This is a genomic window from Actinacidiphila sp. bgisy160 (assembly GCF_057707815.1).
Genome location: NZ_JBYIQW010000006.1, coordinates 169,380 through 209,781 on the forward strand (window position 1 = coordinate 169,380; position 40,402 = coordinate 209,781).

38 protein-coding genes and 1 riboswitch (1 of these 39 running past the window's edge) are annotated in these 40,402 nt (G+C 72.2%); of the genes, 17 read left to right on the forward strand and 21 right to left on the reverse strand.

The annotated features are described in order from the left end of the window. A protein-coding gene (locus AC3EUJ_RS08515; RefSeq protein ID WP_431960404.1) for a TetR/AcrR family transcriptional regulator crosses the window boundary here: on the forward strand, positions 1-117 show its final stretch. It extends 510 nt beyond the left edge of the window; the window shows 117 of its 627 coding nt (coding positions 511-627); the start codon falls outside the window, past its left edge; the stop codon is at positions 115-117. Positions 118-157: 40 nt separating this feature from the next. Here the strand turns inward: AC3EUJ_RS08515 and AC3EUJ_RS08520 are convergent, their stop codons facing one another. The 4 genes from AC3EUJ_RS08520 to AC3EUJ_RS08535 all read right to left on the reverse strand — a co-directional run bounded on the left by AC3EUJ_RS08520 (position 158) and on the right by AC3EUJ_RS08535 (position 3,671). Beyond that, complete coding sequence (locus AC3EUJ_RS08520) at positions 158-481, reverse strand: DMT family transporter (protein WP_431960405.1); 324 nt, start codon at positions 479-481, stop codon at positions 158-160. Between the two features lie 65 nt (positions 482-546). After that, positions 547-1,548 carry a ribosome small subunit-dependent GTPase A gene (rsgA, locus tag AC3EUJ_RS08525; RefSeq protein WP_431960406.1) on the reverse strand — a complete coding sequence of 334 codons (1,002 nt, stop codon included), beginning with the start codon at positions 1,546-1,548 and terminating at the stop codon, positions 547-549. 3 nt (positions 1,549-1,551) lie between these two features. Next, positions 1,552-2,889, reverse strand: a complete 1,338-nt coding sequence (aroA, locus tag AC3EUJ_RS08530) for a 3-phosphoshikimate 1-carboxyvinyltransferase (RefSeq protein ID WP_431960408.1) — start codon at positions 2,887-2,889, stop codon at positions 1,552-1,554. A gap of 86 nt (positions 2,890-2,975) precedes the next feature. Next, complete coding sequence (locus AC3EUJ_RS08535; protein WP_431960409.1) at positions 2,976-3,671, reverse strand: M50 family metallopeptidase; 696 nt, start codon at positions 3,669-3,671, stop codon at positions 2,976-2,978. 54 nt (positions 3,672-3,725) lie between these two features. Between AC3EUJ_RS08535 and AC3EUJ_RS08540 the strand changes: the two genes are divergently transcribed. The 8 genes from AC3EUJ_RS08540 to def all read left to right on the forward strand — a co-directional run bounded on the left by AC3EUJ_RS08540 (position 3,726) and on the right by def (position 10,946). Then, positions 3,726-4,541, forward strand: a complete 816-nt coding sequence (locus tag AC3EUJ_RS08540; protein ID WP_431960410.1) for an SOS response-associated peptidase — start codon at positions 3,726-3,728, stop codon at positions 4,539-4,541. A gap of 38 nt (positions 4,542-4,579) precedes the next feature. Continuing rightward, positions 4,580-5,212: an alpha/beta hydrolase family protein gene (locus AC3EUJ_RS08545; protein WP_431960447.1), complete on the forward strand. Its 633-nt coding sequence runs from the start codon at positions 4,580-4,582 to the stop codon at positions 5,210-5,212. 232 nt (positions 5,213-5,444) lie between these two features. Next, positions 5,445-6,104 carry a sigma-70 family RNA polymerase sigma factor gene (locus AC3EUJ_RS08550; RefSeq protein WP_431960448.1) on the forward strand — a complete coding sequence of 220 codons (660 nt, stop codon included), beginning with the start codon at positions 5,445-5,447 and terminating at the stop codon, positions 6,102-6,104. Further along, positions 6,101-6,421 carry a mycothiol system anti-sigma-R factor gene (rsrA, locus tag AC3EUJ_RS08555; protein ID WP_431960411.1) on the forward strand — a complete coding sequence of 107 codons (321 nt, stop codon included), beginning with the start codon at positions 6,101-6,103 and terminating at the stop codon, positions 6,419-6,421. Before AC3EUJ_RS08550 ends, rsrA begins: the two co-directional genes overlap by 4 nt. Positions 6,422-6,541: 120 nt before the next feature. Then, positions 6,542-7,843 carry an HD-GYP domain-containing protein gene (locus tag AC3EUJ_RS08560; RefSeq protein WP_431960449.1) on the forward strand — a complete coding sequence of 434 codons (1,302 nt, stop codon included), beginning with the start codon at positions 6,542-6,544 and terminating at the stop codon, positions 7,841-7,843. Further along, positions 7,840-9,048, forward strand: a complete 1,209-nt coding sequence (locus AC3EUJ_RS08565; RefSeq protein WP_431960412.1) for an HD-GYP domain-containing protein — start codon at positions 7,840-7,842, stop codon at positions 9,046-9,048. Before AC3EUJ_RS08560 ends, AC3EUJ_RS08565 begins: the two co-directional genes overlap by 4 nt. 232 nt (positions 9,049-9,280) lie before the next feature. Beyond that, positions 9,281-10,252, forward strand: a complete 972-nt coding sequence (locus AC3EUJ_RS08570) for a tetratricopeptide repeat protein (RefSeq protein WP_431960413.1) — start codon at positions 9,281-9,283, stop codon at positions 10,250-10,252. 73 nt (positions 10,253-10,325) lie between these two features. Then, positions 10,326-10,946, forward strand: a complete 621-nt coding sequence (def, locus tag AC3EUJ_RS08575; RefSeq protein ID WP_431960414.1) for a peptide deformylase — start codon at positions 10,326-10,328, stop codon at positions 10,944-10,946. Between the two features lie 257 nt (positions 10,947-11,203). Here def and AC3EUJ_RS08580 read toward each other — a convergent pair whose 3' ends face one another. The 5 genes from AC3EUJ_RS08580 to AC3EUJ_RS08600 all read right to left on the reverse strand — a co-directional run bounded on the left by AC3EUJ_RS08580 (position 11,204) and on the right by AC3EUJ_RS08600 (position 17,948). After that, positions 11,204-12,214 carry a ribonucleotide-diphosphate reductase subunit beta gene (locus tag AC3EUJ_RS08580; protein WP_431960415.1) on the reverse strand — a complete coding sequence of 337 codons (1,011 nt, stop codon included), beginning with the start codon at positions 12,212-12,214 and terminating at the stop codon, positions 11,204-11,206. Beyond that, entirely contained in the window at positions 12,214-14,598 is a 2,385-nt protein-coding gene (locus AC3EUJ_RS08585) for a ribonucleoside-diphosphate reductase subunit alpha (protein ID WP_431960416.1), read from the reverse strand. Before AC3EUJ_RS08585 ends, AC3EUJ_RS08580 begins: the two co-directional genes overlap by 1 nt. 130 nt (positions 14,599-14,728) lie before the next feature. Further along, positions 14,729-14,851, reverse strand: a riboswitch (cobalamin riboswitch). 300 nt (positions 14,852-15,151) lie between these two features. Then, positions 15,152-16,783, reverse strand: coding sequence for a monocarboxylate uptake permease MctP (mctP, locus tag AC3EUJ_RS08590; RefSeq protein ID WP_431960417.1), 1,632 nt, complete (start codon positions 16,781-16,783; stop codon positions 15,152-15,154). Next, complete coding sequence (locus AC3EUJ_RS08595) at positions 16,780-17,037, reverse strand: DUF3311 domain-containing protein (protein WP_431960418.1); 258 nt, start codon at positions 17,035-17,037, stop codon at positions 16,780-16,782. Before AC3EUJ_RS08595 ends, mctP begins: the two co-directional genes overlap by 4 nt. A gap of 131 nt (positions 17,038-17,168) precedes the next feature. Next, positions 17,169-17,948, reverse strand: a complete 780-nt coding sequence (locus AC3EUJ_RS08600; protein ID WP_431960451.1) for a GntR family transcriptional regulator — start codon at positions 17,946-17,948, stop codon at positions 17,169-17,171. A 225-nt stretch (positions 17,949-18,173) separates the two neighbouring features. Here AC3EUJ_RS08600 and AC3EUJ_RS08605 point away from each other — a divergent pair, with 225 nt between their 5' ends. From AC3EUJ_RS08605 to AC3EUJ_RS08630, 6 genes are all read left to right on the forward strand, one after another. Then, the gene (locus AC3EUJ_RS08605; RefSeq protein WP_431960419.1) at positions 18,174-19,451 is read left to right on the forward strand and encodes an extracellular solute-binding protein; all 1,278 of its coding nucleotides are present in this window, start codon (positions 18,174-18,176) and stop codon (positions 19,449-19,451) included. Between the two features lie 97 nt (positions 19,452-19,548). Further along, positions 19,549-20,514 (forward strand): carbohydrate ABC transporter permease, encoded by a 966-nt coding sequence (locus tag AC3EUJ_RS08610; protein ID WP_431960420.1) that lies wholly within the window; start codon positions 19,549-19,551, stop codon positions 20,512-20,514. A 5-nt stretch (positions 20,515-20,519) separates the two neighbouring features. Then, positions 20,520-21,407 carry a carbohydrate ABC transporter permease gene (locus tag AC3EUJ_RS08615; RefSeq protein ID WP_431960421.1) on the forward strand — a complete coding sequence of 296 codons (888 nt, stop codon included), beginning with the start codon at positions 20,520-20,522 and terminating at the stop codon, positions 21,405-21,407. Further along, positions 21,404-22,927, forward strand: coding sequence for a glycoside hydrolase family 3 protein (locus tag AC3EUJ_RS08620; RefSeq protein WP_431960422.1), 1,524 nt, complete (start codon positions 21,404-21,406; stop codon positions 22,925-22,927). Before AC3EUJ_RS08615 ends, AC3EUJ_RS08620 begins: the two co-directional genes overlap by 4 nt. Before the next feature lie 47 nt (positions 22,928-22,974). Beyond that, entirely contained in the window at positions 22,975-24,045 is a 1,071-nt protein-coding gene (locus AC3EUJ_RS08625; RefSeq protein ID WP_431960423.1) for an SIS domain-containing protein, read from the forward strand. 353 nt (positions 24,046-24,398) lie between these two features. Beyond that, entirely contained in the window at positions 24,399-25,847 is a 1,449-nt protein-coding gene (locus tag AC3EUJ_RS08630) for a sensor histidine kinase (RefSeq protein ID WP_431960424.1), read from the forward strand. Between the two features lie 127 nt (positions 25,848-25,974). Here the strand turns inward: AC3EUJ_RS08630 and AC3EUJ_RS08635 are convergent, their stop codons facing one another. Continuing rightward, positions 25,975-26,232 (reverse strand): WhiB family transcriptional regulator, encoded by a 258-nt coding sequence (locus AC3EUJ_RS08635; RefSeq protein ID WP_018563321.1) that lies wholly within the window; start codon positions 26,230-26,232, stop codon positions 25,975-25,977. Positions 26,233-26,549: 317 nt separating this feature from the next. Then, on the reverse strand, positions 26,550-27,518 hold the full coding sequence (locus tag AC3EUJ_RS08640; RefSeq protein ID WP_431960425.1) for a diacylglycerol/lipid kinase family protein: 969 nt from the start codon (positions 27,516-27,518) through the stop codon (positions 26,550-26,552). A gap of 74 nt (positions 27,519-27,592) precedes the next feature. On the opposite strand from AC3EUJ_RS08640, the gene AC3EUJ_RS08645 reads away from it, so the two are divergent. After that, a complete protein-coding gene (locus tag AC3EUJ_RS08645; protein ID WP_431960426.1) occupies positions 27,593-28,015 on the forward strand; it encodes a hypothetical protein in 423 nt (140 codons plus the stop codon). A 41-nt stretch (positions 28,016-28,056) separates the two neighbouring features. On the opposite strand, the gene AC3EUJ_RS08650 is transcribed toward AC3EUJ_RS08645, so the two are convergent. The 7 genes from AC3EUJ_RS08650 to AC3EUJ_RS08680 form a co-directional block, all read right to left on the reverse strand. Next, on the reverse strand, positions 28,057-28,977 hold the full coding sequence (locus tag AC3EUJ_RS08650) for an RNA polymerase sigma factor SigF (RefSeq protein WP_431960452.1): 921 nt from the start codon (positions 28,975-28,977) through the stop codon (positions 28,057-28,059). Between the two features lie 115 nt (positions 28,978-29,092). Then, positions 29,093-29,506: an ATP-binding protein gene (locus tag AC3EUJ_RS08655; RefSeq protein WP_319138557.1), complete on the reverse strand. Its 414-nt coding sequence runs from the start codon at positions 29,504-29,506 to the stop codon at positions 29,093-29,095. A 205-nt stretch (positions 29,507-29,711) separates the two neighbouring features. Next, positions 29,712-30,221, reverse strand: coding sequence for a GNAT family N-acetyltransferase (locus AC3EUJ_RS08660; protein WP_431960427.1), 510 nt, complete (start codon positions 30,219-30,221; stop codon positions 29,712-29,714). Positions 30,222-30,231: 10 nt separating this feature from the next. After that, positions 30,232-31,122: a 1-aminocyclopropane-1-carboxylate deaminase/D-cysteine desulfhydrase gene (locus tag AC3EUJ_RS08665; protein WP_431960428.1), complete on the reverse strand. Its 891-nt coding sequence runs from the start codon at positions 31,120-31,122 to the stop codon at positions 30,232-30,234. A 16-nt stretch (positions 31,123-31,138) separates the two neighbouring features. Beyond that, positions 31,139-32,656: a hypothetical protein gene (locus AC3EUJ_RS08670; protein WP_431960429.1), complete on the reverse strand. Its 1,518-nt coding sequence runs from the start codon at positions 32,654-32,656 to the stop codon at positions 31,139-31,141. A gap of 294 nt (positions 32,657-32,950) precedes the next feature. Continuing rightward, entirely contained in the window at positions 32,951-35,668 is a 2,718-nt protein-coding gene (locus AC3EUJ_RS08675) for a SpoIIE family protein phosphatase (protein ID WP_431960430.1), read from the reverse strand. Between the two features lie 176 nt (positions 35,669-35,844). Beyond that, positions 35,845-36,471, reverse strand: coding sequence for a histidine phosphatase family protein (locus AC3EUJ_RS08680; protein ID WP_431960431.1), 627 nt, complete (start codon positions 36,469-36,471; stop codon positions 35,845-35,847). A gap of 374 nt (positions 36,472-36,845) precedes the next feature. Here AC3EUJ_RS08680 and AC3EUJ_RS08685 point away from each other — a divergent pair, with 374 nt between their 5' ends. Continuing rightward, on the forward strand, positions 36,846-37,124 hold the full coding sequence (locus tag AC3EUJ_RS08685) for a hypothetical protein (protein ID WP_431960433.1): 279 nt from the start codon (positions 36,846-36,848) through the stop codon (positions 37,122-37,124). Here the strand turns inward: AC3EUJ_RS08685 and AC3EUJ_RS08690 are convergent. The 3 genes from AC3EUJ_RS08690 to AC3EUJ_RS08700 all read right to left on the reverse strand — a co-directional run bounded on the left by AC3EUJ_RS08690 (position 37,114) and on the right by AC3EUJ_RS08700 (position 39,905). Beyond that, positions 37,114-38,415: an RNA polymerase sigma factor gene (locus tag AC3EUJ_RS08690; RefSeq protein ID WP_431960434.1), complete on the reverse strand. Its 1,302-nt coding sequence runs from the start codon at positions 38,413-38,415 to the stop codon at positions 37,114-37,116. The genes AC3EUJ_RS08685 and AC3EUJ_RS08690 overlap by 11 nt on opposite strands. Before the next feature lie 57 nt (positions 38,416-38,472). Then, entirely contained in the window at positions 38,473-38,838 is a 366-nt protein-coding gene (locus AC3EUJ_RS08695; RefSeq protein WP_431960435.1) for a YciI family protein, read from the reverse strand. 590 nt (positions 38,839-39,428) lie between these two features. Next, positions 39,429-39,905 carry a hypothetical protein gene (locus AC3EUJ_RS08700; protein ID WP_431960436.1) on the reverse strand — a complete coding sequence of 159 codons (477 nt, stop codon included), beginning with the start codon at positions 39,903-39,905 and terminating at the stop codon, positions 39,429-39,431. Between the last annotated feature and the right edge of the window lie 497 nt (positions 39,906-40,402).

Consider the following 40,402-nt stretch of genomic DNA (forward strand, 5'->3'; position numbering starts at 1 on the left):
TGCGAGACCGCGGTGCGCGTCACCGTCTCCTACGTCGTCGCGCCCGCGGTCTCCGACGAGGAAGCGTGCCGGCGGGTCGCCCGGCTGGTCCGGGGGCTGCTCCAGCGCGGCTGGTGACGGGATCGGCCCCGTCCCCGGTGCGGCCGTGTCCGGGGGGTCAGTGGGCGGAGCCGGAGAGCTGGAGCCCGATGACGCCCAGGACGACCAGGCTGATGGAGATCAGCTTGAGGGTCGAGACGACGTCGCCGAGGAAGGCCATGCCGTAGATCGCCGTCCCGGAGGCCCCGATGCCCGTCCACACCGCGTACGCGGCCCCGACGTCCAGCTTCTTCAGTGCCAGCGTGAGCAGGCCGAAGCTGCCGAGGGCGAAGGAGCAGAACGCGATGGTCGGCCACAGGCGGGTGAACCCGTGGGAGAGCTTGAGGCAGACCGCGAAGCCGGTTTCGAGGAGTCCAGCGACCACCACGAGGAGCCAGGCCATCGAGCGCCCTCCCGTTTCCGTCCGTCGATGAGCGATCATCACACAGCATGCCCGGAAATGGCGCCTCAGTCCCCTTCCTTGCGCTCACGCGTCGCGAGCAACCGTCGCAGCGAGAACAACCGGGCGGGTTCCGCGTGCCCGTCGGCGACCCAGGCGTCCAGCGCGCAGTCGGGTTCGTCGTGGCTGCAGGCGCGCGGGCAGTCCGCCGTGCCCGGCTCCAGGTCGGGGAAGGCGTGGATGACGCGCGACGGGTCGATGTGGGCCAGGCCGAAGGAGCGCACGCCCGGGGTGTCGATGACCCAGCCCTGCTCGGAGCGCAGCGGCAGCGCGAGCGCGGAGGTCGTGGTGTGCCGCCCGCGGCCGGTGACCGCGTTGACGTGGCCGGTCGCGCGCTGACGCTCCACCAGCGCGTTGACCAGGGTGGTCTTCCCGACGCCGCTGTGGCCGACGAAGGCGGTGATCCGGCCCTCGAGCTGCTCGCGCACGGCCTCCGTCGCCGCGGCGTCGAAGTTCTCGTGGCTGGTCACCACATAGGGGACGCCCAGCGGCGCGTACGTCTCCAGCAGCGGCCCGGCGGGCGCGAGGTCGGACTTGGTGAGCACCAGCAGCGGTTCGAGGCCGGCGTCGTAGGCGGCCACCAGGCAGCGGTCGATGAGCCGCGGCCGCGGCTCGGGGTCGGCGAGGGCGGTCACGATGGCGAGCCGGTCCGCGTTGGCGACGACCACGCGCTCGTACGGATCGGTGTCGTCCGCGGTGCGGCGCAGCACCGAGCTGCGCTCCTCGACCCGCACGATCCGCGCCAGGGTGTCCTTCTCCCCTGACAGGTCGCCGACGATGCCCACCCGGTCGCCGACCACGATGCCCTTGCGGCCCAGCTCACGGGCCTTCATCGCGGTGATCGTGCGGTCCTCGACGAGGCAGGTGACACGGCCCCGGTCGACGGTGAGGACGAAGCCCTCCTCGGCGTCCTCGTGCTTGGGACGGATGCTGGTGCGGGGACGGTTCCCCTTGCGGTTCGGGCGGACCCGGACGTCGTCCTCGTCGGTGTGCTTGCCGTAGCGCCGCATGGTTCAGGCCCGCACCGGGGCCGCCGGTGCCGTGCCCAGCATGGCCGTCCACATCTCGGGGAAGTCGGGGAGGGTCTTGCCGGTGGTCGCGACGTTCTCGACCCGGACGCCGTCGACGGCCAGGCCCAGGACGGCGCCCGCGGTGGCCAGCCGGTGGTCCTCGTAGGTGTGGAAGACGCCGCCGCGCAGCGGCCGCGGCCGGATGCGCAGCCCGTCCTCGGTCTCGGTGACGTCGCCGCCGAGCTCGTTGATCTCCTTGCTCAGCGCGGCCAGCCGGTCGGTCTCGTGCAGCCGCAGGTGGCCCACGCCGCGCAACACGGACTCGGAGTCGGCGAGCGCGGCGACCGCCGCGATGCCGGGGGTGAGCTCGCCCACCTCCGACAGGTCGGCGTCGATGCCGTGGATCCGGCCGGAACCGGTGAAGACCAGGCCCGCGTCCGTCAGCTCACATGAACCGCCCATCCGGGTGAACAGCTCACGCAGTGCGTCACCGGGCTGGGTGGTGCGCCGCGGCCAGTCGGGGATGACCACACGGCCGCCGGTCACGAGCGCGGCGGCGAGGAACGGCTGGGCGTTGGAGAGGTCCGGCTCGACGGTGAGGTCCACGCCGAGCAGCGCGCCGGCGTCGACCCGCCACACGTTCGGCTCGCCGCCGTTCTCCGGGGTGTCGACCTTGGCGCCGGCGTGCCGCAGCATCTCCACCGTCATCTTGATGTGCGGCAGCGACGGCAGCGCCGGGCCGGTGTGCCGCACCTCGACGCCCTGGTTGAAGCGGGGGCCGGACAGCAGCAGGGCGCTGACGAACTGGGAGGACGAGGACGCGTCGACCGACACCGGGCCCCCGTCCAGCGCCCCGCCGCCGTGCACGGTCAGCGGCAGCGCGCCGCGGCCCTCGTCGTCGATGCGGGCGCCCAGCGTGCGCAGCGCGTCGATGACCCCGTTCAGCGGGCGCTCGTGGCTGCGCGGGTCACCGTCGAAGTGCACGGGGCCGTCGGCGAGCGCGGCGACCGGCGGCAGGAAGCGCATCACCGTGCCGGCGTTGCCGACGTCGACGGAGGCGGGACCGTGCAGCCCGGCCGGGATGACCCGCCAGGCCTCGCCGCCGTAGGGATTGACCACCTCGTCGATCTGGACGCCCATGGCGCGCAGCGCGTCGGCCATCAGCACGGTGTCGCGGCTGCGCAGCGGGCGGCGCAGCCAGCCCGGCTCGGAGGCGAGGGCCGCGAGCACCAGGGCACGGTTGGTGACCGACTTGGATCCGGGCACGGTGACCGTCGCGTGGACGGGGGCGGACGCGAGCGGCGCGGGCCACAGGGCGGTGTGCTCGGGGTTACCGGTCATGGCCCCAAGCGTAGTGGCTCACGCAGAAGGCGAATCGCTCACAAAGCGGACGAAACCTGAAGGAAACAGATACCCGCTCGCAAGGTCTACAGACCTACCAGCCAGCGGCCGCCGCCGAACAGCGACAGCAGCGCCACCGCGTAGAACAACAGCATCCACAGGGCCGCCGGGGTGTGCGTCAGCCGGGCCAGCTGGTCCGCGTCCGAGCCGGGCGCCGCACCGCCGTGCCGCTTGCGCTGGAGCTCCAGGACCGGCCGCACGCCCCCGAACAGCAGGAACCACACCACCAGGTAAGCGAAGGCCGCCTGGACCCCGGGCCCGGTCAGCCAGGACACCAGCAGGAACAGGCCGCCGGTCAGGAACACCGTCAGCACCCCGTACGCGTTCCTGATCATCACCAGCATCACCAGCAGCAGGGCCGTCGCCCCCCACAGCAGCGCCGTGATGTGCCCGGCCGCCAGCAGCAGGGCCCCGGCCAGGCCCAGCAGGGACGGCGCGGTGTAGCCGGCCGCCGCGGTGAGGATCATGCCGAGGCCGTACGGTTTGCCCCGGGAGACGGTCAGGCCCGAGGTGTCCGAGTGCAGCCGGATGCCCTGCAGCCGGCGTCCGGACAGCAGGGCGACCAGGCCGTGGCCCCCTTCGTGGGCGATCGTGATCGCGTTGCGGGACAGCCGCCATATGGCGTGCGGCAGCACCGCGGCCACCGCGACGGCCGCCGTCGCGCCGACCAGCCAGGGGGAGGGCGCGGGCTGGGTGCCGAAGATGGAGTCGATGAGCTGCACGATCCCGCACCATACGACGGCCGGCTGTGTCCGCGCCGTGGCAATCTGGCACTCATGTGCGGTCGATATGCAGCGAGCCGGAGCCCCGAGGATCTCGTCGGGCTGTTCGACGTGCGGAAATGGGATCCCACCGAGGCGCTGGACCCCAACTGGAACGTCGCGCCCACCGACAGCACCTACGCGGTGCTGGAGCGGCCCGACAAGGAGACGGGCGAGATCGTCCGGCAGCTGCGCACCCTGCGCTGGGGGCTGGTGCCGAGCTGGGCCAAGTCACCCGAGGCCGGCGTCAAGATGATCAACGCGCGGGCCGAGACCGTGCACGAGAAGTCCTCCTACCGCCGCCCCTTCGCCTCGCGCCGCTGCCTGCTGCCGGCCGACGGCTACTTCGAGTGGGTCACCGGCAAGGACGAGCGGCAGCTGGAGGAGCAGGGGAAGAGGAAGCGGCCCCGCAAGCAGCCGTACTTCGTCACCCCCGTCGACGGCTCGGTCTTCGCGATGGCCGGGCTCTACGAGTTCTGGCGCGACCGCACCCTGCCCGACGAGCACCCGCGCGCCTGGTGGGTCACGTGCACCGTCATCACCACCGAGGCCGAGACCGAGCCCTTCGCCGACGCCGGAGAGCGTCCTGACGGCCCGCACTCCCTGGCCGGGATCCACCCGCGCATGCCACTGTGGATCACCCCGGAGCACTGGGACGACTGGCTCGACCCCGCGCGCACCGACGTCGAGGACCTGCGCGGGCTGCTCGTGCCGCCGCGGCCCGGCCTGCTGCGCGCGTATCCCGTGCGCACCGAGGTGAGCAACGTCCGCAACAACGGGCCGGAGCTGGTCGAGCCGATCGAGGCGCCCGAGGAGGCGACCTTGTTCTGACCGCCCGCGGTGCCAGACTGGCCGCTGTGAGCGAGATCATGGAGACCGTGCCGACGCCCGTGGGGGACGCCCGCGTCACCTGGCACCGGGCCGGCCGCCCGCGCGCCGTCGTGGCGCTGGGCCACGGTGCGGGAGGCGGCGTCGAGGCACGTGACCTGCGGGCCCTGGCCGCGGCCCTGCCGCCGCGCGGCTGGACGGTCGCGCTGGTGGAGCAGCCCTGGCGGGTGGCCGGCAAGAAGCTGGCGCCGGCGCCGAAGACCCTGGACGCCGCGTGGACGGCGCTGTGGCCCGCGCTGGCCCGGCCCGGTCTGCCGCTCGTCGCGGGCGGACGCAGCGCGGGAGCCCGGGTGGCCTGCCGTACCGCGAAGCAGCTGGACGCGGTCGCGGTACTGGCGCTGTCCTTCCCGCTGCATCCGCCGGGCAAGCCGGAGAAGTCCCGGGCCGGCGAGCTGACCGGTGCCGGGGTGCCGGTCCTGGCCGTGCAGGGCGGGCGCGATCCCTTCGGCCGCCCCGAGGAGTTTCCCGAGGGCTGCGAGCCGCGCGAGGTGCCGTACGCGGACCACGGATTCGCCGTGCCGAAGTCCGCGGACCTCACCCAGGAGGAAGCACTGAGCGTCATCACGGACGCCGTGCTGGGCTGGCTGGAGGAACTGCCCCCGCTTCGGGAATGAGCGGTGCGTGGCCCGTGTTGTCGCAGGCGTCCGCACGAAAAAACGTACGCACAGTGAGGAAGGCAGCCGGATGGTGAGAGCCGAGTGCCGCGCGCGAGCCGAGGCGCCTTACCTGTCGTGGCCGGAGTGGCCGGCGATGGGCGGGGCGAACAGGAACAGCGCGCCGATCGCGCCCGGGATATCCTCCGATGGCGTGGGGTCCGCTTATGGCCCCGTGACCGTCGTGGAGGAGGTGGGTCCGGTCAGCGGCAACGACGACAGCCCGTCCGAGGTGCCTGAGGTGCAGGGGACTCCGGAGTCCGACGTCGAGCGCAGCGCGCGCTTCGAACGGGACGCCCTGGAGTACCTGGACCAGATGTACTCGGCGGCGCTGCGCATGACCCGCAACCCGGCCGATGCCGAGGACCTGGTGCAGGAGACGTACGCCAAGGCGTACGCGTCCTTCCACCAGTTCCGTGAGGGAACCAATCTGAAGGCGTGGCTGTACCGCATCCTCACCAACAGCTTCATCAACTCCTACCGCAAGAAGCAGCGCGAGCCCCAGCGCAGCGGTACGGAGGAGATCGAGGACTGGCAGCTGGCACGCGCCGAGTCGCACATGTCCACGGGTCTGCGCTCCGCGGAGTCCCAGGCGCTGGACCACCTTCCCGACTCGGACGTGAAGCAGGCGCTGCAGGCGATCCCGGAGGAATTCCGGATCGCGGTCTATCTTGCGGACGTCGAGGGCTTTGCCTACAAGGAGATCGCCGACATCATGGGAACCCCCATCGGTACGGTGATGTCCCGTCTGCACCGGGGGCGGCGGCAGCTGCGTTCGCTGCTGGAGGACTACGCGCGGGAGCGCGGGCTCGTCCCGGCGGGCGCGGGAGACGAGAAGGGCTCGGGCACATGAGCTGCGGCAACCCGCATGAGACGGACTGCTCCGAGGTACTCGAACACCTTTACGAGTACCTGGACAACGAGATGTCCGACGACGCCTGCGCCAAGTTCAAGCAGCACTTCGACGAGTGCCACCCTTGCTTGGAGAAGTACGGCCTCGAGCAGGCCGTCAAGAAGCTGGTCAAGCGCTGCTGCGGACACGACGACGTGCCCACGGACCTGCGCTCCAAGGTGCTCACGCGGATCGAGCTGATCCGCGCGGGCGAGGTGGCGCCGGTACCGGAGCCGGCCGACGGAGGCAGCGCGCCGACCGGTTCGCCGACCGGCTGACGCACGCGGCGCCGCCAGGTCACCCGGGATCACCCGAAGGCGGGAATCGCGGCCGCTCGCGCACCGCGCGACGGCCGCGCCCCTAGCCTCGGTGAGGTGCGTGCGAAGCGGGCGGTCCGGATGCTCCCCGCGGCGGCCCGGGTGTACGTCCCGGTGGTCGTCGTCTCGGCGTGCGGTGCCCTGGTCACCAGTCCCCGTGAGGGTGCTCCCTGGGCGACCGCCGCCGTGCTGGCGGCGCTCTACGCGGCCGGGGAGCGGACGGGGGCGTCGCTGCCCCCGGTGCTCTTCGCGGCCGCGCTCCTGCTTCCCCCGGGCGCGGCCGCACTCGTCGCCGTGCCCGGTGGCCTGCTCGCGCCGGTCCGGGGCGAGCCGCGCATGGTGCGCCGTGTATGGCACGCCGCGCAGCTCGCGCTGGCGACCGCCGCGGCGGCCCAGGTCCGGGCCGCCTTCGGGGAGGGGCCCTTCGCGCGGCTGCCGGGACTGCTGCTGCCCGCGCTCGCGGCCGTTCTGGCCTTCTGCCTGTTCTCGGCCGCCCTCACCGCCGGCGTGCTGATCACCGCCGAGCGCACCGCCCCGTCCGCGGCCTGGCGGGAGGCCCTGCTCGAGCCGCTCGCCCCGCACCTCACCTACGGCCTGGTGGGTCTCATGGCCGCGGTGCTCTGGCAGGGACCGTACGGGGCGGTGGCCGCGGTCCTCGCCCTGCTGCCGACGCACATCGCGCGCTGGGTCGTGGGCCAGGCGCGTCGCGAGCGGGCCGCGCACCAGGCGACGGTGCGGGCGCTGGTGCAGGCCGTGGAGATCAAGGACCGCTACACCCGGGGCCACAGCGAGCGCGTCGGCCGGGCGTCGGCGCTGATCGCCCGCGAGATCGGGTTGCCGCCCGAGCGGGTGGAGGCCCTGCGGCTGGCCGGCATCCTGCACGACATCGGCAAGCTCGGCGTGCCCACGCGGGTGCTGCGCAAGGACAGCCCGCTCACCCCCGAGGAGCGGCGGATCATCGAGCTGCACCCCGGCTACGGCCACGAGATGGTGCGCGGCATCGCCTTCCTCGACGACGCCCGCACCGCGATCCTCCACCACCACGAACGCCTGGACGGATCGGGCTACCCGTACGGCCTGGCGGGCGAGGCCATCCCGTCCTCCGCGCGGCTGGTTGCCGTGGCCGACGCCTTCGACGCGATGACCTCCACCCGCGCCTACCAGGCCACCCGCGGTGTCGACGACGCGCTGGGGGAGCTGCGCCGCTGCGCCGGCACCCACTTCGACCCGCTCATGGTGCAGGCCCTGATCCGGGCCGTCCGCCGGGAGGGCTGGAACCCGGCGGTCACCGCCGACGAGCCGGAACCCTTCGCCCCCGCGCAGACCCGGCGTCACGCGCGCCGCGAGGCCCCGCCCCGCCGTACCCCCGAGCCGCGCCCGTGAGCGCCTCCGGACGCCGCGGCGGCGACCACCGGCGCCACCGCAGACGCACGCCCTCCGTCGTGCTCGCCGTCCACGGGGTCGCGCTCGCCGTGGGTGGCGCCGCCCTGGTCTGGACGGCGGCGCACGGAGTGGCGGATCCCGCGCCGGCCGCCGCGTTCGGGGCGCTGGTCGTCGTCGGCGAGGTCTTCCGGATCCCGGAGCCCGAGGGCAGGGAGGCCGCCCCCGTCGCCTTCGCCGGGGCCCTGGCGTACGCGCTGCTCGCGGCCGAGGCGGTGGCGGTCGTGGTGGCGGTTGCCGCCGCCGCGGTGGGCGCCGGGCAGCTGAGAGGCGCATCACGGGACGCGGCGGCGCGGCGCGTGCTGACGGTGGCGTTCGCCGCGGCGACCGCGCCGCCGCTGTACGGCGGCAGCGGCGGCCATCCGGGCTACGCCGTCCTGCTGCTGGCCAGCACGATCCTGTGCGACGCCGTGCTGGCCGCCGTGCTGGGCACCGCTCGCACCGGGCATCCCTTCGCCTCCGTCGTCCGCGACGAACTGGCCGTCCTGCCGGGCGTCGGCTCGGCCGTGTGCGCCGGCGGGGTCGTGCTGGCGCAGGCCGAGCAGGCGGCCGGACTGTGGGCGCTGCCCGTGTGCGGGGTGCCGCTGCTACTGACCCAGACGGCCTTCCGGCGGCACGCCGCGATCCGGTCCACCCACCGGGAGACCATCGCCTCGCTGGCCCGGGCCACCGAGGTCGCCGGCTACACCCCGGTGGGGCACGCCCGCCGGGTCAGCGCGCTCAGCCACGCCATGGGCCGCGAACTCGGCCTGGGCGGAAGGGCGCTGGCGGCCCTGGAGCATGCCGCGCTGATGCACGACATCGGCCAGCTCTCCCTCGTCGACCCGGTGCCCGGCGGTGCCACCTCGTCCCTCGATCAGGTGGAACGCCGGCGCATCGCCCTGCTCGGCGCGGAGGTCGTACGCCGGACGGGTGCCCCGGAGGAAGTCGCGCGGATCGTGGAGGGCCAGGCCGATCCGTACCGGGAACAGCCGCTCGCGGGACGCATCGTGCGTACGGCCAACGCCTACGAGGACCTGGCCGGGGGCGGTACAGCCGTAGGCCGCGGGCTGCAGGCACTGGAGCGGTTACGCCTCGATACCGCGCACGAATACGACCCTCGCGTGGTCGAGGCCCTGACCAGGGTCGTTGCCCGGGCCGGACAGTGAACCCACCGGTAATGAGCGGGCGCGCCAAGGGGCATGGTTGGATGCCCGCAGGGGCGCAGAGCGCTCAAGAGGCGCACCATGGCGCCGATGCTGCCAAACCGACAAGCCCGGCCGTGTGTGACAGGCCCTGCCGATGGCAAGGAGGACTGATGAGCACCGCTGAGCACGGGACGTGGGGGAACGGACGGGGCACCGTGGGGCACCAGCGAACGCGAACGGCAGGCGGGACACCTTGAGGATCTTCGGCAGGGCACGGCATCGGCCGTCCGCCACCTGGCGGCAGGCGACCGACCGGGCGTTCACGCTGATCAGCGACGGGCGGTACGAGGACGCCGGCGCGCTGCTGACCCGTGCCGCGGACCTGGAGCCCTGGCGTTCGGAGTCCTGGTACAACCTCGCGCTGCTGCACAAGTTCCGGCACGACTGGGAGCAGGCCCGCACCACCGGCCTGCGGGCCGTCGCCCTGCTGGACCGCGCGCCCGGCGCCCCCGACTGGTGGAACGTCGGCATCGCCGCCACCGCCCTGCAGGACTGGCCGCTGGCCCGCCGCGCCTGGCAGGCGTACGGACTGCGGCCCGACCCCGCCGGGGCCGGCCCGGTCGAGATGCAGCTGGGCAGCTCGGCGGTACGGCTCTCCCCGGAGGGTGAGGCCGAGGTGGTCTGGGGCCGCCGGATCGACCCGGCCCGGATCGAGGTGCTGAGCATCCCGCTGCCGTCCTCCGGCCGCCGCTGGGGCGAGGTCGTGCTCCACGACGGCGTCCCGCACGGCGAGCGGCGCACCGCCGAGGGTGCCACCTACCCGGTCTTCGACGAGATCGAGCTGTGGGCGCCCTCGCCGGTGCCGACCTGGCTCGTCCTGCTGGAGGCGGCCACCGAGTCCGACCGCGACGCCCTGGAGCAGCTCGCTGCCGACGCCGGCTACGCCGCCGAGGACTGGTCGTCCTCGGTCCGGCTGCTCTGCCGCACCTGCTCTGAGAGCCGCATGCCGACCGACGACGGCTCCGACGCCTCCCGCGACCCGCACGACCAAGGCGAGCCCGGCCATCCGGGTCACCTCAGCCACCGCACCCCCGGCGCCCTGTGGGCCCCCGAGCGCGAGTGCGGCATCGCCGCCCCGGCCGGACTGGTGCGCGGCCTGCTGGACAGCTGGGTCGCCGACAGCCCCGACACCCGGGACTGGCGCGATCTCGAAGAGGTCTGCTGACGCCTCCGCGGGCACGTACCCTTGATGGGCTATTGAGCTTCTCAGAAGGCCCCAGGAAGGCGTACGACGGACCATGTCGCAGCAGGAGACCGAGCAGACCGCATTCACCGACGACGTGACGGACGCGGAGGAGCGTGAGGCCGCCCACCGCGAGCGCGGCACCGCCCGCCCCATCACGGTCGTCGGCAACCCGGTGCTGCACCACCCGTGCAAGACGGTCACGTCCTTCGACGACGAGCTGGCCGCGCTCATCGACGACATGTTCGCCAGCCAGCGCGCCGCCGAGGGCGTCGGCCTCGCCGCCAACCAGATCGGCGTGGACCTGCGGGTCTTCGTCTACGACTGCCCGGACGACGACGGGGTCCGCCACGTCGGCCACGTGGTCAACCCCGTGATCGACGACCTCCCCGCCGAGCGCCGCGTCCTCGACGACGGCAACGAGGGCTGCCTGTCCGTGCCGGGCGCCTACGCGGAGCTGCCGCGTCCCGACTACGCGGTCTGCCGCGGGCAGGACCTGCACGGCAACGACATCGTCGTGGAGGGCAGGGGCTTCTTCGCGCGCTGCCTGCAGCACGAGACCGACCACCTGGGCGGCTACCTCTACATCGACCGGCTCTCCAAGCGGGACCGCAAGGACGCGCTGAAGCAGATGGCGGAGTCCACGCCGAAGTACGAGACCGTCCCGAACGAGTGATCCACCGCCCGGATACCGCGGACCGGCGTGATCGGCGCCGCGGTGGCCGGGGGACCGCACGCCTGGACGGGCCCGCTTTCCAAGGCGTCGGGGAGGGAACGAGGACGGCAGCCGTGCCGGACGGCCTCTTCCTCTACCTCGTCGTCCCTCGGCACGAACGGGTCTACGTCCTCCAGGTCACCGCGTTCCGATCGCCCGGCCGGCGGGCGGGGTCGCGGGCGGCGGCGACCGCCCGCGACCCCGTCCCGCGGCGCGGATCAGAAGTCGTCGTCGAAGGAGACCGTGCCCTCGACCGCCACCTGGTACGCGGAGGCGCGGCGCTCGAAGAAGTTGGTCAGCTCCTGGACGTTCTGCAGCTCCATGAAGGAGAACGGGTTCTCCGAGCCGTAGCGGGCCGGCAGACCGAGGCGGACCAGGCGCTGGTCGGCGACGCACTGCAGGTACTCGCGCATGGAGTCGGTGTTCATGCCGGGCAGGCCGTCGCCGCACAGATCGCGGGCGAACTGGAGCTCGGCCTCGACGGCCTCCTCCAGCATCGCGGTGACCTGCTTGCCCATCTCCTCGTCGAAGAGGCCGGGCTCCTCCTCGCGGACGGTGTCGACGACGTGGAACGCGAAGTCCATGTGCATCGACTCGTCGCGGAACACCCAGTTGGTGCCGGTGGCGAGCCCGTGCAGCAGGCCGCGCGAGCGGAACCAGTAGACGTACGCGAAGGCGCCGTAGAAGAACAGGCCCTCGATGCAGGCCGCGAAGCAGATCAGGTTGAGGAGGAAGCGGCGACGGTCCTCCCTGGTCTCCAGGCGGTCGATGGACTCCACCGAGTCCATCCAGCGGAAACAGAACTGCGCCTTCTCGCGGATCGAGGGGATGTTCTCCACGGCCGCGAACGCGGCCGCGCGCTCCTCGGGATCGGGCAGGTAGGTGTCGAGCAGTGTCAGATAGAACTGGACGTGCACGGCCTCCTCGAAGAGCTGCCGCGACAGGTACAGCCGCGCCTCCGGGGAGTTGATGTGCTTGTACAGGGTCAGCACGAGGTTGTTGGCCACGATCGAGTCGCCGGTGGCGAAGAAGGCCACCAGCCGGCCGATCATGTGCTGCTCGCCGGGGGAGAGCTTGGCGAGGTCGGTGACGTCGGAGTGGAGGTCGACCTCCTCCACGGTCCAGGTGTTCTTGATGGCGTCGCGGTAGCGCTCGTAGAAGTCCGGGTAGCGCATCGGACGCAGGGTCAGCTCGAATCCCGGGTCGAGCAGGTTCTTGGTGGAGCTCATCACTGGCAGGCCTCGCAGGACTCGGGGTTCTCAAGGGAGCAGGCGATCGCCTCGGCGTCGGGCGTCGTCTGCTGGAGCGGGATCGGGGCGGTCGCGCGGGCGGACTGCGCGATGCGGGTGGCCGGGCGGGAGCGCAGGTAGTAGGTCGTCTTCAGGCCCTGCTTCCAGGCGTACGCGTACATCGAGCTGAGCTTGCCGATGGTGGGAGAGGCCATGAAGAGGTTCAGCGACTGGCTCTGGTCGAGGTACGGGGTGCGGGCCGCCGCCATGTCGATCAGGGCGCGCTGCGGGATCTCCCAGGCCGTGCGGTACAGCTCGCGGACGTCCGCGGGGATCCAGCTGAAGCCCTCGACGGAGCCGTTGGACTCGCGCAGCGCGTCGCGGGTCTGCGCGTCCCAGACGCCGAGCTTCTTCAGGTCGGCCACCAGGTAGGAGTTGACCTGCAGGAACTCGCCGCTGAGCGTCTCGCGCTTGAAGAGGTTGGAGACCTGCGGCTCGATGCACTCGTACACGCCCGCGATCGAGGCGATCGTGGCGGTCGGGGCGATGGCCAGCAGCAGCGAGTTGCGCATGCCGGTGGCGGCGACGCGGGCGCGCAGCGCCTCCCAGCGCTCGGGCCAGTTCTCCTCGGTGTCGTAGTGGTCCGGGTGCAGCACGCCGCGGGCGGCACGGGTCTGCGACCAGGCCGGGTGCGCGCCGTGGCGCTCGGCCAGGTCGCAGGAGGCCTCGTACGCGGCGAGCATGATGCGCTCGGCGATCTTCGTGGAGAGCGCCTTGGCCTCGGCGGAGTCGAAGGGCAGCCGCAGCTTGAAGAACACGTCCTGCAGGCCCATCGCGCCCAGACCCACCGGGCGCCAGCGCTCGTTGGAGGCTGCGGCCTCGCGGGTCGGGTAGAAGTTGATGTCCACGACGCGGTCGAGGAAGGTGACGGCGGTGCGGACGGTGGTGTCCAGCCGCTCCCAGTCGATGACTTCCTCCCCGGCGCCGCCGTCCTCGGCCACGAAGGCGCCGAGGTTGACCGAACCGAGGTTGCAGACCGCCGTCTCGCCGTCGTTCGTGACCTCCAGGATCTCCGTGCAGAGGTTGGAGGAGTGGATGACGCGGCCGGGCTCGGCCGTCTGGTTGGCGGTGCGGTTGGACGCGTCCTTGAAGGTCATCCAGCCGTTGCCGGTCTGCGCCAGGGTGCGCATCATCCGGCCGTACAGCTCGCGCGCCGGGAGGGTTTTGCGGGCCAGGCCCGCCGCCTCGGCCTCGCGGTAGGCGGCGTCGAACTCCTCGCCCCACAGGTCGACCAGCTCGGGCACGTCGGCGGGGGAGAACAGCGACCAGGTGCCGTCGGTGTCGACGCGGCGCATGAACTCGTCCGGGATCCAGTGGGCCAGGTTGAGGTTGTGGGTGCGGCGCGCCTCCTCACCGGTGTTGTCGCGCAGCTCCAGGAACTCCTCGATGTCCGCGTGCCAGGTCTCCAGGTAGACGCACGCCGCGCCCTTGCGGCGACCGCCCTGGTTCACGGCGGCGACGGAGGCGTCGAGGGTGCGCAGGAACGGGACGATGCCGTTGGAGTGCCCGTTGGTGCCGCGGATCAGCGAACCGCGGGAGCGGATGCGGGAGTAGGACAGGCCGATGCCGCCGGCGTGCTTCGACAGCCGGGCCACCTGGTGGTAGCGGTCGTAGAGGGAGTCCAGTTCGTCCAGCGGGGAGTCCAGCAGGTAGCAGGAGGACATCTGCGGGTGCCGGGTGCCGGAGTTGAAGAGCGTGGGGGAGCTGGGCAGGTAGTCCAGCCGGCTCATCAGGCCGTAGAGCGCCGCGACCTCGTCCACCGAGCGGCTGGTGCGGTCCTCGGCCAGGCCGCAGGCGACGCGGAGCATGAAGTGCTGCGGGGTCTCGATGACCTGGCGGGTGGTCGGGTGGCGCAGCAGGTAGCGGCTGTGCAGGGTGCGCAGGCCGAAGTAGCCGAAGCGGTCGTCGGCGCCGTCGGCGAGCGCGCCGTCGACGAGCGCGTCCAGCCGACCGGCGTGCTCGGCCACGAAGGCGGCGGTGCCGTCGGCGATCAGGCCCTCGCGGTGGCCCACCGCGATGGACGCGGAGAACGAGACCGCGCCTTCGCCCGCCGCCTCGTCGGCGATGGCGAGGGTGAGCAGACGGGCGGCGAGCCGCGAGTACTGCGGGTCCTCCGCGATCAGCCCGGCGGCGGCCTCGGTGGCCAGCGCCCGCAGTTCCGCCTCGTCCGCGGCCGCGCTGCGGCCCCGCAGGGCGGCGGCGGCGACCCGGCCGGGGTCGGTGTCGGGGAGGTCTGCGGTCAGTTCCGTCAGGGTGCGCAGCAGTTCGGCCCCGGTTGAGGCAGGGTCCGATGCGGTGGCGGGTGCGGCGGGCGCGATGGTCACGTGTGCTCTCTCCCTCGTACGGCGGCGACGCGGAGGAGCGACGGGGCGCACGCAGGGCAGGACAGGGCATGCCGCGGCGCGTCCGCCGGCCCAACCCGCGAGGCCCGGACACTTCACCGCCCGGACGGCGTGCCGGACGGTGCCGTCGGCAGGTCCTCGGACTCGCGGGCATGACTCCAGGCGCCCGCACACCGTTGCGGGGCAGTCCCGGATTCCCACCGGCTTCCCCTGCGGCGACAGCGGAGTTGAGCATACATCTAGTGGCGCCCGCCCGTGACGCCACCAGATGTTGTGGCGATGCGGTGACGCGCGGCGGGCTCGGACGCGCCGCCGTGGCCGTCGGGAAAGTCGCGGACACGGCCGGTCAGGGCGGCGAGCGCCAAAGCCGGGCAGAACCCGGCGATCCCGCGCCGCCACTTCGCCCGCTGGGTGGGCGCCACCCCGCAGGCGTGCCGCCGCACCTACCGCTGCCCGGAGCCGGCCCGCACCGCATGACGACGGGCCGCCGCCCCGTCCCAGGGCGGCGGCCCGTGACCCGTGGCCGGTGCGGCGGTCAGTGACCGGCGCCCACCGGCAGGTCCTTCTGGACGCCCGGGTCGCCGGCGTCCGCGGTGAAGTCGCCCTCGGCGGTCTCGTCCACGCCCTCGGGAGCCTTGAGGGCCTTGAGGACGAAGGTGAGGACGACGGTGACCAGCACGTTGAGCACGAAGGCGGTCAGGCCGATGTAGCCGATCTGCCCGATGACCGGGATGGTGTCGGAGGAGCCACCGAAGTGCTTCTGGGCCGGGCTCGCGACGCCGTAGGCCACCCAGGTGCCGTAGATCATGCCGACCGCCCAGCCGGCCAGCAGCGCCCAGCGGTGGAACCAGCGGGTGAACAGGCCGCCCACCAGTGACGGGAAGGTCTGCAGGATCCAGATGCCGCCCAGGAGCTGGAAGTTGATGGCCACCGTCTTGTCCATGGTGAGGACGAAGATCAGGGCACCGACCTTGACCAGCAGCGAGACGATCTTGGAGACCTGGGTCTCCTGTGCCGGGGTCGCGTCCGGCTTGATGAAGTCCTTGTAGACGTTGCGGGTGAAGAGGTTGGCCGCGGCGATCGACATGATCGCGGCCGGCACCAGGGCGCCGATGCCGATCGCGGCGAAGGCCACGCCCGCGAACCAGGACGGGAACATGTTCTCGAACAGCTGCGGAATGGCCAGCTGCGCGTTGTAGCCCTTGACCCCCGCGCCGACACCCGCGGCCAGCGCCATGAAGCCGAGCATCGCCAGCAGGCCCAGCATCAGCGAGTACAGCGGCAGGACGGTGGTGTTGCGGCGGATGACGTTGCGGCTGCGGCTGGAGAGTACGGCCGTGACCGAGTGCGGGTACATGAAGAGCGCCAGTGCCGAGCCGAGTGCCAGGGTCGCGTACGCCCATTGCGCCGTCTCACCCGGGGCCAGGGCGCCGCGCGGCTTGCCGGTGGCCGGGTTGACCTGGGCATAGGCGTCGCCCGCCTTGGCGAAGATGTCGTCGAAGCCGCCCAGCTTGATCGGGATGTAGATGATCGCCACCGCGATGACGATGTAGATAAGGGTGTCCTTGACAAAGGCGATCAGCGCGGGCGCGCGCAGGCCGGAGGAGTAGGTGTAGGCGGCCAGCACGCCGAAGGCGATCAGGAGCGGCAGGTCCTTGACGAACCAGTTGGAGGAGTCGCCTCCGCCCACGCCCATCACGTCCAGCACGGCCTGGATGCCGACCAGCTGCAGGGCGATGTACGGCATCGTGGCGAGGATGCCGGTGACCGCGACGGCCAGCGACAGGCCCTTGGAGCCGAAACGCCCGCGGACGAAGTCCGAGGTGGTGACGTAGCCGTGCTTGTGCGAGACCGACCAGAGCCGCGGCAGGAACATGAAGATCAGCGGATAGACGATGATCGTGTACGGTACGGCGAAGAAGCCGGCCGCGCCCGCCGCGTAGATCGCCGCCGGCACCGCCACGAAGGTGTAGGCCGTGTACAGGTCGCCGCCCAGCAGGAACCAGGTGATCCAGCTGCCGAAGCTGCGGCCGCCCAGGCCCCACTCGTCGAGGTGCAGGGCGTTCTCGGCTCTGCGCCAGCGCGCGGCCAGGAAGCCCAGGACCGTGACGACCAGGAAGAAGAAGATGAAGACGGCGAGTGCGACGCCGTTGACCCCGTCCTTCACTTCGCAGCCTCCTTCCGTGCCCGCTCCTCACGGCGGACCAGGACGTACGCGGCGTACGTCAGTCCGGAGGACAGGAACACCCACAGCATCTGGTACCAGTAGAAGAACGGGATGCCGATGAACTCCGGGGTCAGCTTGGCGTACGAGCCGACCCAGAGCATGGCGACGAAGGGGATGACGAGGCAGACACCGGCGATCACCCGGGTGGGGGTGACCACCGGCGGCCGACCGGAAATTCCGGATGGTTCGGACATTGCTACGGCTCCGTCCTGATCTCTTGCTCCTGTGTAATGCGCAGGAAATCTAGGTCAGGACGGCAGGCGCGTCACTACTGCCCACATTGCGGTATGGAAACGATCTACAAGGTCCGGGAACCGCATGGGTGTTACGGTCGTCGCAGGCGGGCGACGAACTTGTAGCGGTCGCCGCGGTAGACCGAGCGCACCCATTCCACCGGCTCGCCCCCGGTGTCGATCGAGTGCCGGGACAGCAGCAACATCGGCAGCCCGACGTCGGTGCCCAGCAGGCCCGCCTCGCGCGGGGTGGCCAGCGAGGTCTCGATGGTCTCCTCCGCCTCGGCCAGCCGGACGTCGTAGACCTCGGCGAGCGCCGTGTAGAGCGAGGTGTACTTCGCCAGGCTGCGGCGTAGCGCGGGGAAGCGCTTGGCCGACAGATGGGTGGTCTCGATGGCCATCGGCTCGCCGTTCGCCAGGCGCAGGCGCTCGATGCGCAGCACCCGGCCGCCGGCCTTCATGTCCAGCAGTTCGGCCAGCCGGTCGTCGGCGGTGATGTAGCCGATGTCGAGCAGCTGGGAGGTCGGCTCCAGGCCCTGGGCGCGCATGTCCTCGGTGTACGAGGTCAGTTGGAGCGCCTGGGAGACCTTGGGCTTGGCGACGAAGGTGCCCTTGCCCTGGATGCGCTCCAGCCGCCCCTCGACCACCAGCTCCTGCAGCGCCTGCCGCACGGTGGTGCGCGAGGTGTCGAACTCGGCGGCCAGGGTGCGCTCGGGAGGCACCGGGGAGCCGGGGGGCATCGTCTGCGTCAGTTCGAGCAGATGGCGCTTGAGGCCGTAGTACTTGGGCACCCGTGCGGTCCGTCCGGCCGCGGCCCCGGCCGCCTCCGCGGTCTGCGTCACCGCTGTGCCGGCCTCGCCGTCGGTGTCCATCGCCTCTGCTCCCGAGTGCTGTCGTGCTGCCGTCACCGGCTCCTCCGTCATTCGCGGCTCACATCGTGGCACGGCCAGGGCTCATATCGCGTGACGAGCCCAGATGTCGGTCCGGTAACGGACGCGACCGGTGCTCTTATACACCCTTGACACCCCTAAAGGTCTAGGCCAAGCTTCGGGCACTGGTCTACACCACTTGGTACTCACTGCCCTGGGGAGGGTGTTGTGAAGCGCAAGCTGATCGCGGCGATCGGTGTCGCCGTCATGGTCGCCGGCGTTGCGGCCTGCGGTTCGGACGACAAGGGCTCCGACAAGGCCTCGGCGCCGAAGGAGATCACCGTCTGGCTGACGGTCGACGCACAGAAGAACTGGCCCGAGCTGGTCAAGCAGGCGGACGACGCCTTCACCGCGAAGCACAAGGGCGTCAAGATCCACCACGAGTACTACGAGTGGACCGCCAAGAACCAGAAGCTCGACGCCGTCCTCGCCACCAAGAAGGTGCCCGACGTCGTCGAGATGGGCAACACCGAGACCCTCGGCTACCTCGTCAAGGGCGCCTTCGCCCCCATCGACAAGAGCAAGTTCGAGAACTCCGGCGACTGGCTGGACGCCCTCGAGGGCTCCGTGACGTACAACGGCAAGACCTACGGCGTTCCTTACTACGCAGGTGCCCGCGTCGGCACCTGGCGCAAGGACGTCGCCAAGGCGGCCGGCGTCACCAAGACCCCCACCACCTGGGCCGAGCTGACCGCCGCGCTCGACAAGATCCAGAAGAAGAACGGCGGCAAGTTCTCCGCCTGGTACCAGCCCAGCCGCGACTGGTACACCGCGCTGGCCTTCGTCAAGGACGCCGGCGGCGACGTCGCCAAGGAGGACGGCGGCAAGTGGACCGCCACCCTCTCCGACCCCAAGTCCATCGAGGGCCTGAAGACCTGGAAGTCCGTCCTGGACACGTACTTCCACGGCGACAAGAACAAGGACGAGTCGGACCGTTACATCGTCTACGGCCAGGGCAAGTCCGCGCTCATCTACGGCGCCAGCTGGGAGGGCGGCGCGGCCGCCGACCCGAAGACCGACAAGACCGGCAAACTGAAGGACAACCTGGAGACCTTCGCACTGCCCGGCCCCAACGGCGAACTGCTGCCGAACTTCATCGGCGGCTCCGACCTGGTCATCCCGGCCAAGTCCGCCGCGCAGGACCTCGCCGCCGACTGGATCAACGGCTTCACGGACAGCGCCGCCCAGAAGGTCCTGATCTCCAAGGGCAACCTGCCCAACGCCAAGTCGCTGCTCGCCCCGCTGAAGGACGACCCGGCCACGGCCGCCTCGGCCCGTGCCAACGAGAACACCTGGTTCGTCCCGACCGCCCCGGGCTGGCTGCAGGTCGAGAAGAAGCAGATCCTGCAGAACATGCTCAACGACATCGCCGTCGGCAAGGCGTCCATCGAGGACGCGACGAAGGCCGCGGACGAGCAGATCAACGCGGTGATCAACGCCGGCTGACCGGCACACGGGCAACACAGTGATCGCGCCGGCCGGCCGCCCCAGGGCGGCCGGCCCCGGCGCGACGCCAGGGACTGGAGTAGCCGAGGAGCACATGATGAGTGCCGTTGACACACCTCTCGACAAGGTGCCGCGCTCGCGGCCGGCGGGACCGGGCCGCAGGCCGCGCCGCTTCGGCGGGGCCGCGCTCCCGTGGACGCTGCTGGCGCCGACCATCGGCGTCCTGCTGCTGGTCCTCGGCTATCCGCTGGTCCGGCTGATCACCCTGTCCTTCAAGCAGTTCGGGCAGGCCGAGCTCTGGCAGGGGCTGCCCGGTGACTGGCAGGGATTCGCCAACTACACCCACGTCCTGGGGGACTCGGTCTTCTGGGGCGTCGTCCTGCGCACGCTGCTCTTCACCCTCGCGGCGGTGCTGCTCACGCTCGTCGCCGGCATGGGGGTGGCACTGCTGATGCAGCGGGTCTCGCCCTGGGTCAAGGCACTGATCAACATCGTGCTGGTGGCGAGCTGGGCGATGCCCGTGGTCGTCGCCATCACCATCTTCAAGTGGATGTTCGACAGCGACTACGGAGTCCTCAACTGGCTGCTCAGCCGGCTGCCGGGGGCGGACTTCAGCGGCCACAACTGGTTCACCGACACCAAGCAGGGCTTCCTCGTCATCACCCTCATGGTGGTGTGGGGCGCCATCCCGTTCGTCGCCATCACCCTGCACGCCGGCCTCACCCAGGTGCCCAAGGAACTGGAGGAGGCCGCCCGCATGGACGGCGCCGGGCCGGTCAAGGTCTTCCGGCACGTCACCCTGCCGGTGCTCAAGCCGATCATCGTCATGCTGACGACGCTGTCGGTCATCTGGGACATGGGCGTCTTCCCGCAGGTCTTCCTCATGCGCGACGGCCACCCCGAACCCGCGTACCAGGTCCTCACCACCTATTCCTACGACCAGGCCTTCGTCGCCAACGACTACGACGCGGGCGCGGCCATCGCCGTCATCACCGTGCTGCTCCTCCTCGGGGTGATGGCCGTGTACATGCGGCAGATGCTGAAGATCGGAGAGGTGGAGTGACGACCATGCTCGACACGGCTCCCGCCGAGAGGGCGCCGGCCGCCGCTCCGGCCGCGCGCGCCGCCCGGCGGCCCCGCCGCAAGGGGCGGACCGTCTACAACCTGCTCGGCCTGCTGGTCGTGGTGGTCTCCGGCTTCCCGGTCTACTGGATGCTCAACACGGCGTTCAAGCCCGCCAAGGACGCCATCGACCCCGACCCCAAGTTCTTCCCGACCAGCCTGTCCTTCCAGAACTTCTCCGACGCCCTGGACGTCGGCGACTTCTGGGGCTCGGTCGGCCGCAGCCTGATCGTCTCCGGTTCCACCGTCGGCCTCGGCCTGGTGATCGGCCTGCTGGCGGCGCTGGCCATCTCCCGCTTCGTCTTCCGCGGCCGCAAGGCCGTGATCGTCGCGATCCTCGCCGTGCAGATGGTGCCGCTGGTGGCGATGATCATCCCGGTCTTCCTGCTGCTCAACCAGATCGACCAGATCGACAGGCTCACCGGGCTCATCATCACCTACCTGACCTTCGTGCTCCCCTTCACGGTGTGGACGCTGCGCGGATTCATCGTCAACATCCCCAAGGAGCTGGAGGAGTCGGCGATGGTCGACGGCTGCACGCGCATGGGCGCGTTCTTCCGGATCATCCTGCCGCTGCTCGCCCCGGGCCTCGTCGCGACCTCCATCTACGCGCTGATCCAGGCCTGGAACGAGTACCTGTACGCGATGCTCATCATGAGCCAGGAGCACCAGACGGCCACGGTGTGGCTCGGCAACTTCGTCACCTCGCGGGGCACGGACTACGCGCCGATGATGGCCGGCTCGACCATGATGGGCGTGCCCGTGGTGATCTTCTTCCTGATCGTGCAGCGCAAGGTCGCCGCCGGACTGACCGCCGGAGCGGTGAAGGGATGACAAAGACCTTGAGCCAGACCCACGACGGCACCGCGGACACCGACGCTCTCGTCCGCGACGCCCTCACCGTCCTCCAGCCGGGCTTCCACGGCACCACCGCCCCCGAGTGGCTGCTGCGCAGGCTCGCCGAGGGACTGGGCTCCGTCGCCCTGTTCGCCCGCAACATCGAGTCGCCCGGGCAACTGGCCGCGCTCACCGCGCAACTGCGCGCCGTACGGACCGACGTCCTGATCGCCGCCGACGAGGAGGGCGGTGACGTGACCCGGCTGGAGGCCCGAGGCGGCTCCTCCTTCCCCGGCAACCTCGCCCTCGGCGCCGTCGACGACACCGCTCTGACCCGCGACGTCGCCGCCGCACTCGGCCGCCGGCTGGCCGAGTGCGGGGTCAACCTCAACTGGGCGCCCTCCGCGGACGTCAACTCCGACCCCCGCAACCCGGTCATCGGCGTGCGTTCCTTCGGCTCCGAGCCGCTGCTTGTCGCCCGGCACACGGCGGCGTACGTCGAGGGCCTGCAGTCCGCCGGGGTCGCCGCCTGCACCAAGCACTTCCCCGGCCACGGCGACACCTCCGTCGACTCCCACCACGCCCTGCCCCGGGTGGACGTCGACCCGGCCACCCTGCACGCCCGCGAACTCGCCCCGTTCCGGGCCGCCCTGGCCGCGGGCAGCAAGGCCGTGATGAGCGCGCACATCCTCGTGCCCGCCCTGGACCCGGACCGCCCCGCCACCCTCAGCCCCGCCGCGCTGACCGGACTGCTCCGCGACGAACTGGGCTACGACGGCCTGATCGTCACCGACGGCATCGAGATGCGCGCCATCGCCGACGTGTACGGCATCGAACGCGGCACCGTCCTGGCGCTCGCCGCCGGTGCCGACGCCATCTGCGTGGGCGGCGGCCTCGCCGAGGAGGAGACGGTGGTCGCCCTGCGCGACGCCATCGTCGCCGCCGTACGCGACGGCGACCTGCCCAGGCAGCGGCTCGCCGACGCCGCCGGACGGGTGCGGAGCCTGGCCGCCTGGGCCGCCGAGCGCTCCGCGGCGCCCGTGACGGCGGCACCGGACCCGGAGATCGGCCTGGTCGCGGCCCGCCGCGCGCTGCGCGTCACCCGCACCGACGCGTACCTGCCGATCGCCGAGGCGCCCTACGTCGCCACCTTCACCCCGGTCGCCAACATCGCCGTCGGTGAGGAGACCCCGTGGGGCGTCGCCGCCGAGCTCGACCGGATCTTCCCGGGCACGGTGACCGGGAGCTTTCGCGAAGGTGACGCTCTGACCGCACAAGTGCTGCGGTCGGCGGGGACTCGTAGGATCGTCGCAGTGGTGCGTGACGTGCACCGTCACCCCTGGATGGCCGAGGCGCTGGGCTCGCTGCTCGCCGCCCGTCCGGACACGGTGGTGGTGGAGATGGGCGTTCCGCAGGCGGCTCCGTCCGGCGCGCTGCACATCGCGACCCACGGCGCCGCCCGTGTGTGCGGGCGGGCGGCGGCGGAGGTCATCGCGGGCAAGGAGGCCGGCGACTGAGGCCCGCCGCGGCACATCCGTTCCGGACCCACCTGGAGGCCCAGACAATGTCCGCCCCGACGCCGACCGAGCAGCAGCCGAGGCCGGGCCGGATCATGTCCGGCGAGATGGCCGAACAGCCCGCGGTGCTGCGCCGCATCCTCGAGGAGGGCGCCCCGCGGATCCGGCGGACCGCCGAGGAGATCGCCGCGCGCGGACCGCGCTTCGTCCTGCTCACCGCGCGCGGCACCTCCGACAACGCGGCCCTGTACGCCAAGTACCTGGTCGAGGTGGTGCTCGGCAAGCCTGCCGGGCTGACCTCCATGTCCACGACCACCGCCTACGGCGCCCGCCCGGACCTGACGGACTGCCTGGTCGTCACGGTCAGCCAGTCCGGCGGCTCGCCGGACCTGGTGGCCTCCACCCGGGCCGCGCGCGAGGCCGGCGCGATCACCCTGGCGGTCACCAACAACGCCGACTCGCCGCTGGCCGAGGTCTCCGAGTTCCACATCGACGTCCTGGCCGGCCCGGAGAAGGCGCTGCCGGCGACCAAGACGTACACGGCCGAGCTGCTCGCGCTCTACCTGTTCGTCGAGGGGCTGCGGGGCGGCGACGGCAACGCCGCCAAGGTCCTGCCGGAGCTCGCGGAGCAGATCCTCGCGCGCCAGGACGAGGTCAGGGCGCTCGCCGCGCGCTACCGCTTCGCCGAGCGGCTGGTGCTCACCTCGCGCGGCTACGGCTACCCGACCGCGAAGGAGGCCGCGCTGAAGCTGATGGAGACCAGCTACATCCCGGCGCTGTCCTTCTCCGGCGCCGACCTGCTGCACGGTCCGCTGGCCATGGTCGACAACGTCTCCCCGGTCATCGCGATCGTCACCGAGGGCAAGGGCGGTGAGGCGCTCCAGCCGGTGCTGGACCGGCTCCGCGGCCGTGGGGCCGACCTGGTGGTCATCGGCAACCAGGCGTCGGTCGACGCCGCCTCCGCCGGTTTCGTGCTCCCCACCGCGGGCGTCGCCGAGGAGGTGCAGCCGATCCTGGAGATCCTCCCGCTGCAGATGCTGGCCTACGAGGTCACCATCGCCCGCGGCCAGGACCCCGACGCGCCGCGTGCCCTGGCGAAGGTGACCGAGACGCGCTGAGCCGGAAAGGGACCCGACATCACTTCGGGCCGCGGCGCCGGGACGGGACCCTCAACCCGCCCAGCACCGCAGCCCGGAGCTGCCGTCGGCCCGTGGCGCGCGGGATGTGCGGTTCCCGCGACCCGTCAGGGCCGACCATGAGGCCTGGCGCAGTCAGGGCAGAGAGCGCCCCGGCCTCGCTCCACCCTTCTGTGCGGGAAGGATGGAAGTTCGGTTGTGCGTCAATTCTGGACTAGACCACTAACGCCTGTCCATAAAATGGCGCAGTCAGATCATAGGTCGTCGAAGACCTTTGTGGGGACTGGATGGCAGCGCTTGCCATGAGCGCGGGTACGCTCATTTGCGTGCCCTCCATGAACGATCTCGTACGCCAGCACACGGACCTCGACGATTCCGATCTCGAGTGGCTCCACCTGCTGGTGTCGGAGTGGCAACTGCTCTCCGACCTCTCCTTCGCGGACCTCGTGCTCTGGGTCCCGACCAGCGACGGGACCCGCTACGTCTCCGTCGCCCAGATGCGGCCGAACACCGGCCCCACCTCGTACCAGGACGACATGGTCGGCCACCTGGTGCCGCGGGGCCGCCGCCCGATGCTGGACGCCGCACTCGACGAGGGCCGGATCGTCCGGGAGGGTGACCCGGAGTGGCGCGAGGAGGTGCCGGTCCGGATCGAGTCCATCCCGGTGCGCCGCGCGGGCCGCGTGCTCGGGGTCATCGCCCGCAACACCAACCTGCTGACCGTGCGGACGCCCAGCCGCCTGGAGCTCACCTATCTGCAGAGCGCCTCCGACCTGGCGCAGATGATCGCGGCGGGCAGCTTCCCGTTCCCCTCCGAGCAGGTCGACATGGACGCCTCGCCGCGCGTCGGCGACGGCCTGATCCGGCTCGACGCCGAGGGTGTCGTCCAGTACGCGAGTCCCAACGCGCTCTCCGCCTACCACCGGCTCGGCCTCGCCGCCGACCTCGTCGGCCACCACCTGGGCTCCGTCTCCGCGGACCTGGCGCCCTCGCGGACCAAGAGCCACGAGGCGCTGGTGACCGTCGCCGGCGGCAAGGCACCGCGGGAGACCGAGATCGAGGGCAACGGCGGTGTCATCCAGCTGCGGGCGATCCCGCTGAGCCCCAAGGGCACGCACAGCGGCTCCCTGGTGCTGCTGCGGGACGTGACCGAGCTGCGCCGCCGCGAGCGCGAGCTGATCACCAAGGACGCCACCATCCGGGAGATCCACCACCGGGTGAAGAACAACCTGCAAACGGTCGCGGCGCTGTTGCGGCTGCAGGCCCGGCGCATGGACTCCGACAAGGGCCGCGAGGCGCTGGAGGAGGCGGTGCGCCGGGTGGGCTCGATCGCGATCGTGCACGAGACGCTCTCGCAGAACCTCGACGAGTGCGTGGAGTTCGACGAGATCGCCGACCGCGTGCTGGCGATGGTCGCGGAGATCTCCCCGGGCAGGGTCACCACGCGCCGCAGCGGGCGGTTCGGCATCCTGACGGCCGAGGTGGCCACCCCGCTGTCGATGGTCCTCACCGAACTGCTGCAGAACGCCCTGGAGCACGGTTTCGGGCCGGGCGAGCAGGGCACTGTCGAGGTGGCCGCCGAGCGGCACGGGCAGAAGCTGGGCATCGCGGTACGGGACGACGGGCGCGGCCTGCCCGCCGAGTTCGACCCGCAGCGGGCAGGCAACCTGGGGCTGCAGATCGTACGGACCCTGGTGGTGGGGGAGTTGGGCGGGACTTTCGACATGGTCCCGGCCGAGGAGCGCGGCACGAAGGTCGTCCTGGAACTCCCCCTGGAGGGGTGACGCCACGGGACCGGGCTCCGGGAACGCCGAAGCCCCGGCTGCTCGGGGAGCGGCCGGGGCTCTTCGCGTCGCGATGCTGCGCGGTTCGGAGGTGCTGCGCGCTGCGGCTCGGGGGTAAGCGAGTGCGTCAGGCGCTGGCGTTGCGGGCGCGGTTGCGGGCGGCGCGGCGCTTCATTGCGCGACGCTCGTCCTCGCTGAGGCCACCCCACACGCCGGCGTCCTGGCCGGTCTCCAGCGCCCACTGCAGGCACTGCTCCATCACGGGGCAGCGGCGGCAGACGGCCTTGGCTTCCTCGATCTGCAGCAGCGCAGGACCGGTGTTGCCGATGGGGAAGAAGAGCTCGGGGTCTTCCTCGCGGCAAACGGCGTTGTGACGCCAGTCCATGGCTGCTCCATCTCCTTGTGTTGCATGCAAGTTGCTTGTGAATGTGAACGCTTTCACGAATCCTCGAACACGACACGGGACATCGCCCAGTCTCCTGGTGCGGTCCCGCTGGGAAGTGGTGAGGATTCCGGCTGCCGAGGACGCCCGATGAGCGGCTGTCCCGATCGCCAGGAAGAGCCTCGCAAACCTGGGCTGCGGATACAACCCCTTCCAGAAAGTTTTTTTTGATTCCTCGGTGTCGGCTCCGTCACAGCCGTACTTCCATGGGGTGCAGGGCAGCCTAAACGTTCGAGTGAAAGGACTTTATGTCCTTCTGCTTAGGCGATCACACGCAGTGCACGGCGTACGCCTGTGAAGGTTGCGCTCATTCGCAGTCCCAGGTGGTCTCCGTCCACCTGGAACGGCAGTGGTGCCTGCGAATGCAAGGTGAAGTCCGTCAGATCGTGCAGCGAGGTCGCGTGCTTGCCCTCGGGTCCGCGTTCCGGGGTCGAACGCAGCAGCTGGGTGGCGTAGCGGGCCACCGCCGCGGTGGACAGCCGGGACAGTCCGAGCACGTCGAGGGCGGTGTCGAAGGAGGCCCGGGGGGAGGCGTAGATCGGCCGGTTCCCCAGGTAGGTCCACGGCGCGGTGTTGCAGACGAGGGTCAGGACGAGGTCGGTCACCGGGTCCTCGCCGGGGCGCTCCAGGGTGATCGTGCCGGTGCGCCGGTTCGGTTCGGCGAGGAACTGGCGCATCACCTGGCGTATGTAGAGCGCGTGCGTCGAACGCCTCCCTCGCTCGCGCTGCTGTTCCACCCGTCCGACGACGCCCGCGTCGAAGCCCAGCCCGGCGCAGAAGGTGAACCAGCGCGCCGGCACCCCCTCGTCCTCCGTGCCCGGGGTGCCGCTCACCAGGCCCAGGCCGACCGTGCGGGAGCTGCGCTCGCGCAGCGCGTCCAGCAGCGCGCCGGTCGCCTCCACGGCGTCGTTGGGCAGCCCCAGGGCGCGCGCGAACACGTTCGTTGACCCGCCGGGCACCACCGCGAGCTTCGGCAGGCCATCGGGGTCGGGGCCGTTGTGCAGCAGCCCGTTGACCACCTCGTTGACCGTGCCGTCCCCGCCCAGGGCGACGACCAGCTCGATCTCCCCGCCCTCCGCGGCCTGGCGCGCGAGGTCGCGGGCGTGGCCGCGGTACTCGGTCGCGGCGACCTCCAGCTTCAGGTCGCTGGCGAGCGCGTGCGCGAGCACGTCACGCGTGCGGGCGCTGGTGGTGGTGGCGGCTGGATTGACCACGAGAAGGGCGCGCATGCCCGCCAGGGTACCTACCGGGCGGTACCGGGCCGCACCCCTGGTGGCCCGGAGGCGGCGGCTACCCTGCTGGGGTGAGTGGCAACGAGAAGCCCGCGCAGCCGGGCCGTACGCGCCGCCTCGCGGCGGCCGCCGCGGTCGCGGCACTGGAAGGCGCCGCCCTGGCGGCCTGGGGGATCGCGATGCTGGTCGTGGGGATCCTCGGCGACCCCGACAGCCCCCGCCAGGCGGAGGCCGGGGGTGTGACCGTGCTCGCCCTGGCGGCCATGCCGCTGGCGGCCGCCTACGGGCTGTGGAACGCGCGCCGCTGGAGCCGCGGCCCCGCGCTGATCATCCAGCTCGTCGCGCTCCCCGTCGCCTGGACCATGGTGCAGGCGGGCGGTGGCATGATCGCGGCGGGTGCCGTCCTGGGCGCGGCCGCTGTCGCCGAGCTGGTGCTCCTCGTCCACCCCGCGGCCACCGACGCCCTCGGGATCGGGCGCACGGCCGGGCAGTGAGCCGCGGCGCCCTCGGGCGCCGCCGTCACCTCCGCCCGCCGTCACTCCTCGACCAGGAGCTTGTCGCGCAGCTGGGCCAGCGTGCGGGCCAGCAGCCGGGAGACGTGCATCTGGGAGATGCCGACCTCCTGGGCGATCTGCGACTGGGTCATGTTCCCGAAGAAGCGCAGCAGCAGGATCTTCTTCTCGCGCGGCGGCAGCTGCTCCAGCAGCGGCTTGAGCGACTCCCGGTACTCCACGCCCTCCAGCGCGTCGTCCTCGGCGCCGAGGGTGTCGGCGACGGCCGGCGACTCGTCGTCGGTGTCGGGCACGTCCAGGGAGAGTGTGCTGTACGCGTTGGCGGATTCGAGGCCCTCCAGGACCTCCTCCTCCGTGATCTTCAGGTGCTCGGCCAGCTCGTGCACCGTCGGGGCCCGGCCGTGCCGCTGCGAGAGCTCACCGGTCGCCGTCGTCAGGGCGAGCCGCAGCTCCTGCAGGCGGCGCGGGACGCGCACCGCCCAGCCCTTGTCGCGGAAATGCCGCTTGATCTCACCGACGACGGTCGGGGTGGCGTAGGTGGAGAACTCAACCCCGCGCTCCACGTCGAACCGGTCCACCGACTTGATCAGCCCGATCGTGGCGACCTGGGTCAGGTCGTCGAGCGGTTCGCCGCGGTTGCGGAACCGCCGGGCGAGGTGCTCGACCAGCGGCAGGTGCATCCGGACCAGCCGGTTGCGCAGCTCGGCGCGCTCCGGGGAGCCCGGGGGGAGCTTGCTGAGCTCCACGAACAGCGCCCGGGCCCCGGCCCGGTCGTGGTGCCCGTGCTGCTCCTGCTCCTGCTCGTGCTGCTCCTGTGCGTGGTCCTGCTCCTGCTCGTGCTGCTCCTGTGCGTGGTCCTGCTCCTGCTGCTCCTGCGCCATGCGATCCGCCCGATCCGCCTGATCCGTCTGCCCGGCCGCGTCATTGCTCCCGAGGCCGGCCATGGGCCCGGTACCGGGGTGCGGCCGCGCCTCGTGGCGCCGCGCCGCAGGGGCGGGTACGGGGCGGCCCCGCACCCCCGGCGTGCTGCCTTCCAGATCGTTCACGGCGATTCCCCCGTTACAGCTGTCCCGGTCCGGCACCGCGCTTCTTGTGCAGGGCGATGCTCACGGTCTTGTCGTCGGCCACGCTGGAGTCCACCTCGCCGGCCAGTGCGGACAGCACCGTCCAGGCGAAGGTGTCGCGCTCCGGTGCGCGGCCGTCGGTGGTGGGCGCCGACACGGTCACCCACAGGGCGTCCCCGACCAGGCGGAAGACGCAGCTCAGCACGGACCCCGGGACGGCCTGCTGGAGCAGGATGGCGCACGCCTCGTCCACGGCGATGCGCAGGTCTTCGATCTCGTCGAGGGTGAAGTCCAAGCGGGCCGCGAGTCCTGCCGTCGCCGTACGCAGCACCGACAGGTAGGCCCCTGCCGCGGGCAGCCGGACCTCGACGAAGTCCTTCGACCCGGGCTCGCCTGCGATCTGGGACACCCTCACCTCCAAGGTGGCACACGCACTGCCCTCATTGGCATTGCACTGGATCTGGTTCGGTTCGCCAGCGACGCTATCGCGATCCGTACCCCGGTGTCGCCCGGACGGAGCACGGTCGCCGCCATGAATGAGTCTCGACCCGGCACCCCACGCTGTCACCCATAGTAGGCGCACGAGCACGTAACGTGGCTAGTGGTCTGCGGTCTCAATTCGAAAGAGATGTCGCTTTGTTGATACGCGCCTGCTCGGCGAGGGCACGGAGGGGCTCGCCGGTCAGTCGTTGTACCGTCCATTCGTCCTGGGGGCGGGCGCCCATCGCACGGTAGAACTCGATGGACGGCTCGTTCCAGTCCAGCACGGACCATTCGAAGCGCTCGTAGCCCCGCTCGACGCATATGGCGGCGAGTCCGGCGAGCAGGGCCTTGCCGTGGCCGCCGCCGCGCGCGTGGGGGCGTACGTACAGGTCCTCCAGGTAGACGCCGTGGGTCCCGGTCCAGGTGGAGAAGTTCCGGAACCACAGCGCGAAGCCCACGGGCGCGCCCAGGACCTCGTCCTGCGCCATGAGCGCGAAAACGGCCGGATCCGGGCCGAAGAGCGCGTCGTGGAGCTGCCGCGTGGTGGCCCGCGCGCTGTCCGGCTCCCGCTCGTACTCCGCCAGTTCGCGGACCATTGCGTGAATCTCCGGGACGTCGGCAGGTGTCGCGGGTCGGATCATGCCAGCAAGGCTAACCGGTCGGCCCCCCGGTCACGACGGCCGCGACCGTCGTCCCGGGCGCGAAGAAGCCCTCCTGGGCGAGTGAGAACAGGCCGTGGAGCATCTTCGAGACGTAGACGGGGTCCGGGACGAAGCCGTGCCGCGCGCCGAAGTCCTCCGCGAACGCGCGGAGCTCGGGTGTGGTGCGGGCGTAGCCGCCGTGGTGGAAGCGGTCGTCCAGCAGCCAGTGCCCGCGCGGCCCGCCGAAGGCCGCCTCCTGCAGCCGGCGTATCTCCCCGGTCAGGAATCCGCCGCCCTTGAGGACTGGGAACCCGATCGCCCGCTGCCCCGGGTCCAGCCCGGCCGCCAGGCCCGCCAGGGTGCCGCCCGTCCCGCAGGCCACGCCCACGACGTCCGCCCTGCCGCGCAGCTCCTCGCCCAGCGACACGCAGCCCCGCGCGGCGAGCGCGTTGCTGCCGCCCTCGGGGACGACGTAGGCGGGGCCCAGACGGTCCAGCAGGGCCGCGAGGACCTCCGGCTCGTCCTTGCGGCGGTAGGTGGCCCGGTCGACGAAGTGCAGCCGCATGCCGTCGGCGGCGGCCCGCGCGAGGGAGGGGTTGAGCGGGCGCCCGGCCAGCTCGTCGCCGCGGACGACGCCCGTGGTCGCGAAGCCGAGCAGCCGGCCCGCGGCGGCGGTGGCGCGCAGGTGGTTGGAGTAGGCGCCGCCGAAGGTCAGCAGACGGCGGTGGCCGCCGTCGAGGGCGGCCCGCAGGTTCAGGTGGAGCTTGCGCCACTTGTTGCCGGGCAGGTCCGGGTGGATCAGGTCGTCCCGCTTGACGAGCATCCGGACGCCGCGCCCGCCCAGCCGCTGGTCGTCGCGCAGCTCGACCAGCGGGGAGGGCAGGCGGACGTCGGGGATCACCCGTCCATTGTGGCCGTCACCTGGGCGAGAGGTGGACGCGGTAGCCCTGGTGGTAGTTCAGGTGCGGCAGCGGCCGGGAGGGCCAGTCGCGCGCGTACGCGGGCGGCTGCCCGCCCCGCGGTGTGAGGACGGCGACCGGCTGGGTGCGGGCCAGCCGCAGGATGCCGGCCGGGGTCATGTTCTCGTTGTTCCCCGCGGTCTGGCCGGAGGCGCAGCGCGCCTGGTAGCCGACGGGCGTCGCCATCGGCCCGGTGACCAGGCACGGCGGGCGCACCCCGAGCCGGTTCAGCTCCGCGGCGATGCGGGCGTAGTCGTCGTTGCCGATGGTCGAGCTGCGCACCGCGCGGTGGAGCACGATCTGCTGCGTGACGAGCTGCGCGAGCACGACGGCGATCACGGTGCCGGTGGCGGCCGGGCGCAGGGCCGGCCGTAGCCGCGCGGGGAGCAGCAGGAGGCACTGGGCGGCGGGCAGGGCGAGCAGGGCGTACGCGGGGAGCAGGAAGCGCGGCGCGGCGTAGTCGATGAGCACCAGATAGGGCAGCGCCAGGGACAGGCCGCACGCCGCCGGCAGGAACCGCGCCCCGGGCGCCTGCCCCTCGTGCCGCGGCGTGAGGGCGACCCCGGTCGTCACCAGGGCGGGCAGGGCGAACCACCACACGGCGTCCCCCTTGTGCTGCCAGACGGCGGCGCAGGGCCGGCACAGCGTGTGGGAGGCGTCCAGGGTGCTGAGCTGGTCGGCGAATGCCAGGTGCCAGCCGAGGCCGCCCTCGATCGCGTTCGCGCGGTCCATCCGGGCGAGGATGCCGCCGTAGCTGGTGAACGCCTCGACGACCCATTGGGCGCCGCCCAGCAGCACCCCGGCCGCGATGACCGCGAGCAGCATCAGCCGGCGCCGGCCGCGCAGGAAGAGCGCGGCGACGCCCAGCGGCAGGGCCAGCCAGGCGGCGTCGTGCGGCCGCAGCAGTGTCAGGGCGGCGAACGCCACGGCCAGTCCGGCGGGCGCGCCCCGGCCGGTGTGGCCCGGCGCCGCCGCGTGCAGGTAGCAGCCCACCGCGATCAGGGCCACCAGCGCGACCCAGAGGTTGGGCATCGCCTGGGGGCCGTACAGCAGGGTCACCCACAGCCCGGTGAAGAGCAGCCCGGCCAGGGCCACCACGCGCGTGCCGAGCAGCGGCCGCCACAGCCACAGGGCCAGGAAGAGCGCCGCGCCCGACAGGACCGCCAGATAGACGCGGAGCACGAGGGTCGAGGTGGTCAGCAGCGCCACCGGCGCCACGAGGGCCGGCACGCCCCGGGAGCGGGGTGCGCTGAAGAACGCCGAGGGGATGTCCGGGGAGACCTGGCTGACGTAGACCGACTCGTCCCAGCCGAGGCCCATCCCGGGCGCGACGACCAGGAGGAGCTGGACCACGGTGAAGAGCGCCGCCAGACAGGCGAGCAGAAGGACCTCGGAGTGCGGGCGGCTGCGCGGCGGTGCGGCGTGGCGCGCGCGGGGCCGGGCATCCGGTGACGTCAGCTCATGCGTCGTCGCCATAGTGCGTCATGGCAACAGCCGGGGCGCACGTGATCAAGGCGGCGCGCCGCTCCCCGGGGGCGGCTCGACCGGTGGGGTGAGTGCCGCCGGGCCCGTTCGCCCGGGTGTGGCCGCTGACGGGCACGACGGGAGACGCGACGCCTCCGCCGCGGTCCGCGGGCGGGCCGCTCCCGTCCGGCGGCGCCGTGAGGGGTGGTACGCCGGTCGCAGCGCGTCTTCGCCCCCTTCGGCAGGCACGCCCGCCCGGGCCGGGCCCGGGTGCCGGCGGAGGCGCCCGTCCGAGCCCCGGGGCGTTCACCGCGTCGTGGCGTCGACCGCGCCCGTCAGCCGCGCACCCGCGTCCAGGACGCGGTCCGCCCAGGCGGGCAGCGGCTGCTCCGCCCAGATCACCTTGCCCTCGGGGGTGTAACGGGTGCCCCAGCGCTCGGCGACCTGCGCGACGAGGAACAGCCCGCGGCCGCCCTCGTCGGTCGTGGCGGCGTGGCGCAGGTGCGGCGAGGTGCTGCTGCCGTCGGACACCTCGCAGGTCAGCGTCCGGTCCAGCAGAAGCCGGACCCTGATGGGCGCGGAGCCGTAGCGGATCGCGTTGGTGATCAGTTCGCTGAGCACCAGCTCCATGCCGAACGCCAGCTCCGACAGGCCCCACTCGCCCAGCTTCTGCGCGACGGCGGCCCGCATCCCCGACACCGCCGCGGGTTCGACGGGCACCTCCCATTCGGCGACGTGGTCGGCGGGGGTGGCGCGGGTGCGGGCGATGAGCAGCGCCACGTCGTCCTTGGGGCGGCCCGGCAGCAGTGCCTCCAGTACGGCCTGGCAGCTCTCCTCGGGCGGCCGGTCCGGGTGGGCGGCCAGGGCCCGCCTCAGCATCTCCATGCCGACGTCCAGGTCCCGGGTGCGGTCCTCGATCAGCCCGTCGGTGTACAGGACCAGCTGGGTCCCCTCCGCCAGCTCCAGCTCCGCCGTCTGGAACGGCATGCCGCCCAGGCCCAGCGGCGGCCCGGCGGGCAGGTCGGGGAACTCCACGCTGCCGTCGGGGCGGACCAGGGCGGGCGGGTGGTGCCCGGCCCGCGCCATCACGCAGCGCCTCGAGACGGGGTCGTAGATGGCGTACAGGCAGGTGGCGCCCATGACGCCGGCCCCGATGCTGGTGCCGGACTCGTCCTGGTCGATGCGGCCGACCAGGTCGTCCAGGTGGCCGAGGAGCTCGTCGGGCGGCAGGTCGAGGGTGGAGAAGTTGTGCACCGCGGTGCGCAGCCGTCCCATCGTGGCGGCGGCGTGCAGCCCGTGGCCGACGACGTCGCCGACGACCAGCGCCACCCGGTTGCCCGGGAGCGGGATCACGTCGAACCAGTCGCCGCTGACGCCGGACTGCGCGGGCAGGTAGCGGTGGGCCACGTCCAGTGCGCTCTGCTCGGGCAGGGCGCGCGGCAGCAGGCTGCGCTGCAGGGTGACGGCCAGGGCGTGCTCGCGGGTGTAGCGGCGCGCGTTGTCGATGTTGATCGCCGCGCGGGCGACCAGTTCCTCGGCGAGCGAGAGGTCCTCCTCGTCGAACGGCTCCGGCTTCTCCATACGCCAGAAGTTGGCGATGCCCAGCACCACGCCGCGGGCCTTGAGCGGGGCCGCGATCAGCGAGTGGATGCCGTACCCGACGACCCGGTCGGTGCGCTCGGGGTCCTGGGCGAGCCAGCCGGGGTCGGCCGAGAGGTCGGCGACGATCTCCGAGCGGCCGCTGCCGAAGCCGCGCGCCTGCGGCGTGGAGGGCAGGAAGTCGATCAGCTTCCCGACCGGGTAGAGCGGGGCGTCGGAGCGGATGCCGTTGACGGCCGTGCGGCGCATGCCGCAGCCGGCGATGCCGCTCGGCTCCTCGCCGCACAGCACCGGGTCGGCCAGGTCGACGGTGACGAAGTCGGCGAAGCGCGGCACGGCGACCTGGGCCAGCTCCTCGGCGGTGCGCACCACGTCGAGCGTGGTGCCGATGCCCATGCCGGCGTCGTAGAGCAGCTTCAGGCGTTCCCTGGCGTCCTCGGCGCGGCCGGAAAGCGCCCGCAGTTCGGTGGAGTCGCGCAGGGTCGCGATCGATCCCTTGGGGCCGCCGTGGCCGTTGGTGGGACGCTGGTTCACCGCCAGCAGGCGGTCGCCGGCCGGGAGCACCTCGTCGGTGGCCACCCGCCGGGAGGCCAGCAGTTCGACGGTGCCGGGGTCGAGTCCGGGCAGGTCGGTGACCCGCTGCCCCTCGGCGTCGGGGGCGAGGCCGAGCAGGCGCCTGGCCTCGTCATTGGCGAGCAGCAGCCGCCCGTCCTCGTCGACGATGAGCACGCCCTCCCGCACGGAGTGCAGCACCGTGTCGTGGTGCTCGTACATGCGGGTCATCTCGGCCGGGTCCAGGCGGTGGGTCTGCCGGCGCAGCCGTTTGGCGACCAGGGCCGTGCCGCCCATGGCCACGGCCAGTGCGGCCGCGCCGGCGCCGAGGATGATCGGCAGCTGCTTGGCGACCACGCCGGTCACGTTCTTCACCTTCAGTCCGGCCGACACCAGCGCCACGACCTGGCCCTGCGGGTCGTCGACGGGGTCGAAGACGGGCACCACCGCCTGCACCTCGTGGCCGAGCGGGCCGTGCACGCTCTCGGTGTGGACCTTGCCCTGCAGGGACGGCCCGATGGTCCCCACGAACCGCTGGCCGATCCGGTCGGGGATCGGGTGCGTGTAGCGGATCCCGTCGGTGTCCATCACCACGATGAAGTCGACCCCGGCCTCCTTGCGGGCCAGTTCGGCGATGGGCTGGAGCGTCTTGGAGGGGTCGGGTTCCTTCAGCACGTCCACCAGGCCGGGGGAGCGCGCGAAGGTGCTCGCCGACGCGATCGAACGGTTGACGGCCTCGCGCTCGCTGTCGTGCCGGGACTGCAGGACGAGCGCGAACACGCCGCCCGCCACGAGCAGCACGACGATCGCCACCTGCAGGATGAAAACCTGTCCGGCGACGCTCCGCGGGCTCTTCTCGGTCAGTGACCGCATTGACACGCCCCGAATCGGTCGAAAACGTCGACCATGCCGACATTTCTAACACTGCCCGCCTGGACGTTCCATAGGCCACAAGGTCCCCGGCCCGGTCACCGGGCCCGTGCGCCGGTGTTCGCGGCGGCGCACGGGCCCGGGGTCCTGGGAGGGCGGCAGGGGGGCGGGGCGCGCCGTCAGAAGTGCAGTTCGGCCGGGAAACCGGTCCAGCGCAGCTCCTCCGGAAGGTGCCGCATGTCGTTGAAGAGCAGCACCGAGTTCGGGCGGCCGGGCGTGTAGCGGATCACCGTCAGGGCGGCGTTGGCGTGGTTGAGGCTGAGCCAGCGCCAGCGGGGCGCGTCCAGTGCCGCCGAGACCAGCCAGCCGATCAGGAAGTTGTGGGTCACGACCAGCTCGTGGGCCGCCTTCCCCGCCGCCATCGGCCCGGCGAACCGGGTCAGCGCACCGGCGGCCAGCCGAGGCCCCCCGGAGCGCTCCTCGGGGGAGAAGTGGTCGAGGAAGCGGGACAGGTAGTACGCGCTGTCCGGCGGCAGCTCGGACTCGGCGGGGAAGTACGGCGGGTAGTCCCCCGCGAGCTCGCTGGGCGCCACGGGCACCCCGCTTCCCAGCCGCTCCCCGATCAGCGCCGCGGACTGCGCGGCCCTGGGCAGCGGACTGTGGTGGACGGCGGAGATGGGGGAGCCCTTGAGCCGCTCGCCGAGGAGACCGGCCTGCCGGAAGCCGTTCTCCGTCAGGCCGGTCTCGTCCGGCAGCGCCTCGGCGTGCCGGGTGAGGTAGAGGTAGCGGCTCGCCGTTCCGGTCATGCCCTGTCCTTCTCGGGTTGTCGGACGATGGGTGTCCTGCGCGCGGGCCTCGTGTGGGGGCGGGGACCGTGCACGGGGTGCCCGGACTCCGGTGACGCGACGGCCGCATGTGGCGACGCCCCGCGCGCGGGCCGCGGTTCCCGCCGCGGGCGGCACACCGCAGGATGATCCCATGAGCGGGAAGTATGTCCACCCGCCCGGTGCCCGTCGGTGAGGGGCGCGTGGGAGCGGGCGCGTGACCGCGGGGGCGCGTGCCGTCCCTCCGGTCACATCCGTCACCCGGGTGACGGGCGGCGGCTGTTGGCGAGCGGATGCGGCGCGCCCGCGGCCGTACGATGAAGTCCAGGCCGTCGGCGAGACCGCGGGAGGCCGCGATGGACAGGACGAGGGTGACCACCCGTCACTACGGGCTGTACGGGCTCGTCGCGGCCGCCGCCGTCGTGCTGGTCGCGGTCGGGCTCGGTGTGCCGATCGGTGCGATCTTCATCCTCGCCGTGGCCCTGATGTGCCCATTGCTGATGCTGGTCATGCTGCACGCCCTGCGCGGGCCCAAGGCCCATCGCCACCCCGTCGTCGAGGACAACGCCGGCACCGCCGGCACCGCCGGCCGCCACCGCGGCCAGGGAACCGGCGCCAGGCCGCCTACTCCTTAGCCGCCAGGCTCGCCCGGGCGGCGCGTTCCACCAGCAGGGAACGCTCGCGCTCGTTGCGGGTCAGGGTGGCGGCGCGCAGGAACTCCTCGCGGGCCTCCGCGTGTCGGCCGAGCCGCTCCAGCAGATCACCGCGGACGCTCGGCAGCAGGTGGTAGCCGCGCAGCGAAGGCTCGCCGGTGAGCCGGTCCACGAGCGCCAGCCCTTCCCGCGGCCCGTGGGCCATGGTGACCGCGACGGCCCGGTTGAGTTCCACCACCGGCGTCGGCGTGCGCCGCGCCAGGGCCTCGTACAGCTCGGCGATCCGCCGCCAGTCCGTGTCCCGCGCGTCCAGGGCGCGGGCGTGGCAGGCGGCGATCGCGGCCTGCAGCGTGTACGGGCCCGGGGGACCGCCCGCCGCCTCGGCGCGCGCCAGGGCGGCGAAACCGCGGCGGATCAGCAGCTGGTCCCAGCGCCGCCGGTCCTGGTCGGCCAGCAGCACGGGCTGCCCGCCCGGGCCGGTGCGGGCCGCCGAACGCGACGCCTGGATCTCCAGCAACGCGGCCAGGCCGTGCACCTCGGCCTCCTCGGGCATCAGCCCCGCCAGCACCCTGGCCAGGCGCAGCGCGTCCTCGCACAGCGCCGGGCGCATCCAGTCGTCGCCCGCGGTCGCCGAGTAGCCCTCGTTGAAGACCAGGTAGATGACCTCCAGGACGGAGGACAGACGCTCGACCCGGTCCGGCCCGTGCGGCTGCTCGAAGGGGACGTCCGCCGTCGCCAGGGTCCGCTTCGCCCGGACGATGCGCTGGGCGACGGTCGGCTCCGGGACCAGGAAGGCGCGCGCGATCTCGGCGGTCGTCAGACCGCCCAGCAGCCGCAGTGTGAGCGCCACGCGGGCCTCGGTGGACAGCACCGGGTGGCAGGCGGTGAAGACCAGCCGCAGCAGGTCGTCCTCGATGTCGCCGTCGGCGGCCGCCTCCGCCGCCGCGAAGTCCGGCTCGTACGCCTGGCCGCCCACGCCCTCCAGGGTGTGGCCCAGTTCCCGGAGCTTGCGCGCGAAGACCTCCTTGCGGCGGACGAGGTCGATCGCACGGTGCTTGGCCGTGGCCATGAGCCAGGCGCCCGGGTTGTCAGGGACGCCGGCCCCCGGCCACTGCTCCAGGGCGGCGACCAGGGCGTCCTGGGCGAGCTCCTCGGCGACGCCGATGTCGCGCACGATCCGCGCGACACCGGCGATCACCCGGGCCGACTCGATCCGCCACACCGCCTCGATCGCGCGGCGGGCGTCGTCGGTGCCTGAAGCCGAAGCCGTCACAGGCACCCATCAGAGCAGCCGCTCGCGGCGAGGGCAACCGGCGGCCGGGCGCGGCGCTCAGGAGAGCTCCGGGGCCTCCTCGACCTGCCGCAGCTCGCAGGTGATCTCCCAGGCGTCGCCGTGGATCTGCAGGAAGCGCTTGGTCCACTCCACGGCCTCCTCCTTCGACTTCGCCTGGATGAGCGCGTAGCCGCCGATGAACTCCTTGGACTCGGTGAAGGGGCCGTCGACGACTGACAGCTTCCCGTGGTCCCAGTGCAGCCGCGTGCCCTCGGAGGTCGGGCGCAGACCGGCCGTGTCCAGCAGCACGCCGGCCTTGGACATCTCCTCGATGAGCTTGCCCATCTCCTCCATCAGCCGCTCGTCGGGGCCGCCCTCGGGGACGTTGTCCTCGTTGATCCGGATCAGGGACATGAAACGCATCGTGTTCTCCTTCGGTACGGGCGGGGAACCTCCCCGCTCCTGCCTACGCGTCGAACGGGCGACGCGCGGATCGACACGTCGGCGGAACTTTTTTTCGCGGACGTGTTCCCGGCCGTTCCCGGCACCACTCACTCGGACCGGTGATATCCGGTGCCGCGGCTTGGATCGGGAGGAAACGGTCCGTGATGCTGATCCACGAGCGGCAGCGCCGCGCCCCGGACCGGAAGCCGCGCCGGGCGCGCGGCGACACGAAGGAGAGTGGATGACCCGGATCCTTCTTCGCCGCCACCCCATACGCGGCGGCGACCGTCACGGCGGTCATCCGGGCGGGGTTGTTCGGACCCCGTGAGGGTCGCCGCCGCCTTCTCGTGCTGAGCGACGTCTCGGCCGTCCCCGAACTCGCCACGCCCCTGGACCGCACGCCTGGCCTCGCGGCCCTGCGCCCCGGGTTCGACACCGTGTGCTCCTGGCCGCGAGGAGGACCTCACCCCGTGGGGGCGGGCGCTGCGGCTCGCGTGGGACCCGGGTGACGGGCGCGTGGAGACCGTCTGCGAGACGCCGGACCGCCCGCCGGGCCCCCGGCGACCGTCTCACAGGCGGGTGGGAACGTGCGGCAGGGGGCGGGCGCCGGCGGTCAGCACCTCCAGGCAGGCGATGTGGAGACATGCCGGGCCGGTGAGTTCGGCGGCGCCCCTGGCGCAGAGCCACACGGCCGGGTGCCCGGCGGACCGCCGCGGGTCGGCGGCGGCCAGCCACCCGCCGAGGCTCAGGAAGCGCAGCCCGAGCGGGGACCAGACGTCCTCGGCGTGCGGCGGGACCAGGAAGTACAGGAAGCCGCAGCGCCGGTCCCACATGACGGGCCCGACGGGCGCGGTGCCGTCCCGCAGCCGTACGAGGACCTCGTGACCCGGCCGTTCGGGGATCCTGACGGCGTCCCACCCGTGGCCGGCCGGCAGCAGCGTCACCCTGTTCCTGGCGCGTGCCCACTCCTCGAGGCGCCGCTGTGGATCGCCGGCTCCTCGGGCGAGCCATGCGGCGAGGGCGGGCCCGCAGAATTCGTCGCACATACCACTCCCGGGTTCTGCTGCAAGTGATCAGCGCGCGGAAGCCCTTCGGCCGGGGGAGCCGACACGGCATGCATATATCTGCTGTCGGCATGTGCTGAGAGCAATGCCCATGGCGTTGAATCACTTGATCGGATGAGGCAAAAGCGGCCAGTTTTGGGCAACTGGGTTTCGGGGGCGTTGATCACCTCTAGATTCCGTCCGATGTGACCGGCGTCGGGCGTGACGCGGCGCGTTCCGAAGCGTTGAAGGTACGGGTTTCGGAGAAGGGAGGGCAGTTTTGGCGACGCCGGATAAAACCGCCCGGGGGAGCGCAGAATCGCTGTCCGGATTCCGGGACGCGGACCGCCTTCGCAGGGGAGCCCGGTGGGGCGGTCGGGCGCAAGCGGGTCCGCGCCGCCTTGTCCATAGCCATCGGACGAGTTGTCTGATGACATTGGACGCTAGCCTCTGGCGCGCCTCTCGGCAAGCATTTCGCGCCGGTTCGGTCCGGGCGACGT

Excerpts from the sequence above, each read along its gene's own strand:
- AC3EUJ_RS08520 (WP_431960405.1), bottom strand. The coding sequence starts at position 481 with ATGGCCTGGCTCCTCGTGGTGGTCGCTGGACTCCTCGAAACCGGCTTC.
- rsgA (WP_431960406.1), bottom strand. The coding sequence starts at position 1,548 with ATGCGGCGCTACGGCAAGCACACCGACGAGGACGACGTCCGGGTCCGC.
- aroA (WP_431960408.1), bottom strand. The coding sequence starts at position 2,889 with ATGACCGGTAACCCCGAGCACACCGCCCTGTGGCCCGCGCCGCTCGCG.
- AC3EUJ_RS08540 (WP_431960410.1), top strand. The coding sequence starts at position 3,726 with ATGTGCGGTCGATATGCAGCGAGCCGGAGCCCCGAGGATCTCGTCGGG.
- AC3EUJ_RS08545 (WP_431960447.1), top strand. The coding sequence starts at position 4,580 with ATGGAGACCGTGCCGACGCCCGTGGGGGACGCCCGCGTCACCTGGCAC.
- rsrA (WP_431960411.1), top strand. The coding sequence starts at position 6,101 with ATGAGCTGCGGCAACCCGCATGAGACGGACTGCTCCGAGGTACTCGAA.
- AC3EUJ_RS08560 (WP_431960449.1), top strand. The coding sequence starts at position 6,542 with ATGCTCCCCGCGGCGGCCCGGGTGTACGTCCCGGTGGTCGTCGTCTCG.
- def (WP_431960414.1), top strand. The coding sequence starts at position 10,326 with ATGTCGCAGCAGGAGACCGAGCAGACCGCATTCACCGACGACGTGACG.
- AC3EUJ_RS08580 (WP_431960415.1), bottom strand. The coding sequence starts at position 12,214 with ATGAGCTCCACCAAGAACCTGCTCGACCCGGGATTCGAGCTGACCCTG.
- AC3EUJ_RS08595 (WP_431960418.1), bottom strand. The coding sequence starts at position 17,037 with ATGTCCGAACCATCCGGAATTTCCGGTCGGCCGCCGGTGGTCACCCCC.
- AC3EUJ_RS08600 (WP_431960451.1), bottom strand. The coding sequence starts at position 17,948 with ATGGACACCGACGGCGAGGCCGGCACAGCGGTGACGCAGACCGCGGAG.
- AC3EUJ_RS08610 (WP_431960420.1), top strand. The coding sequence starts at position 19,549 with ATGAGTGCCGTTGACACACCTCTCGACAAGGTGCCGCGCTCGCGGCCG.
- AC3EUJ_RS08615 (WP_431960421.1), top strand. The coding sequence starts at position 20,520 with ATGCTCGACACGGCTCCCGCCGAGAGGGCGCCGGCCGCCGCTCCGGCC.
- AC3EUJ_RS08620 (WP_431960422.1), top strand. The coding sequence starts at position 21,404 with ATGACAAAGACCTTGAGCCAGACCCACGACGGCACCGCGGACACCGAC.
- AC3EUJ_RS08625 (WP_431960423.1), top strand. The coding sequence starts at position 22,975 with ATGTCCGCCCCGACGCCGACCGAGCAGCAGCCGAGGCCGGGCCGGATC.
- AC3EUJ_RS08630 (WP_431960424.1), top strand. The coding sequence starts at position 24,399 with ATGAACGATCTCGTACGCCAGCACACGGACCTCGACGATTCCGATCTC.
- AC3EUJ_RS08635 (WP_018563321.1), bottom strand. The coding sequence starts at position 26,232 with ATGGACTGGCGTCACAACGCCGTTTGCCGCGAGGAAGACCCCGAGCTC.
- AC3EUJ_RS08640 (WP_431960425.1), bottom strand. The coding sequence starts at position 27,518 with ATGCGCGCCCTTCTCGTGGTCAATCCAGCCGCCACCACCACCAGCGCC.
- AC3EUJ_RS08650 (WP_431960452.1), bottom strand. The coding sequence starts at position 28,977 with ATGGCCGGCCTCGGGAGCAATGACGCGGCCGGGCAGACGGATCAGGCG.
- AC3EUJ_RS08660 (WP_431960427.1), bottom strand. The coding sequence starts at position 30,221 with ATGATCCGACCCGCGACACCTGCCGACGTCCCGGAGATTCACGCAATG.
- AC3EUJ_RS08670 (WP_431960429.1), bottom strand. The coding sequence starts at position 32,656 with ATGGCGACGACGCATGAGCTGACGTCACCGGATGCCCGGCCCCGCGCG.
- AC3EUJ_RS08675 (WP_431960430.1), bottom strand. The coding sequence starts at position 35,668 with ATGCGGTCACTGACCGAGAAGAGCCCGCGGAGCGTCGCCGGACAGGTT.
- AC3EUJ_RS08680 (WP_431960431.1), bottom strand. The coding sequence starts at position 36,471 with ATGACCGGAACGGCGAGCCGCTACCTCTACCTCACCCGGCACGCCGAG.
- AC3EUJ_RS08685 (WP_431960433.1), top strand. The coding sequence starts at position 36,846 with ATGGACAGGACGAGGGTGACCACCCGTCACTACGGGCTGTACGGGCTC.
- AC3EUJ_RS08695 (WP_431960435.1), bottom strand. The coding sequence starts at position 38,838 with ATGCGTTTCATGTCCCTGATCCGGATCAACGAGGACAACGTCCCCGAG.
- AC3EUJ_RS08700 (WP_431960436.1), bottom strand. The coding sequence starts at position 39,905 with ATGTGCGACGAATTCTGCGGGCCCGCCCTCGCCGCATGGCTCGCCCGA.